Source organism: Vibrio hepatarius, from assembly GCF_011806575.1.
In the GTDB taxonomy this organism is placed as follows: Bacteria; Pseudomonadota; Gammaproteobacteria; order Enterobacterales; family Vibrionaceae; genus Vibrio; species Vibrio hepatarius_A.
On record NZ_JAATOO010000006.1, the window covers coordinates 173,015 to 222,426 of the forward strand.

The window sequence follows — 49,412 nt, forward strand, 5'->3', positions numbered from 1 at the left end:
GTTCAACGCCATTTTCAGCGGCTTTTTCAACAGGAATTAACGATTGAGCGCGGCTTAAGCGATTTTCATCGATATCGGTCACCACCAATAGGCGAGGCTTCACCGGGCCGTTAATTGCGTAATCAATTGCGCCAATGCCCATTGGTCCGGCACAAGCCAATAACGCTAGAGAACCGTTCGGTTTAATGCCCATTTGGTGCTCATAAACGTATGGTGTTGTGTGGTAGCTAGCGTGATAAGCACCGATGATACAAGACATAGGCTCAGCCAAAGACGCATTAGCAAAGTAGCTGCCGTTGTATGGCAATACGCAACCTAGGTCAATAGCGACTTTTGGAATGATAGAGTAGGTCGCATTGCCACCAAATGTTTCGTAACTGTAGCCAGCAGAGTAACCTGAGGGCAGCCCCATCGCTGGTTGAAGCACAAACGGTTGGCCAGGTTGATACTTATCTTTTAGGTTGGCACCAACTTCGACAATGATGCCTGCGTATTCGTGGCCTGTCATTACTGGTACTTGGTCGATATCGTCTGGTACACGCTTGTGTTTGCTACCAAGTAGTGCGGCTTTATAAGTCGATAAACAGATACTGTTGGAAATGTTTTTTACCAATAATTCGTCTTCACCGATTGCTGGCAATTCAAAGGTGCGTAGTTGGACATCTTTCTCACCACAAATAACGGCTGCAGTCGTTTGAACCATGATTTTCTCCCGGGGATAAGGGGCCGAGATAAGGCCCCAAAAAGTTAAATTAAGCTTGTTGACGAATCGTTGTGATTAGCTCATCTAGAGCAGGATCGTGCAGGAAGTTTTTAATCGTAATCACGGGTAATCCTGTTGCGTTGACCGCTCGGCTTTCCAAGCTCTCGTGAGTGACAACAACATCGGCGTGTGACGGCACTTTCTCTATCGCGTAGTTTTTCACTTCGATATCGAATCCAGCATCAACGAGTTTCTTCTTGAATGTCGATGCGCCCATTGCGCTAGAGCCCATGCCCGCATCACAAGCGAAGGCAACGAATTTGATCTTTGCTGCTTCTGGAGAAGCTTGAGTGGTTGTCGCTTTTACCGCACCCTCAGCCTTCATCTCTTTCATATCCGTTACTGAACGTTCAAACTCATTTTCTGATTCTTCCGTTTTGCTGACTTTCAAGATAGCGCTGGCCACTAAGAACGAAACGATAGTTGCAGTTGTCACACCAGCGATGGTGGCGATAAAGCTGCCTTTTGGCGTCAACGCTAGGTAAGAGAAGATTGAGCCAGGACTAGGGCCCGCTACCAGACCAGCATCAAGGAGATTGAACGTTGCAATACCTGTCGCTGCACCAGCAATCATCGCCACAATCATGATTGGTTTCATTAGAACGTACGGGAAATACAGCTCATGGATACCACCGAAGAAGTGAATAATGATCGCGCTCGGTGCAGAACGCTTACTTAAACCCTGACCAAACTTCGCGTACGCAAGCAACATACCTAGACCAGGGCCCGGGTTAGACGCGACCATAAAGAAGATGGATTTACCCGTTTCTGCCGCAGCTTGTAGACCTAATGGGTAGTAAATGCCTTGGTCGATAGCGTTGTTCAGGAACAGCACTTTTGCAGGTTCATTAATAATGGCGAGTAAAGGGAGGAAACCTGTTGCTACAAGTGCTTCGATACCTGATTTAACGAAAAGGTTTGCCGCTGTTACTGCTGGACCAACGATCGCGTAAGCAAATAAGCACATGATCATGCCGAAGATGCCTAACGAGAAGTTATTGACCACCATTTCAAAACCAGAAGGAATTTTATGTTCGATCTTTTTATCGATTTGTACGATAACCCAGCCACTTAGTGGCCCCATGATCATCGCACCGACAAACATAGGTATTTCCGCGCCCGCGATAACACCCATGGTACCAATCGCACCTGCTACAGCACCGCGTTTGTCACCGACAATTTGACCACCAGTATAACCAATCAATAATGGCAGTAGATAGGTGATCATCGGCCCAACGAGTTCACCGAAGTAAGCGTTAGGCATCCAGCCTGTAGGGATAAATAACGCAGTAATAAAGCCCCATGCGATAAAGGCGCCAATATTTGGCAGAACCATCGCGGTCAAATGACCGCCGAAGGCTTGCACTTTTGCTCTTACGTTTGTAGTCACGTTATGTTCCTTCTTTTTAGTACGATTTTATGATGTTGAGCACATCTTGTTTGGAAGATGCGGCAGCAAGCTTAGTGATGTTCGCTTCATCGACAAGCATTTCGCTCAGCGCTTGGATGACTTCTATATGGGTATCAGAGTCTGTGGCTGCTAGTGTTAGCAACACATTCGCTGGCCCCATATCTGAGCCAAAATCCACTGCGGTCGGGAAAACATGAATGCCAAGTCCTGTTTTTAATACTCCAGCTTCAGGGCGAGCGTGGGGCATAGCTATTCCAGGGCAAAGAACGTAATATGGACCATTATCAATGGTAGACTGGATGATTGCGGATGCGTAATCTGATGTTACGTAGCCTTTCGTTTCAAGGTAAGCAGTCGTTACTTTCACCGCCTCAGCCCATTGATATTCATTGCTATCAATCACATCAATGAGGTCATGGTCGATAAGGTCATACAGCATAGTTGTTTCCCGCTAGGTTTATTGTTGATAGGTTTATTATCAGTAAGCCGAGCAGGGTTGAAAACTGAGAAGGTTTTGTGATTGAAGTCACGCAATGCGCGCTGTCAATCTATTAATTCGAACGTCAATCACATTTCAATATAGAAATAAAACAACGTATTTTGTTTGAATTACAAATCAAGACCAATAATTTGATCCCATATGCAAAATAAATAAAAAATCAAACTTTCATTTAAATGATCTAGATCTCTTTTGTGTTCTTGACTGAATTTATAACGTGATTTTGCTCAAGATAGAAAAGAGCGTTAGACCGGATTTTTATTCGATATTGAACGATCAAAATCACATTGTTAGTTTTAGAAATGTGTTTTGAAACTAATTTACGTATTTCGCTTGGATAAAAAAAGCCCCGCTATACGAGCGGGGCTTTGTTGTTTGTAGCTAATCGTTGATTAAGCGAGTAGCTCTTTTGCTGTGTTTACTACGTTTTCTGTAGTGAAACCAAACATCTTGAACAGTTCGCCAGCTGGAGCAGATTCACCGAAGGTAGTCATACCGATGATCTTGCCGCCAAAGCCTACGTACTTGTACCAGAAGTCTGCGATGCCCGCTTCGATAGCGATACGCGCTGTGACGTCTGATGGCAGTACGGCTTCACGGTAAGCTGCGTCTTGCTTGTCGAATGCATCCGTTGAAGGCATTGAAACAACGCGTACTTGCTTACCTTCAGCAGTTAGCTGTGCTGCTGCTTCTACTGCTAGCTCAACTTCTGAACCTGTTGCGATAAGGATAAGTTCTGGTTTGCCTGCGCAATCTTTCAGGATGTAACCACCTTTCGCGATGTCTGCAACTTGCTCAGCACTGCGCTCTTGTTGTGCTAGGTTCTGACGCGAGAAGATAAGCGCGGTTGGCGCGTCTTTACGCTCGATAGCCAGTTTCCAAGCCACTGCTGATTCAACTTGGTCACATGGACGCCATGTGCTCATGTTTGGAGTCAGACGTAGAGACGCCATTTGCTCAACCGGTTGGTGAGTTGGGCCGTCTTCACCAAGACCGATAGAATCGTGCGTGTACACTTGGATGTTCTGAATTTTCATCAGAGCTGCCATGCGCATTGCGTTACGTGCGTATTCCATAAACATTAGGAAGGTTGCGCCGTAAGGAACAAAACCACCGTGTAGTGCGATACCGTTCATGATAGCCGTCATACCGAACTCACGTACGCCGTAGTGCACGTAGTTACCAGAGAAGTCGTTCGCTTCAAGAGACTTCGAACCAGACCACATGGTTAGGTTAGAAGGCGCAAGGTCAGCAGAGCCGCCCATAAACTCAGGTAGTAGTGCACCGAACGCTTCTAGCGCGTTTTGCGATGCTTTACGTGATGCGATGTTTGCTGGGTTTGCTTGAAGGTCAGCAATGATTTGGCTTGCTTTCTCTTCCCACTGCGCTGGTAGCTCACCGTTTACGCGGCGTTTAAATTCTGCGGCAAGCTCTGGATATGCTGCTTCATAAGCTGCAAATTTCTCGTTCCACGCTGCTTCCTTAGCTGCGCCTGCTTCTTTCGCAGACCATTCTGCGTAAACTTCCTGCGGAATTTCAAAAGGACCGTGCTCCCAACCTAGTTCTTTACGTGTTGCTGCGATTTCTTCTGCACCTAGTGGTGCGCCGTGACAGTCGTGAGAACCAGACTTGTTAGGAGAACCGAAACCGATAATTGTCTTAGTACAGATTAGAGTAGGGCGTGGGTCTGCTTTAGCCGCTTCAATTGCTGCGTTGATTGCTTCAGCGTCGTGGCCGTCTACCGCTGGGATTACGTGCCAGCCGTAAGCTTCAAAACGTTTAGGTGTATCGTCAGAGAACCACCCTTCAACGTGACCGTCGATAGAGATGCCGTTGTCATCCCAGAACGCGATTAGCTTGCCTAGACCTAGTGTACCAGCCAGAGAACATGCCTCGTGCGAGATACCTTCCATCAGACAGCCGTCACCCATGAACACGTAAGTGAAGTGGTCAACGATGTCGTGGCCTTCTTGGTTGAATTGCGCTGCTAACGCTTTTTCTGCCAACGCCATACCGACTGCGTTAGTAATACCTTGGCCTAGTGGACCTGTTGTTGTCTCGATACCAGGTGCGTAACCGTACTCAGGGTGACCCGGAGTTTTAGAGTGAAGTTGACGGAAGTTCTTCAGATCGTCGATTGATAGCTCGTAACCTGCAAGGTGCAGTAGAGAGTAAATCAGCATAGAACCATGGCCGTTTGATAGTACGAAACGGTCGCGGTCAGCCCACTCTGGGTTAGATGGGTTGTGGTTTAGGTGAGAGCGCCAAAGAACTTCAGCGATATCAGCCATACCCATAGGGGCGCCAGGGTGGCCAGAGTTTGCTTGTTGAACACCGTCCATGCTTAGAGCACGGATTGCATTAGCTAAATGTTTACGATCCATAATAATTACCGAATATGTTTAATTCTAGGAAAGGGATATTAAGAGGGGAACGCAAACGTTCCCCTTTTTGATTCTGTGTCTTACAGCTTAGCTGCGATCATGTCTTCAAGTTTACCTTGGTCAATCGCGAAGTTGCGGATACCTTCAGCAAGCTTCTCAACCGCCATTGGGTCTTGGTTGTGATCCCATAGGAACTCAGCATGAGTCATTGGAGCAGGACGCTCTTTTGTACCGTTAGAGTCAACTAGTTTCTCAACGACTTCACCTTCAGCCGCTTCAAGTTCTGCAAGTAGAGCAGGAGCGATAGTTAGACGGTCACAGCCAGCTAGCTCAAGGATTTCGCCGATGTTACGGAAGCTTGCGCCCATAACTACTGTTTTGTAGCCGTATTCTTTGTAGTAGTTGTAGATCTTAGTTACTGACAATACGCCTGGATCTTCTTGAGCTTCGAAGTCGCGACCTTCTTTCGCTTTGTACCAGTCCATGATACGACCAACGAATGGAGAGATTAGGAATACGCCAGCTTCAGCACATGCGCGCGCCTGAGCGAATGAGAATAGAAGAGTCAGGTTACAGTTGATGCCTTCTTTCTCTAGGATTTCTGCTGCGCGGATACCTTCCCAAGTAGAAGCCAGTTTGATTAGGATGCGGTCGTTAGAGATGCCTGCATCGTTGTACATCTTAACTAGCTGACGTGCTTTCGCTACGCTGCCTTCCATATCGTAAGAAAGACGTGCGTCAACTTCTGTAGAGATACGGCCAGGGATAGTTTTTAGGATTTCTTTACCAATGTTTACAGCAAGCATGTCACAAGTGTCTTGAACTTGTTGAGCTTTGTCGTTGCTTTGCTCTTTTGCGTAAGCGATTGAAGCGTCGATTAGAGGTGCGTACTCAGCGATTTGAGCAGCTTTCAGAATCAGAGATGGGTTAGTGGTTGCATCTTCTGGTTGGTACTTTTTAATTGCGTCGATTTCACCAGTGTCAGCTACTACAGTCGTTAGTTTACGAAGTTGCTCTAATTTGTTGCTCATTACGATCATCCTATTTCATGGGGCTCATACTTTGCTGTAAGCATGAAGAGTGCATTTGCAAGCGTGCCAGACAATAGAAGTAGAAGTTTGTTCTATCAGCCAGCTTTTAACTTTTCACCGTTCGAGCATTTGTTGTGAACATTTGCTCTAACGCTGAGTAAATGATGGGTTCATAATTATCTTATCTGAGCCGAAAGTCAATTGTTGATCTAGGGGTAAAGTGACATTCATCAACTATTTTTTTTATAGTCGACCTAGGTTTGCATAAATAAACGTTTGCCTAGATAGCGTATAGCTTGCGAAGCAACACGAAGCGCTAATTTTATACGTGAGAATTTGTTTTTGTGATGAGCAAATGTTGATGTTTTCCACCCTGGTGACATATGCTACACACATGAGCGCTTGTAACAGCGTTGAGTATATGCCCAGTTTTTAGGGGCGCGAACAACACAAGTTAGGTTGAGCATGAGTAAATCCACTAATGATGTATCTGACGAGAGCACCGATCTACTAACCGAAATATCGGTCGCTTATTACCAAGACGGCGCGACACAGGAAGAGATTTCAAAGAAGTTTGCGGTTTCACGAGCGAAAGTGGGACGCATGCTAAAGCAAGCAAGAGATGAAGGCATCGTTGAGATCACGGTGAAATACCACCCGGTATTCAGTGCCAAGATAGAACAGCGCCTTATTGAGCGTTTTGGGGTAAAGCGTGCACTGGTTGCGTTAGACCAACCGAGTGAAGAACAGCAACGCCTGCAAGTTGCTGGGTTAGTGTCGAAATACATGGCGAGCACGCTGCAAAACGGTACGGTGGTAACCGTAGGTCAGGGGCGGAACGTCTCTGCAGTCGCACATCACGTTGGCGTTATTCCACAAAAGGACGTCAAGTTTGTGTGCGGGATTGGCGGCATTCACCCACGCGGAGGGATGTTTAATGCTGACCATATTTGCCGTCAGTTCGCCAAAAGCTATGGCGGTACTTCCGAAACGCTGTATGCACCAGCGTATGCAGAAAACCGCGAACAAAAGATCGCCTTTATGCAAAATGCGACCGTTAAACAAACTTTAGACCTCGCGCGTAAAGCGGATGTGGCGTTAGTTGGTATCGGCGATATGAGTGAAAACAGCTACATGGTCGACTTAGGCTGGTTTACCGCAGAAGAAGTGGTTCAGTCGCGCATGATGCAAGGTGTGGTCGGCGACTTTGCGGGGTACGACTTTTTTGACATCAATGGCGTGTCAGCCAAGACAGTGATGAGTGATCGAATTATCGGTCTAGGCATTGATGAGTTTCGTTCCGTATCCGAGGTGATTGCCATTGCGGCAGAAAACAGTAAGCCACTGGCTTTGTTAGGTGCTCTGAGAACAGGTGCGATCGATGTAATTGCGACTAGCGTGAGTAACGCACTGACGGTCTTAAACCTTGATGAGCAAATGCACGATGCTCAAGCAAATCTAACCAAACGAGACTGAGTATTCTGCGTTAAGACTTTTTCGTACTCAGGAGCTCAAATAGCTTCTGAGTATGGGATGACTACTCCGATACCGCCAAGGTGATTTCAACTCGTTCTTTGCCTTTACCAATGTTCTTGCGCTTTAGTGCTATTTTGCCCACTTCAGAGGTGCGCTTTAAATGAGTGCCGCCGCAAGGCACTTGAGCAAACCCTTCTACTCTCCAGTAGCGTCGCTGCTGCTCTTGATCGGAGAACGCGCTTATTATCGGCAAATCTGCGTCTATAATCGCCTGCGCCTGCTGTGTGAAACCAGCTAACAATGGACTAATGTTTTCATGCCACTCAAAGTCGATGCGGCTTTTATCTTGTGAAATATGTGCGCCAACCTTGGCTATTTCCGGGTAGCGCTGTGTAAACAATTCGAATACCACTTCTGCAGCAAAGTGTAACTTCATTAGGGCGTAGCGCCTGTCCCAGTCGATCTGGCTCACAACATTATCACCAACCTCAAAGCTGGGTGGCGTTTGCAGTGTGTAGATGATGCGTTTGTCGTGTTTTACTGCAAGAGCAACTGGAATCCCAGCGATGGTTGCTGCATCACTTTCTTGCCCGCCTGATTCGGCGTAAATAATGGTATGTGAAAGCTCAACGTTATTGCCTTCAATACGCATTACCTGCGACGTCAGCTCCGTGAGGTATGGGTCATTCCAGAATTCCTTCTCCGTCATTGTTCATCCTGTGCTTTTCTATGTTTGGCTACCAAGATAACAAAACTATCAAGGTGTACATAGGTAAAGCGGCTTCTTCAGCTAAAAGTGAAAACTGAGGAAAGGGATATCAGCAAATTAAATGCAACCAATGTAATATGTTTGGTATTACTTCATAGTCTCTCGCAGCGTGAGGTGAATATTCAGCGGCTCAGCTTCCTCAAGGGTAATTTTAATTCGATTACTCAGGAGGGATTTATGAATAAGAAACTTCTCGTTGCGGCGCTACTGACCGCATTAAGTGGGACAGTATCAGCGGAGCAAAAGGTTGTCGCAGGTTACTTCGCCGACTGGCAATACAAAAACGCTGATAACCCTTATGTGGTTGAAGACATACCGGCGGAACAACTCACTCACATTATTTACGCTTTCTTAAGTATGTGTGGCCCTCATACTGGCGCATCTGCCGAGATTCAGCAGTTAGTCGCCGAGCAGTGTGAAGGGAAAGCGCCTTACACTGCGATCGTGGTTGATACCCAAGCAGCGCTAAAGACAGACTTTGGTAAGGTGAACGTTGATGTGCCTTATCAAGGTCACTTCGCGCAGTTAGCACAACTGAAGAAAGACAACCCTAAGCTAAAGATTCTTCCTTCATTTGGTGGTTGGACGATGTCAGAGCCGTTCCATGCGATGGCGAAAGACAATAAATCGATAGAACAATTTGCCACATCCGCTGTTGAGTTAATTGAGCAATATGACTTTTTTGATGGCATTGACTTGGATTGGGAATACCCTGGTGGTGGCGGTTTGACAACATCACCTTGGAACCCAGAAACCAAGCTGAATGATGAGCAGAAAGCCAGTGAGCGTGAGGCATTTACGTATTTAGTTAAGACTTTGCGTGGCGAGCTTGATGACTTAGAACAAACGACAGGCAGAGAGTACGAGTTGTCCACGGCGGTGGGGGTGGGCGCTAAAGCGACTCAAATCGATTGGCAAGCCGCTCAACCATACCTGACCAACATGTTCGCGATGACCTATGACTTTTTGGGGGGCTGGGGACAGCAGACCGGACATACAACCAATTTACACGCGACGGAAAGAAGTTGGTGGGGAATGGGCGCAGATGTGTTTATCAACCAGATGCTTGAATTGGGCGTACCCAGTGAAAAGATCGTACTTGGCGCGGCGTTTTATGGACGCGGCTGGCAAGGTACGAAAGATTTTGATGGTGGACTGCCGACACAAACGCTGGTATCTGAGCAGGGTGCACAATTCGGAACGGGTGAGAATGGCTACTTTATGTTTTGGGATCTAATGCAAAACTACAGCGCGAAGCAGGGTTATCAATACAAGTACGATGAACAAGCTCAAGCGCCGTATTTGTGGCATCCGGACAAAAAAGTGTTTATCTCATTCGAAGATCAACGTTCGATCAAAGCCAAAGCAGATTGGGTGAAGCAAGCTAACCTCGGCGGTATCTTTACGTGGGAACTATCGGGTGACCCGAGCGGTCAGTTAGTCGACGTCATGCACCAGGAAATGAACAAGAAGTAACAATTAAAAGGTCACTTGAAATCCAAGTGACCTTTTGTTTCCAGCCCAATATAGACGTTGTCATGCTATGTGATTGCTATTTTGTCAGCGGCATCAACACGTGGTCATAGCCAATCGCGAGTGAAACATAAACCAGCAACGCCGCCATTAAATAGTTAAACACGCGCAAATACTTCGGGTTCTCTATTTTCTTACCCAGTAATGAACCAACGACGGAATAACTCGTTGGCGCACCAAACGCCAGTACAGCCAAAACAAATGACCAAAGTAAAATGGCTTCGTCTGTGATGCCAGCACTCGGAAACTGAATGGTCGAGATAGGCAATGTCGCGACCAGTGCTTTAGGATTAAGTAGTTGCATAAACAGACCGTCACGAAAGCTCAGCTGATTATCGGCATAACCCGCCTCTTGGATATCTACGTTTGATTTAACGACCTTGTAAGCGACATAAAGAATGTAGCCACAACCGGCAAAACTGATAAAAGGCAAAATCTGAGGATTAATGACTTGAAGCCCTATATAACCGAGAAAGACAAATAAAATCAGCATCGCACACCCAACGCCAATAAAGAATCCAAGGTGGTTATAGGTACGTTTGTTTAGTCCGCTGTGCAGACCGAGCAAATTAATTGGTCCAGGGGTGTACATTATGCCAATGGCATAGGCGAAAATTTCAGACATAGAGAAGCCTACTTGAGTCTATTTGAATGCAGAATCGAAGGAAGTGTCGTTTAGCGTGACCATTGAAGCTGGAATTGCTTCGGGGTCATACCAAACATCTTCTTAAAGTTACGGTTCAAGTGGCTAACATCCGCAAACCCTGAGTCTAAGGCCGCGAGCGTGGCGTTTCTACCGAGCTGTAAGGCTTTGCGCGCATGGTTTATGCGACAGTTCAGCACATATTGATAGGGAGTAATGCCGAACTGAGCACGAAACAGACGAATGAAATGAAACTTCGACATCGCTGCTGCGTTGGCAATATCTTCGATTGAAATGTCATTATGCAGGTTTGCCAAAATATACTCTTTTGCCCTGAACAGTAGTGTGTCTGTCCTACTGCGTCGCTCGGCTAAATCCAAACTCCCATGCTGATTAACCAATGATTGTGCCAGCATATACAGGCTAGATTCATACTCAATCTGAGAATAAGACGTTGCTTTTAATAGCTGCGACATATTCGCCACATGGTGTCTGAGCATTGCATCATCAAACAAAGTGTTTTGCAGCCGCAGTGTGGATGACTGCTTATAACCGAGAGACTGGAATAGGGGATAGATTTCATCCGGGTGGATATAAAGCATCACGTACTCAAGATCTTGTTCTACTCCAGAGTGGCCATCATGGACGTCTTCTGGGTTAAACAGCATCACACAACCAGGCGAACTTTTGTGGAAAGAACCACGACAAAAAAAGTCTTGTCGACCTTGTAAGGTCAGGCCAATCGAATACTCTTCATGGGCATGCTTTGGGTAAGTAAAATCGCTCATCGTTGCGCTCAACAACGACACATTGTCTTGCTGTTTGCTGGGCGTAAATTGAAAGCGATTACCATTTTCCAAAACGAATTCCTTTTCGGTGTTAGCATTGAACTTACATCACTATAAAGTCGTACTGGCGAGAAAACTTGAATAAAATTGCTTTTATCAACAGCTAGCTTTCATGCTTAGTCTGCGTGTTTAACGCTAATGTGTTGCTAAGTTCACGACCGTATGATTAATCGATCGGCAGTTCTTCTCTTGCGCCCCACTCAGTCCAAGAGCCGTCATACACGGACAAGTTCTGGTAACCGCAGATATAAGCCGCGAGCAAAATAATGCATGCGGTTACGCCTGAGCCGCAACTGAATAGATATTGCTCTTTACCTGCTAGCAGCTCTTCAAGTTGAGGTTGCAACTCTTGCGGCGATTTTATCTTGTGTCCGTCCATGACAGAAGCAAAAGGCAAACATGCAGAATTAGGGATATGACCGCTACGAATACCAGGTCTTGGCTCTGGGACTTGAGCATCAAAGCGTTGTTGGGAGCGAGCATCGAGCGTTAAGCTACTTGGGTCGTCAATCTTGCCTAGTACATAAGCAGCGTCTACAAAATAATCTGGATTAAGTTTTCCGTTGAAGTCACCTTGTTCGTTTACGTCATGGTACTTTTGGACAACGGGGAACCCGGCATTTTTCCATTCGGTCAGGCCGCCATTTAAGATATAGACTTTGTTATGTCCCATTGCTTTGAACATCCACCAAGCTCTTGGCGAGGCAAACGTGCCGCTGTTGTCGTAAACAACAATGGTTGAGTCTTGGTTAATGCCAAGTTGTTGTGCAAGCGTATTGAATCGTTGTTCAGACGGCATCATATGAGGTAGCTGGGAGTCTAGGTCGCAAAAAACTTTGTCGTAATCAAAACGTCTGGCGTTTGGAATGATGTTCTCTGTGTCCTTCTCCGTTTCTGAAGGAATTTGAAAGTCGATACTTGCGTCGAGGATTACAACCGTTTCGGACGGTTCAAGTTGTGAAAGCTGCTGGGGTGAAATGAGTGGATTCATGAATTAGCCTGACGATGATTGAATAGTTATTTTAAGCTACAACAGTAAATAAAAAGGGGCAACCAACCGCTGCCCCAAAATTCTCTCTAAGTTGTTCATTATGCGGTTTTAAAGCGTTTCATCTGTGAATTGCTCTATAAAAATCTAACTGTATTGACCTTTGACAGAGTTACGGCCACTTGATTTGGCATCATACAGCAACTTATCGGCGAGATTACACAGCGAGTCGAATGCGATATCAACGTCTTTGGTTGTGATCAAGCCAAAACTACAAGTGACACTGACCGGTTGATTATCATCTGTCATAAACGCATGCTGTGAGAGTGCAAGACGCATACGCTCTGCCAAGTTTGTTGCTTCTTCTAAATCGGTCTTAGGCAACACGATGACAAATTCTTCACCACCAATGCGTGCCACAATATCGTTTTTACGCACTGTCGACTCCAACACTTCCGCAACACCAGTTAAGACCGTATCACCAAACGCATGTCCGTAGGTATCGTTAACTTTTTTAAAGTGGTCAACATCCATCATTAACAGCGTAATCGGACCGGAGTCTGGTTTCTTGGCGACGAGTTTTTGCTTATCCAATTTGCGTTCAATCCAGTGATTGAAAGTGAGTAACCCGTGTTGTAAGCGCAACACTTGTTTGTTTATGTAGTAATTTAGCTTTTCTTTGCTTGATTGAGATACAGGCTTCGCCAATGGATTTGGCGTACGCTCTTTAGGTTGAACAAACCATTCTTCCAAGAAACGACGGTTGAATAGCCCGGTTAAAGTGTCGGTTTTCGCCAAGCGGCGCATTCTCAAACGCGAGCGGTTAACCACCAAGAATACCAACGTCATTAGCAATAGAATCCCAAGCATGACGAGCAGTGCTTCGCCGAGAAAGAAAACAGTACGCTGATTGTTTTCAAGCTCTAATCGCTGTAAGACATTGTTCCAATTTAAATTCTCGTTCTCATACTCTAGTCGTTCTAGCTCAAACAGTGTCTTTTGTAGCTCTAGGTTTTCGACTTCGCGTTGATTACTGAACTGAATAAACTTCTCGTGATATTGGCCGTAGGTTTGGTAAGCCAGCTGGAAGTTATCCTCGCCCGCATACGCCATCGCTACGACTTTAATTAACTCCATTTGCTGGCGCTGTATGTAACGTTGATTAATGATGTCCGGGAGCATTGGCGTGATCATTTCTAACAGCGCTTGATATTGCTTACGTTCCAACATGTATTCCGCGTGCAGCAGTTTAAACGTCGCCAAGTATGCACTCGATGTTTCACGGTACTGCAAGTTTTCCGCGAGACTCAAGTGGCGTAGCATATTCTTATCGTCGTTGGTTTCACGGTACAAAGACGCAAGCTCTAGGTTAATCCGAAAGCGAAAGCGTCCGTCGCCGATCACCTGTGCGAGCTTGAGCGCGGTTTGATATGAGTCGATGGCTTTTTCGTATTGAAACTGTGCTTTGTGCAACTTGGCAATGGTTAGCATGCTAAGTAGCTCGTTAAACGACATGCGTCGTGTTTTGAAGTACTGATAAGCTTGCTCCAAGATGACTTCTGAGCGTTCAAAGCCTTGAATTCTTACCAGTACGCCGCCAAGCTCTAGCGCAGTTCGCTCGACGAGCCCTTGTACGCCAGAAGACTCAGCCGCCTCCATTGAAGACATGAGTGCGGCATAAGATTTTTTGAAGTCGCCTTGTTTGTTGTAGTAACGCCCTTTGAGTAGTAGCACTTCAGATTCAAGCTGCTTATTGTCCTCTTTGCGGGATGTTTCCAGTAGGGCATCAATCGAAGAAAGCGCGTCCTCTATGTCATGTTTACCCATCATGGCTTGGACTTGGAGTAGCTTAAATTGCAGGTACTCGTTACTTTGCTTGGCAACCAGCCCAAGACCTTTGTTTGTCACCTCTAAGCTTTCTTCGTTGCGGCCGAGCAATTCCAGTACAGTTGCCTTAGCAAGCCAATAGCGAACCAGCAGTTCCTTTGGTTGGTTTTGTATCAAGGAATCTTCTTCGAGAGATTCGATTTGCGCTAGTGAGCTTTGTGGCAGCGCATAAATTTGGCTTTCAATCCCCTCAAGCGACTGCAAGAATTTGCTTTTTGACTCAGAGCTTTCCGCTACTGCGGGTGTAGTCGTAAGAGCGAACGAGCATGCAAGCGCTAATGCTATGTGTGTATAGAATTTTGACATTATTATTATTCCCTAATGGGCAGCTAGCTCAGTGTAATGGGATAGGTAAGTTATCGTTTTATATGTTGATGTTAGATTGTAGCCAAACATCGTCCCTAATTATTGAGTTAATAATAAATCACCTACTTTAGCGGGCGAAACGTCAATCACTAGTTACTTGCAAATTTTTGAATATAAACTCTAAAATCTCATTTTGGAGACAAAATGATAATTCAAATTGTGATCTTACTATCTGTTCTACTTGTGGTTTTTCATCGGTACCCATCTCACTAAATGATATAAAATTTATTGCGAGCAGGCATCATGGTAAAAATAGTGGGGTGTCTAGTAGGGTTGAATATTCTATTGTTCGTCAAATTTACACTGAACAAACTCGTAGCGTGTTTCATCTGTCGCAATACTATTTTTTCTCGATAGTTCAACGATTGAACCTGCTGGGCAGTCAGTTCTTGGTGGGATGGAGAGGAGCTGTTGTGTACCATCGGCGAGTTGTACATTTAGGTATTTACGATGACCATCTAGGGATTGGGTCAGCGTTTGCGTGACAACCTTTGCTTGTACTCGCTCTTGTGGCTCGTCTGGTATTAGGTAGAGCAACGCAGCGAGTAAGGCGATCAAAAGGAAAAAAGTAGCGATGAAGACTTTTGGATTGTTCACCTTATGACTCCTTCGCTACTTGATAAAGGTTAGCTACAAACAGGGCAGTTAGGCATTTTCATCAGGTTCATTTCGCGCCAAGACATAGTCAACGCATCTAAGATGAGAATTTTGCCTTGTTTTGGCGTGCCGTAGTCGGCGATGACTTTGATTGCTTCCATCGCTTGTACCGCACCAATTATGCCTACCACGGGGGCCATGACACCGGCTTCCACACAGCTAAGCGCCGCATTGCCAAATAATGCACTTAAACATTGGTAGCAAGGCTGGGCAGGATCTTGGTAGGTAAAAACGCTGATTTGGCCTTCCATTCTAATTGCTGCGCCCGAGACCAGAGGTGTCTTTAGTTCAAAACACAACTTATTGAGTTGGTTTCGTGTCTCTACGTTGTCTGATGCATCCAACACTAAAGTGTGCTGAGCAATAAGACCTTTCAGCTCACTATCAGACAAACGCTTGTCGATAGTTGCAACTTCTAGGTGAGGGTTAAGCTGTGTCAGTGATTCTGCCGCTGAGAGTACCTTTTTTTTACCAATATCAGCATCATGATGTAAAACTTGGCGCTGCAAATTGGATAACTCAACCACATCGTCATCGATCAAAGTCAGTTTTCCTACGCCAGCCGTTGCTAGGTATTGGCTTGAAGCGCAACCTAAACCGCCGGCGCCTAACACCAAGATAGAGCTCTGCTTGAGTGCTTCCTGACCTTCAAAATCAAACTGCTTAAGAATAATTTGACGGTTATAGCGAAGCATTTCTTGATCAGACAAGATCTCCAAAACCCGCTCCTAGTAAAGTGTTGAGTTGAACAGCTGAATATTGACGGTTTCGCCAACTTCTACACGACCACGCTCTCTTTCAAGTACTACAAAGCAATTTGCCAAGCTCATCGAGCGGAATGCACCTGAGCTTTGATTACCAGTGGTTTCAACGACAAACTTGCCATCTTCGATAGTGTAGATACCGCGTTGGTAATCGGTACGTCCTGGAGCTTTCTTAAATGCCGTTTTGGTGGTTGCGGGAATAGACTCAGGCGCTTTCCATTCTGTATGACCAGATAACTTAGCCAGCATAGGCTGCACCAATACATACATAGTTAGTACTGCAGAGACAGGGTTGCCTGGTAAGCCGCAGAACCAAGCGGTAGAAAGCTTGCCAAACGCGAATGGTTTACCCGGTTTGATCGCGAGTTTCCAAAAGCCAATTTCACCGAGCTCTTCAAGAATGTCTTTGGTGTAGTCGGCTTCTCCAACGCTGACGCCGCCCGAAGTCACCACCACATCGGCCAATGATTGCGCTTGCTCAAAGGTCGCTTTCAGCGTTTCAGGACAGTCTGGAATAATGCCGAGATCGATCGGCTCACAACCGAAGTTTTCAATCAGCGGTTTGATACCATAGCGGTTGCTGTCGTAGATTTGACCTTCAGCCAAAGGTTGACCTAATGGTTTTAGCTCATCGCCGGTTGAGAAGAACGCGACACGCGGTTTGCGCACAACCGTTACATGGCTAACACCTAGTGTGGCGATCATCGGGATATCACGCGATGTAAGACGCGAGCCTTTCGGCAACACAATGTCGCCTTTGCGGATGTCATCGCCAGTAGGGCGGATATTGTTTTGTGGCTTAACTTCAGTTTGCGTGAAAGTAACGCCATCTTCGCCGACGACGGTGTTCTCTTGCATGATGACCGCATCACATCCATCAGGAATTTTCGCGCCCGTCATAATGCGCACGCAGCTACCTTGTGGCCATTCGCCTTCAAACGGTTGTCCTGCAAAAGATTTGCCCGCAACAGGCATCGTGGCATTGTTGTTCAGGTCAGCAATACGAATCGCGTATCCGTCCATCGCTGAGTTATCAAATGGTGGCACGAAAATAGGAGAGAGGATGTCTTCCGCTAACACATAGCCAATGGCTTCGGCGAGAGGTAACTGCAATGTGGTTTGAATTGGTTTAATACGCGATAGCATGTTCTCCATCGCATCTTCAAGTGGCATTAAGCCCGGCGCATCACAACAGCCCATAACAAAATCCTAAATGTTTATAATAATTTGTTGCCGTCACTCTACCATAGAATTGACTATGGCAATAATGACCCCCTATAAAATATGGGTGTAATTATTCAAAAATCCGAGTATCCTTGTCTGCCATCCTAAAGGGGTAATCTCGTATTGGGATTCTTGACAAATGAGAGGAAGTGGAATGTCAGGTCTTAGCGAATCAGCGAAGTTGGTAAAAGATGCGCTAGAACGTCGAGGATTAGAGACGCCAATGGTGCCTAATCAGTTCAGCAGAGAAGAGAAAAAAGAGAAGATTCAACACCATATGCGTGAAATCTTGTCTCTGTTAGAGCTCGACCTCTCTGATGACAGCCTAGAAGAAACACCGCACCGTATTGCGAAAATGTACGTGGACGAGATCTTCTCAGGTCTAGACTACTCTAACTTTCCAAAAATCACTGTGATTGAGAATAAGATGGACGTGAGCGAAATGGTGCGAGTGAAAGACATCACTGTCACCAGTACTTGCGAACATCACTTGGTGACTATCGATGGTCGTGCGGCGGTTGCATATATTCCTCGCGGGAAGATCATTGGTCTTTCGAAGATCAACCGCATTGTTCGTTTCTTTGCTCAGCGTCCTCAAGTTCAAGAGCGTATGACACAGCAAATTTTAGTCGCGTTGCAAACGTTGCTTGAATCAGACGATGTGGCAGTAACTATCGATGCAACCCATTACTGCGTGAAATCACGTGGTGTAATGGACGCAACTAGCGAGACAACCACTACAGCTTTAGGTGGTATTTTTAAGTCAAATTCAGCAACTAGGCACGAATTTCTCCACGGAATTCGTTAGTCTGCTACGATTGACAACAGATTGATTTTAAAACCGCTTCCCAGTCGAAGCGGTTTTTCGTTTTGCTGAGTTCACACTGTAAATTCAGCGAATCTTTTAAAGGTATAAATGTGACAAATTCATTTAAAAAACTGGGCCTACGAGCAGAATTACTAGAAACGCTAGACTCACTTGGCTACACAGAAATGACCGCGATCCAGCAGCAAGCGTTGCCGATTGTTCTGGAAGGCAAAGACGTGATTGGTCAAGGCAAAACGGGTTCAGGCAAAACGGCGGCATTTTCACTTGGCTTGTTGAGCAACCTAAACGTGCAGCGTTTTCGCGTTCAAACCTTGGTATTGTGCCCGACTCGTGAGCTGGCGGACCAAGTAGCGACAGAAATTCGTACTTTGGCTCGTGGTATTCACAACATTAAAGTACTGACACTGTGCGGTGGCATGCCAATGGGGCCGCAAATTGGCTCACTTGAGCACGGCGCCCACATTCTGGTGGGTACACCGGGTCGTATTCTGGACCACATGTCAAAAGGGCGCATTAGTTTAGAAGAGCTCAATACACTGGTTCTAGATGAAGCGGACCGTATGCTGGATATGGGTTTTGAAGACGCGATTGATACCATTATTGAACGAGCGCCATCAGATCGTCAGACATTGCTATTTAGTGCAACTTTCCCACACAATATCGAAACGCTAGCTGCGAAGGTAATGAAGCAACCAGAAATGGTGAAAGTGGAATCTACCCACCAACACAGCACCATCGAGCAACGTTTCTTTAAGCTAAACACCACAGAAGAGCGTGATGATGCGCTAGAAGCGCTACTGTTGACGCACAAGCCGGAATCTTCAGTCGTATTCTGTAACACTAAAAAAGAAGTGCAGAACGTAACCGATGAGTTGAGCCATCGTGGTTTCAGTGTGGTTGAATTGCATGGTGACATGGAGCAACGTGAGCGCGAACAAGCGTTGACCATGTTTGCTAACAAGAGTATTTCGATCCTGGTAGCAACAGACGTCGCAGCACGAGGCCTAGATGTTGATAACCTAGACGCTGTGTTTAACTTTGAGTTGTCACGTGATCCAGAAGTTCACGTGCACCGCATTGGCCGTACAGGTCGCGCAGGTTCAAAAGGCATCGCCTTTAGTTTCTACAGCGAAAAAGAAGAGTACCGTGTTGCGCGCATCGATGAGTACATGGATATCGCAATTTCACCTTCTACATTGCCAGAAAAACCAGTAGAGCGTCCGTTTTACCCAAGCATGCAAACCATCCAGATCTTGGGCGGCAAAAAGCAGAAAGTGCGCGCGGGTGACATCCTAGGCGCACTGACTAAACAAGCGGGTATCGACGGCAAGAAAATCGGTAAAATCAATATTTTGCCAATGGTGTCTTACGTCGCAATAGAACATGACGTGGTGAAACCAGCGCTTAAGCAACTGCAAACGGGTAAGATGAAAGGACGAAATTTCAAAGCACGTGTTATGAAGTAACTCCTGCAAATTCACCCTAAGTCCTCAAAGCCCTAGATAACGTCTGTTTCTAGGGCTTTATTTTAAAACTTGTAAACTGCACCAAGGCTAAACGACCACCCTAGGTCACGCTGTATCAATGGGCTGTCTGAGTCGTGATGTTGTAACTCTAACTTTCCGAGCGCAGACCAATTGGTATTGACGTCAACTAAGCCAATAAGCCCACCTTGGTAGACCCATGTATGACCCGATTCGAACTGATTTAGCCCTGACGCTGCGGATTCCTGAAAAGAGATATCGTACAAATGTTGTGACAACTCACGGCTGCGATAATCCACTTCGACGTAAGGAGTGATCGTAAAGTAACTGTCAATGACATCAAACGTGCGGCCTAAGTGAAGTTGCACTTCGTAGCCGTTATGTTGGTCAGTGACGTCTTGTAGAAACGTCACGCGTGCGCCAACTGTACCGAAAGTAATCCCAAGCTCACCATTACCATCTCGATCCTGAATGCCATTGGGAATGTCATCAAAATCGTTGGATACCTCAGCAAAACGCCAATGTCCGCTCAGTCCGACATAAGGGAGTATTGTTACGTTGGCGAGGCTGCCATCAATAAACCCATACTTGCCGTTGTAAAAAAGATTAGGTTGCACTGAGGCTTTCGCTTTGCCGCTATCGGTAAATACCGACTTACCCAATTCGCCACTAATGCCGATAAACGCAAAATCTTGGTATTGCTGCTGTGAAAATGCGTTAGAAGCGGGCAGTAGAGCAAGCGCTACCAGTGGCGCAAATTTGACTAGTTTCACCATTTGATTCTCCTTATCAATTAATAAGAAGAACGACAAAAGGGATGATAAATTTCGTTATAATTCAACGATTTTTATTTTTAATATGAGAAGTTATAAGCCTTAGGACAAAAATAAAGCCAACTATAAAAGCTGGCTTTAAGACCGTAGTTTGGATGGATTAACGGTCAAATAAATAGAGATAATCACCGTAGCCTTCTTTGTGCATGTTTTCTTTGGCAACAAAGCGCATCGCTGCCGAGTTCATGCAGTAGCGCAAGCCCGTTGGTTTAGGTCCGTCTTTAAACACATGACCAAGGTGAGAGTCAGCAAACTTACTGCGAACCTCAGTACGTGGATACACCAGTTTGAAGTCGGTTTGTGTCACAACGAAGTCGTCGTTAATAGGCTTGGTAAAACTTGGCCAACCCGTGCCCGATTTGTATTTATCCGTAGAGGAAAACAAAGGTTCGCCGGAAACCACATCAACATAAATACCTTCACGCTTGTTATCCCAGTACTCATTTTTAAACGCACGCTCAGTGCCGTCTTCTTGCGTCACGTAATATTGCATCTCTGTGAGCTTCGCTTTGATCTCTGCGTCACTAGGCTTGGTGTACATTTTTGACGCAGATTTGTTGTTATTTCGATCAATCAGCTCACGCAGCGTTACTGGATTTTCATTGCGGTCTTCACCAAAAATTTTATCTAAATATTGGTCGCGTCCTGAAGCGTAGCGGTAGTAGTTGTAGCGGATTTTGTTTCGCTTGTAGTAGTCCTGATGATAATCTTCTGCAGGCCAAAATTTTTCGAATTTGATCAGCTCAGTTTTAAGCGGTGCTTTAAATACTCCAAGCGCTTCGATTTCCTGCATAAAACGTTCTGCAATCTGCTTTTGTTGAGCATTGTGATAGAAGATAGCAGGACGATACTGTGAACCGCGATCGACAAACGATCCTTGGTCATCGGTAGGGTCGATATGACGGAAAAACTGGTCAAGGACTTGCTCGTAACTGACTTTGTTGGCGTTGTATTTAACTGAAACAACCTCAATGTGTCCGGTTTTACCCGACGACACTTGTCTATAAGTCGGATTGTCTACATCACCTCCCGCATAGCCAGAGACAACATCGACCACCCCCGGCAGTTTTTCCAGATCAGATTCGGTACACCAAAAGCACCCACCAGCAAGTGTGGCGACTTCAAACTTTGCTTTTGCATCTGCTTTGGACATATCACTATCCGCAACGCCAATAAACGAGGCAAGGGCAGTAACCGCAGCGACTACAGGGAATATAAACTTCAACTTCACTTTCATATCAACCTCAGAGATTGTTTTCGTTATCGCCATATAAAGAACGAGTAACGACTGAAAAAATTACACAGCTCTATTAGTTTTATCGATATCAGAAGAATTTGGATCAAAAAAAAGCGGCCCAATGAGCCGCTTTTCCGTTTTTGGATACTTAACCTAGTGCAGGTAGCACACCAATAGTAATGAGGATTTGTGCGCCAATAATCATTACGCCAATTGCGCTACTGGCAACCAAACCTGCGTTACCGCCAATGACTTGGTAGTGAGACTCTTCTGCTTGAGAACGCGCTTTCTTCGCCATCATAATTGGTAGGAAGATAGCCAATACTGCTAGGGCAATAGCGGCGTAACCAAGCGCCATAATAAAACCTTGTGGGTAAAACAGCGCAAAGCCCATTGGTGGTAAAAATGTCACCAGACCTACAAGCAAACGTGAATTGCCATTGGTGCGCTTTTTAATCGTATCGCCCAGGAACTCAAACAAACCGAGGCTAACTCCTAAGAAAGAAGTAAGCAGCGCTAAGTCAGCAAAGATACCAATCGCTTGCCCTAAATTTGACTGATGAACAGTGGTCGAAAGCGTTGCAATCAATGCGCTCAGACCTTGATTCTCTAATAGTGTTGATTGATTCACTACACCCAGAGTCACGACTTGCCAGAAGATGTAAATGATCAAAGGAATGGCTGAACCGATCAAAATCGCTTTACGCAGTGATGGTGTGTGACCGTCTAAGTAGTTAACGATCGCAGGGATGCTACCGTGGAAGCCAAAAGAGGTAAAAATTACAGGAATAGCAGCGATAACCAAACCTTGTTCTACAGGCATGCTGAGCAAGTAAGACTCAGTCACATTTGGCGCTAAGAATGTTAGCACGAGTGCCATTGCGACAATCTTAATTAAAAACAGCACGCGGTTTACCTTATCAACAGTTGCAGTGCCGACAGTGACAATCGCTGCAACAATCAACGTGAATAGCAGTGTTGCTGTCGTTGATGACACTTCAATACCAGTAAAGCTTGCAATACGTTCCCCAAACTGCGCACCACCACCTGCGATGTACGCAGCACAAAGCGCATAGAACAAGAACATCATAGCGAAGCTCGCCACCCATTTCCCTTTAGTACCGAGAAATTGTTTTGCCAATGTATGCAATGTAGCGTCTTGTTCTGCGTGCTGGTGGACTTCAATCATTAGCAGAGCGGTGTAAGCCATAAAAGCCCACAGTGCGATCATAATCATCAATGATGTAGAGAAGCCGATTCCGGCAGAAGCGAGTGGGAGAGCGAGCATGCCAGCACCAATGGTTGTGCCAGCAATGATCAAAGTACTTCCTAAAACCTTTGATTTTGTCATGTATATAATTCTTTACGTTATTTGTTTTGTTTCTTAGATGAATTGACCAATTTAGGGGCAATAATTGGTTTGACTCACCATGTATTAACGCATTGTGTAAGATTAAAAGCGTATTTTCAAGCAATTCGTACACATTAATTACCATTGGTGTAAATATTATCTTACATTAGTGGTTGTAACTCGAAAGTAATCGTTTACCTGAGACAAAAGTCATACCCAAAGGATATTTTGCTTTGCGCTTTCAAAAAACTGTCATATAAGTCCTTTAAAAAGGGACAATCGACCACACATAGAGGTGTGGAGTTAATTCAATTCTAGTTATAGGAGGTCCAGGATGAGCGACCACAGATTTAATGAAGAAAGCCTAGAGCTTTTGGATGCAATGGAGATTGGCTTCGATTTGTCAGATTACGACCAGTCAATCGAAGAACTTGCAGAAGAAATCTTCAACAACTAATTACCCTGTTTAAAAGGGTGAAACCAGAAGAGCCAGTGCAATTGCGCTGGCTTTGTGCTTTTATGAAAAGAGAAATTATAAAAGCCGTTGTTATCGATGAACTATCTTGCCCACCTACATATCGCCGACCACTGTGATTCCAACGCACTTGGAAACCTTTTGGGGGACTTTGTAAAAGGTAATCCTGACAATCAATACGATAATGACGTCGTGCAAGGGATTCGCTTGCATCGTTTTGTCGACTCTTATACGGATAGTCATAAACTTGTGCGTGAAGCAAGGCAGTTGTTCCCGGGTAAACAGCGACGCTTTTCAGGTATTGCACTGGATATGTTTTGGGACCACTGCTTAGCGTCAAACTGGCAGCAATACCACGACGATGGATTGCGTAAGTTCTGTGAGCAGCAACGTGTGCTTGTGGCGCAAGAAAACGACGCTGAACTGCCTGAACGGTTTACGCGAGTCACTGCTGCGATGTGGCAGGGACGTTGGATGGAGTCTTACCAAGATCTCGAAAACATTGAGTATGCCTTGCAGAGAATGTCGAATCGCAGCCCGAGAATGGGTGAACTGGCCAACTGTTTTAGCACCTTAGACAAAAATTACGCTGATCTCGTAAAAGTATTTAAAGCGATGTACCCAGATGTACTAAACGCTGCGCAGCGATTCTGATAGAATCGCACGTCCTGTTTTATTCGGAACCTGTTCATGTCTACATTTCAACAACTGGGTGTTTGCCCAGCTTTATTGACCACGATTGAAAAACTTGGTTTTAGTCAACCTACGCCAATTCAGCAATACGCGATCCCTCATGTATTGGAAGGCAAAGATGTTTTAGCTGGAGCGCAAACAGGAACCGGAAAAACGGCAGCGTTTGGTTTGCCTCTGATTCAAATGTTGTCTGAAAGCGATGCCCGTCGAGATCCACAAGGTAATGATGTTAGCGCGCTGATCCTCGTTCCTACGCGCGAGTTGGCACAGCAAGTATTCGATAACCTTATCTCGTATGCTGAAGGTTGCGACATTCATATTGTGACCGCGTATGGCGGAACCAGCATGAACGTCCAGACGAGAAATCTGGCTAATGGTTGTGACATTCTGATCGCAACGCCGGGTCGATTGCTGGATCACTTGTTCTGCAAAAATATCAATTTGCGTAAGACGGGTTATTTAGTATTCGACGAAGCAGATCGCATGCTAGATATGGGTTTTATGCCTGACATCCAGCGTATTTTGAAAAAGCTTTCGCCAGAGCGCCAAACGCTGTTTTTCTCTGCGACCTTTGATAAACGAATCAAAAATATTGCCTACAAGATGCTGCAAGAACCAGTCGAGCTGCAAGTGACGCCAACCAACAGCACCGCTGAAACCGTCAAGCAGATTGTTTATCCAGTAGACAAGAAACGTAAGGCAGAATTGTTAGCTTACTTGATTGGTTCACGCAACTGGCAGCAAGTGCTGGTGTTCACCAAAACCAAACAGGGTAGCGACGCACTGGCAAAAGAGCTTAAATTAGACGGTATTAAAGCGGCATCGATTAATGGCGATAAAAGCCAAGGTGCTCGCCAAAAAGCGCTGGACGACTTTAAAGACGGAAAAATCCGTGCACTGATTGCCACCGACGTTGCTGCTCGCGGTTTGGATATAAACCAGCTTGAGCAAGTGGTGAACTTCGATATGCCATATAAAGCGGAAGACTATGTCCATCGTATCGGTCGTACTGGTCGCGCAGGTAAAGAGGGCTTTGCGGCATCTCTAATGAGTCGTGACGAAGAGTACCTACTAGAAGCGATCGAACGACTGCTGGACACGCGTTTACCGCAAGAATGGCTGCAAGGTTTCGAACCGAGTCTAATTGAAGATTTAGAACCTGACCGCTCGCCGAAAAAGAAAGGCCGCTCATCCGATAAACGCAAGATGAAAGCTAAGCTTAAGATTCACGCTAATCGTGGCAAAAAACGCTAATAGATGGCATGAAAGGAGTGACCATTGCAAAGCAGTACGGATACACACCAGTTAACATTAGAGCTGCTTAGCATCGACGATGCGGAGCAGCTTCTGGCATTTGAAACTGAGAACAAAGATTGGTTCGATCAGTTTATTCCGCCTCGCGAATCTGACTTTTACTCGCTCCAAGGCGTCACGGAACATATTCAAGAGTTTCTGTTGGATTATCAGTGCAAACAATTGCTGCCGTTTTTAATCAAAAATGCGCAAAACCAGATTGTTGGCCGAATGAACTTTACTAGTATCAATGCTAAAAAAGGCACTGCGCATGTTGGGTATCGTGTTGGCAAAGCATTTACCTCACAAGGCGTCGCCAAACGTGCACTGGCGCTAGCAAAATCTGAATTGCAAGAGCAAGGAATGAAGCGACTGTTTGCCTACGCAGAGCAATCCAATATTGCCTCGCAGCGTGTGTTAACATCGAGTGGCTTTCGCAGCATACGCGTTGTCGACGATTTCGCAGAGTTGCATGGTCGTTCAATTAGTTGTATAGAGTTTAGCTGCCAACTTAGTTAATCAAGGATAGAGAAATGGAATTTCCGATTCACGCATCTTGTCAGTGCGGGCAAGTCAGTTATGTGCTCAAGGCTCAGCCGTTAAAAGTGTTTGCTTGTCATTGTCAAGAATGCCAAAAGCTTGCAACCAGTGCGTATAGTGTTACTGCGATTTGCGACACTAACGATGTAGAGTTTTCTGGTGAAATGGGTGAGTGGTCGCGACTTGCAGAAAGCGGTAATAAGAATCACGCCAAATTCTGCCCTCAGTGTGGGAATCGCATCTATCACTACAATCCAGACGCACCTGAAACGGTGAAACTTAAGCTCAAACCTGTCGGTATAAAACATGACTCGGTATTTAAGCCGCAGGCACATGTGTGGGTAAGTGAGAAATTGGATTGGGTTGAAATCCCGCAAGGCATGAAGTGCTTTGATAAACAGCCATAAAGAAAAAGGAGCGATTTCGCTCCTTTTTTGAACTAGGCGTATTGTGCAACCAAACTATTCCAACTGCGACGCTGGTTTTCCAAATCTTTTTTAAGCTGCTGATAGCGAAGCAACAAAACTGAGTGTTCATATTTTTTCACTAAGTCACTTTTCTTGGCTTCGACAAGCTGCTTTTTCAATTCATAGTAGTCCGATAACTTACTGATTAACGCTTCAAACTCTTCGTTTAACGTTTCATTAAGCTGCTTAGCGTTAGGTAACATGCTGATTTTACTTGATGCGGTTGTTAGCGCTTTCTTCGCTTTCGCTTTTTCGATCTTAATTTTAGGTGTAACACGCAGTTTGTTGGCTAATCCGAGCCATGAACAGCTTTTGATTAACCATTTCGTCGGATCGTATTGCCACCAATAAATACCATTTCGGTAATCGTTCTCGAAAATATGGTGGTAGTTGTGGTAACCCTCACCAAACGTAAATACAGCAAGCACAGCGTTATCACGTGCGGTGTTTTTGTCCGTGTATGGCTGTGAGCCCCAAATGTGCGCCAGTGAGTTAATGAAGAATGTCGAGTGGTGGCTAAGTACCAGACGCACAACACCAACCATCAAGATCATGCCCCATACATCTTGATAGACAAGGCCTAATGCGAGTGGAATACCAATATTGGTCACTAACGCGAGCAACAAGTAGTGTTTGTGCTGCCACATGACTATCTTATCTTTCTGCAGATCACGGCAGTTGGTGTAATCCGCATAGCTCTCTTTGTTGTATTGTCTCAGCATCCAGCCGATATGCGAAAACCAAAAGCCGCGCTTCGCTGAGTAAGGGTCTTTATCATTATTGTCGACGTGTTTGTGGTGGACACGATGATCAGAGCTCCAGTGCAATGCGCTATTCTGCAAAGCAAAAGCACCGCCTAGGGCAAATAACAAACGCAGTGACCAGTGTGCTTCATACGTTTTATGCGACCAAAGACGGTGGTAACCCGCAGTAATGGACAGATTACAGAAGGAATAGGTGATAGCCAGCCACAGCCAATGCTCAATTGAATAACCAAATTGATAACCGTACCAAGGTGCGACAACAACGGCACAAGCAAAGCTCACCAAAAACAGTAGGACATTCACCCAGATTAAAGGTGGCTTTTCCTTATGAGACATCTTTCATTTCCATTTCAGCTAACAGTTGTGCGCTAGAATATCAGCGTACATGTGTAAGTCAAATAAAAAGGCTAACAATGTGAACAGAATGTTTGGCTTTTGGATTGTGAATGAATAGTATGAATGGGTACAACATCCTTACAGGAAGTAAAAAGGAACTAATAATGGAACTAAAAGTAGCTGAATATAGCGATTATCAGCGGATTGCAGAGCTTCACGCAAAGAGCTGGAAGAAGCACTACCAAGGTATCTTAGGAAGAGATTACCTTGAAGAAGAGGTGCTCGATGACCGCTTAGTAATTTGGCAGACCCGTCTAATCAATCCTCCTTTCAATCAACACGTACTTCTGCTTGAAGAAAATGGGCAGTTGTGTGGGTTTATCTGCGCATTCGGTAATCACGACTTTGACAAGGGCACCATTATTGATGCCTTACATATAGACGACGCGTACCGTGGCAAAGGACTTGGCGCTTGTCTAATCGAAGAAATGGCTAAGTGGATTGAGCAGTATTTTCCAGATACTGGTGTCTATCTGGAAGTAATGAAAAAGAACAAGCAAGCGATTGAGTTTTACGAACACATCGGTGGTGAACATACCCTCGAACGCCTGTGGCAGTCTCCATGCGGTAACCAGTTGCCAGAGCTGATTTACACTTGGAACTCTGCTTCGGAATTGCGTCAATCGCTACACAGCCACAGTAAGTGCGATTTAGTAATAAACTGATACACTTCTGTTGACCGTTCTGATATTTCTCGGACATTGCGTGGTAAACCGTTAGGTATTTTGCTCTAGCTAAAAAATACGCTATTGCCTAATGGTTTACTCATGAAAAAAACACTTCTATTAAGCGCTCTTTCTAGCGCAATCTTGTTGTCAGGGTGTGGGGAACAGAATCAAGGACAGAGCCAAGCGCAAGCGCCACTAGTGGCCGTGGAATCCGCGCAAATGGTCTCACATCAGGCAAGTAAATCTTATATCGGCCGTGTCGAAGCCGTTGAAGACACCAACATTACCGCTCAAGTTACGGGATACCTACAGCAACGCCATTTTGAAGAAGGCCAAATGGTCGAAAAAGGTCAGTTGCTCTACAGTATCGAGCCTTCTTCTTTCAAAGCTCAGGTTGCCAGCGCGAAAGCGTCTGTGGCGCAAGCGACTGCAGCACTGAAAAAGGCAGAACTGGATTTCAAACGCGGTAAGAATCTTTTGCCGAAAGGGAGCATCTCCCAATCTGAATTTGATAATTTAAATGCTACGTTACTTGGCGCTAAGGCGCAACTGGAAGCAAACAAAGCTCAGCTTCATTTAGCTGAAGTTAACTTGTCTTATACGCAAATCAAAGCGCCATTTTCAGGCCGAATCGCACAAAGCAAAGTCAGCACCGGTGATCTTGTTTCGCCACAAGCTGGCATATTAACCACTTTGGTGAGCTTAGACCCAGTACACACCAGTTTTAGTATCAGTGAACGTGAGCGTCTTGAAATGGGCATGGACCGCATTAAGTCCAAAGAGGAAACGGAAGCGAGTAAAGTAGAAGTTCAAGTGGTACTAGAAAATGGTGAGAAGTTTGAGCATCTAGGTCAGCTTGACTACCTCGGTAACCGAGTCAATATCGATACGGGTACAATTGCGATGCGTGCAGAGGTGCCCAATCCAAATTACCGTTTGCTTCCAGGCCAACACGTGCGTGTCGAACTGATTCAGAAACAATCTAACCAAGTGTTGGTTGTGCCACGTCGCGCAGTTCAGACCGACCTCGAAGGTAACTTTGTTATGGTCGTGGCAGAAGGGAACGTCGCAGAACGCCGCAACGTACAACTAGGACGCCAATTAGAACAAGGCATTATTGTTAGTGACGGTGTCACTAAAGATGACGTTGTGATCACTCAAGGTCTACAACGTATCCGCAATGGTGTACCGGTTCGAATCCAACAATCAGAGCAATCCGCTGAATAAAGGTGCTTAAATGTTAAGTCGTTTCTTTATCCAGCGTCCTAAATTTGCGCTGGTTATCTCGATTATTCTTACTCTGGCTGGGGCGATATCTTTGATGATCTTGCCCGTGGCGGAATATCCAAAAATCAGTCCACCTTCCGTCGGTGTTACTGCTTATTACACTGGGGCAAGTGCAGAAGTCGTTGAACAAGCGATAGCCGACCCGATAGAAACATCGGTCAACGGTGTAGAGAACATGATCTACATGTCCTCTAAGAGCGCGAATGATGGCTCGTATAGCCTCAATGTCACGTTTGATGTCGGTACAGACCCAGATATGGCGCAGGTGAACGTACAAAACCGTGTTGCGCAGATTGAGTCTAAGCTGCCACAAGAAGTACGTATGGTCGGCGTGACGGTTAAAAAGAGGTCGCCTGACTTGTTGATGGTACTGAACTTCTATTCACCAGACGGTAAGTATGACGATCAATTCCTAATCAACTACATCAACCTGAACGTTAAAGACCAACTGGCGCGAGTTAAAGGCATCAGTGAGGTGAACGTCATCGGTGGCGGTGAGTATGCGATGCGCGTTTGGCTTGATCCAGACAAAATGGCGAGCTTAAAACTGACCACGTCTGACGTCTATGCGGCATTAGCGGAGCAAAACGTTCAGGTAGCGGCCGGTCGTGTTGGTGCAGCGCCATACAATGATGTGCAGGAAGTGCAGTTTAACCTAGTAACCAAAGGCCGTCTTGAGAGTGTGAGTGAGTTTGAGAACGTCGTTTTGCGCGCTAACAGCGATGGTTCAAGCGTATACCTCAAAGACATCGCCCGCGTTGAGTTAGGGAAGAAGTTCTACGATGGCAGCGGTAAGTTCCGTGACCAACAAGCCTCTATTGTTGCGCTTAACTTGCAATCCGACGCGAATGCATTGGAAAGCGGCCAGGCTGTCATGGAGCTGTTAGACAACTTGAGTGTTAATTTTCCTGAAGGAATGGCTTACGAGACGAGTTATGACACAACTCTATTCGTTGCCGAATCGATTCAAGGTGTTGTTAAGACCTTGATTGAAGCGATTCTGCTCGTTATTGCGGTAACTTATCTGTTCTTAGGTAGCGCTCGAGCGACGCTGATACCTGTTGTGGCGATTCCTGTGTCATTAGTCGGGACGTTTGCAGTGATGCAAATGACTGGCTTTACGATTAACACGGTTACGCTGTTTGGTTTAATTTTGGCAATTGGTATTGTGGTCGACGATGCGATCTTGGTTATCGAAAACGTTGATACCACGATGGCCAAAGACCCAAGTATCACTCCACGTAAAGCGACCTTATTGGCGATGAAAGAGGTGACGGGGCCAATTATTACTTCAACCATGGTTCTGCTTGCGGTATTCCTGCCAGTCGCGATGCTACCGGGTATCACCGGAATCATGTATCGCCAGTTCGCGTTGACCATCTGTATCTCCGTGGTTATCTCTTCGATCAATGCGCTGACGCTGTCTCCAGCGCTGTGTTCGTTGGTACTAAAGCAGGGCGGCGGTAACACGGCTCGTTGGTTTGTCGCGTTCAATGACGGTTTAGAACGAATCACACACCGTTATGGCCAAGTGGCAGGTTTCTTGGTGAAGAAATCAGCGTTGCTAGTAGTGTTCTTTATCGTGGCCATCTCTGCGGTCACTTTCTTTGCTAACAACACGTCTTCGGCGTTCGTACCGCAAGAAGATAAAGGCATCTTATTGGTTAACGTTCAACTACCTGATTCGGCTTCACTCTCGCGTACAGAAGAGGTGACAGAGCAGTTGGTTGCAATGGTTAAACAAGAACCTGGTGTTGATGGCGTAACTGTTGCAAATGGTTTTGCGTTTATGACGGGGGCTGCAGCATCTAACGGCGCCTCCCTGTTCATTAAGTTACATGATTGGGAAACACGGAATTCGCTTGATGGTGAACATGCAGCTAACGCGATTGCGCAGCGTATAAATGGTCGCGCAGCTATGGAGCTTCCTCAGGCCGTTGTGTTTGCAATGGGGCCGCCAGCGGTGCCGGGTATGGGCGCAGCATCGGGATTTGAATTTGTATTGGAAGATACACTAGGTCGCAGCCGTACCGATTTGGCTATGGTGATGGGGCAGGTGATTGAAGAAGCGACTAAGCAACCTGAGATAGCTTACGCTTTCAGTACTTTCCGTGCGAATGTGCCACACTACTATGTCGACATTGACCGTGAGAAAGCGAAGCAACTGGGGATTTCACTCAGCAGCATTTTCCAAACGCTACAGGGTAACTTAGGTTCTCTCTATGTGAACGACTTTACCATGTTTGGTAAGAACTTCCGTGTGACAATGCAGGCCGATAGTGAATACCGCAGCGGAATGGAAGATCTAGAACGTTTCCATGTACGTTCTTCAAAAGGAGAGCTTATCCCTCTCAGCACGCTGGTTAGTTATGAACAGGTGTTTGAGCCAGACGTCGCTTGGCGTTACAACATGTACCGCAGTGCGATTATTCAGGGTGAACCCGCGCCGGGTTATTCGAGTGGCGACGCGATCGCTGCGATGGAGCGTGTTGCGGCAGATATTCTCCCGCAAGGCTACCAATACGAATGGACGGGTATGGCGTATCAAGAGGTGCTAGCGGGCAACCAGGCTATCTATGCTTTTGCCTTGGCACTGATCTTTATCTACTTGTTTATGGTGGCGCAATACGAGAGCTGGAGTATTCCGCTGGCGATTATCTTAGTTGTACCAGTTGCAACGCTGGGTACTTTCCTCGCGTTGAATCTGACTGGTACGCCGCTAAACCTATACGCACAGATTGGTTTGGTTCTGTTAATAGCATTGGCGGCGAAGAACGCAATTTTGATTGTGGAATTTGCTAAGCAAGAGCGTGAAGAAAAAGAGATCCCAATTGATCAGGCATCGGTAAATGGCGGTAAGCTACGTTTCCGTGCTGTGAACATGACGTCTTGGTCGTTCATCTTAGGGATCTTCCCACTGATCTTTGCATCAGGTGCGGGGCATGTAAGCCAAAACTCGTTGGGCATCTCGCTGGTCGGTGGGCTGTTGTGTGTGTTATTAGCAGGTACGTTCCTTATCCCAGGTTTCTATGCACTGGTGCAGCGTCAACGCGAAAAAATACATGGTGGTAACACCAAACTTATCCCGCTAGATGACGAGTAGCGAGCGAAGCAATCCATAACAATCAAAGCCAACGTATCTACGTTGGCTTTTTGTTTCTATGTATACACCTGCATACCAACAAATCTACGAGTTAACGCTGTTTTCTGTGCGTGTTCGCTATTACTATTACTATGTCATTGCCTTCATATTGAAGAACACAATCCAATTCGGACCAAGGTATGGTCTTTGTCGTATAGGAAATACAATAATGAATAGAACATCCATCGCGCTTCTTGTCTCTGTAGCACTCTGTGCGCCCGCATATGCTGCAACGCTTCCAAATGACGTCAAACTGGCTAAAGAACAACATTTAGTGCGCGGTAACGGTGCTGAACCAAGCACGCTTGACCCAACATTCGTTAACTCTGGTATGCCAGGCGACATTATTGCAAACGACATGTTTGAAGGCTTGGTGATCGAGAATTCTCAAGGGCAGATTGTTCCCGGCCAAGCGACCCAGTGGACAGTCTCTGACGACGGCTTAACTTACACGTTTAATATACGCAAAGGAACTCTGTGGTCTAATGGCGAGCCTGTTACGGCCAATGATTTTGTTTTTGCTTGGCAGCGCGCAGTTAATCCAAAGACGGGTAACAACACTGGCCATTATTTTGTCACGGCGAACATAGCCAATGCGAAAGCCATTCAAGAGGGTGAAAAGCAACCACAAGATCTAGGCATTAAAGCAATAGATGCCAATACTTTAGAAATTACCCTAGCAAAGCCAACGCCTTATTTGCTTAGCCTTTTGAGTGTGAAGACCTTCTTCCCGTTACCTCAAGCGACAGTTGATAAACATGCAGACGCTTGGACCAAACCAGAGAATATCGTCACCAACGGCGCATACAAGCTGGTTAAGTGGGTTCCGAATGAGTACGTTGAAGTCGAGCGCAACACCAATTATTGGAATAACAGCCAAACAGTGATCAATAAGGTTACTTATCTCGGGCTCAATTCTCAAAACGCTGAATTGTTGCGTTACCAAGCCGGTGAAATTGATATGACCAACCGAGTGCAGTTGGAGCAGTATCAGCGCTACATGAAGAACAACCCGGAGCAAATTAAAGCTCAGGCGCTATTGGGTTCTTATGTGTACTCGTTTAATACCAAGAAGCCACCTTTTGATAACGTTAAGGTTCGTAGAGCGCTCAGTATGGCAGTTGATCGCGACATCTTAGTCGAAAAGATCACCGGACAGGGCGAGCCAAAAGCATTCTCACCAGTGCCAACTACGATTCCATCGTATCAAGCACCTGCACCAAGTTTTGCGAATTTGACGCGTGAACAAAATCTAGAGAATGCTAAACGGCTATTGGCCGAAGCGGGGTATAACACACAGAATCCACTTTCTTTTACCCTGACGTACAACACCAGCGAGAACCATAAGAAGATCGCACTGGCGATTGCCTCGATGTGGAAACCACTCGGCGTTAAAGTTGATCTGCAGAACATGGAATGGAAAGCGTATGTCTCGGCGAAAAGTGTCGGTGATTATCAGCTGGCACGTTCTTGGGCGTTTGGCGACTACCCAGAGCCATCATCGATTCTAGAGGCGTTTACTTGTGGCCATGTAGCGAATGAGAGTGGTTATTGCGACGAGCAGTTTGATCAACTGATGTCTAAAGCCGCAGAGGCGTCTTCGAAGCAACAACGTTATCAATTGTATGCTGAAGCTGAGGCATTACTTGGCGAGGCAGCTCCGATGATTCCGCTTTATCACTACAACCACACTCGTTTAGTGCGTAATACATTAAAAGGTTTCCCGGAAAACAACCCTAAAGGCAATATCTACGCAAAAGATATGTATTTCATCGCTGAGTAAAAAGAAAAAAGCCCGCGTAATGCGGGCTTATTGCTTAATGATGTTTCATCTATGAAGTCTTAAACTCGGCAACAGCATGGTCCATTTCAATAGCTTGAGCTGACACGCGGTCAACTTCGTTTAGACATTGCTGCGCAGAGTGCATGTTGCTTTCCGAAATGCTGTTTAGTTCAGCAATCGAATCGCTCACTTGATTCATCACGATGCCTTGCTCTTCAATCGCTGACGCAATACGTTCAGAGTTTGCCTGAATATTGTCCATATCAGTGATGATTTGCGTTAGGCTGTCATCCAGTGATGCCGATGAATCTAGCGTTTGACGACCTTGCTCATTACATTGGTCGATGTTAATCACTACAGTGTGCATCTGCGATTGGATAGCGGTAACCACTTTAGTGATTTCTTCCGTTGATTGGTGCGTTCTGCTTGCTAGCGCGCGAACTTCGTCTGCCACAACGGCAAACCCGCGACCTTGTTCGCCCGCACGTGCTGCTTCGATCGCTGCATTCAATGCGAGTAGGTTAGTTTGCTCGGCGATTTCCTGAATGATGTTAACCGCGTCACCAATCTTATCAACGTGCGTGTTAAGCGAGTTAATTGAACTCTGGCTGTCGCCTAGGATCATCGATAGCTGGCCAATATTCTCAACCGTTGACTTAACAACGTCACGACCAGAACCTGCGTTTACAGCTGCTTGCTGCACGCCTTCAACTGCTACTGCGGTACTTTCTGAAATTTCACTGATAGTCGACACCATTTGCTGAACAGAGGTCGCCATGGTCATGGTGTGGTCAGCTTGAACGTTGAACTGCTCAATAACGTTTTCAAGCTCGTTGTGCATGTTAGATGTACTCGCAGAGAGCTCGGACGATTTCGTTTGAGTGCCTGAGATAAGTAGCTCAAGTTTTTCGAGTAGGCGGTTAAAGTAGTTGCCAATAGAAACCAGCTCGTCTTTACCTTGCAAGTTTGCTCGTAACGAGACGTTGTTTGAGCGGGCAATTTCCTGGATGATCTCGAGTAAACTAGACACCTGACGGTTGATAGAACGTGAGATCTGCAAGATAAACAGAACGATGATCAAAATAACCAATGCTGTCACAATTATTTTGAATGTCGCTAGCTTGTTACTGATTTCTTCAGATTGTGTAGCCAAAGTGTTTACGAAATCAGTAAATTGCTCTTCAACAGTATGAGAAAGTGCGCGTGTTTCGCCGAGTAGGCCAACATTGTACTTAAGGCCAATTTTCTCTTTCTGAGCGATAAGCGCTTGTGCTGCAGCCAGTAGCTTCGAAGATTCAGCAGGTACTAAGCTGCTATCAAGCGCGCCACGTTCAACTTTTTCATCAAATTCAAACAAGCTGACGAGTTGGTCGCTAGACAGGTAAGTACGTGCAGCTTCAAGCTCAGCGTTATAGTCGCCGAGCAATTTGGATTCTGGGTCTAGCCCCATCTGATCATAAGCGTTAACCAGCGCAGTAAAGCCAGACTGGTATTTAAGAATGTCTTTTTTAAGTTGCGCACTGCTCGCCATATCATGAGATGTTAGAATATCGGATAATTCAGCCTCAGTTGCGAGGAACTTATCCATGTTTTCATTGAAGCGGGTTAGGTACTTCATATCTTTGCGCAACAAAAAGTCTTTTTCATTACGGCGCAAGTTCAGCAAACGAACTTCTAAATCGGCCACAAGAAGATTCGCGTGGTTTAGCTGATAGGTTGTCTTGGCAAAATGAGACGTTGAAAAAAGTAGAGAAACAACGCCCAAAATGGCAACTGCACCTAATGAATATACTTTGTGTTTAATATTCATAAGATTACCTAGGTCTGGGATAAAATTGTGTGCTTTGTCGTGATGTTAGTCGCAAATGACTAGTTTATCAATTGAGATAACTACTAAAGTGTTAGTGTTGTCATGTTAAATGTTTAAAACTGGATGCTTTCAATATGTTAGATATAGTTTCCACTTATCAAGGACTTATTTTTGATATGGATGGAACGCTGATTGATACCATGCCTGCGCATATGCAAGCGTGGAGAAAAACAGCAGAACACTTTAATTTTCCATGCCATGTGGAATGGCTCCATAGTTTAGGGGGAATGCCAAGCTTTAAGATCGCCGATCAAATTAATCAGAAATACGGCATGAACCTAGACCCACAAGCAGTGTCGCGCTTTAAAATGGCCGCGTTTGCCTCTTTAGAGGAGCACGGTGAACCGATTCAATGCACTAACGATGTTTTTGAACATTTCTATGGCAAGCGAAAACTCGCAGTAGGGACAGGTAGCCAAAGAGACGGTGCAATGCGCATTCTAAACAAGGCAAACTTAATCGATAAGTTGGATGCGATTGTTACCGCAACAGATGTCGAAAATCATAAGCCCTCACCTGATACCTTTTTGCAAGCCGCGAGTCTGTTGTCGTTAGCGCCTAGCCAGTGTGTTGTGTTTGAAGATACCGAATTAGGTAAACAAGCGGCACACGCAGGCGGTATGGATTGCATTATGGTTGAAGGGGATAAACTGGTGTTTTATCCAGTAAATAATGTGACCAATTAATGGAAACAAAAAGCCGCTCAGTGAGCGGCTTTAATATATTTGGAACTAGCGGTCCCAGTATGCTTCTTCCAAGCTGTCTTCACGTTCTGGCAGAGCGCGAGTCAAGCGTGGTGAGTGCTGGGTCAATACTTCGTAGCTTACTCGGTTCGCGTATTTACAAATTTGCGATAGCGATGAGTAAGTCAGATACGGCTTGTCATGCTTTGATGAATTCGGCACATTATTCGCGTGGTGGCTGTTTGCCGCCATATCATGAAGCAGGGCAGAAAGTGCAGCATCACCAGCACCGTTAGTGTTTTTGATCTCTAGCGGGCCACCTAAATAAGGACCAATATGAGAGTATACTTTTACCGGTGTTGTGCAGTCTTCTTTGCGCATGGCGCGACTGAATTCGTACTTGTTGAACTCAGGGATGTTACCCGGTAACAATGGTAGCTCTGTTTCACGTTTAACGGAGTCATCTGTGTAACCCGCCATGTAAAGACCGACTGCGCCTGCTGTACAAAGAACTAAGTCCACCCACTCGAGTGCTTTATCTGCAGCCAGTAGAGGATCTTTTTCGCCCGTCAGCGCTTCGCCTTCTTCTTCGTTCATCGCAACAATAGAGATGTTCTCTTTAATGTATTGTTGCCACCATTCAGCGTTACCTTCGATGACCCATTTCGTACCTAGTGTCAGTACCACAGGAACATTATTCTGTTTAGCTAGTTCAATCGCACGAGCTACAGCTTTAGGCATTGGATCTTCAGGTTTACCGCGCATTAGGTAAGAAGAGACAACCAGTGCAGACGATTTTTCGAATACTTCACTTGGTATGCTTTCAGGACGAAGATTGTTCATCTCACCTTCGTTGATAGCGAATGTGCGTTCGCCGTCATCTGAAATAAGGGTGTAACAACGACCAATTGAACCTTCAACTGTCTGTAAGTGGTTTAAGTTCATGCGCGATGAAGTTCGGCATAGGTAACGGTAAGCAAAAGAACCTACCTCGATGTTGCGCGACATAACACCAAGCAATACTGACTTGCTGTCTGCTAGGACAGAGTAGTTGTGTAGAGTGTTACCGATAGTGTCAGTTCGTCGTATAGAGCGTCAGCTTTGCTTTCTTCTAAGACCAGAGAGTGACCTTTACTTAATTGATATTTTTCAAGGAACTCATCGTCTACACGAGCTTCGATATCAACAATGGTTTGACCAACACCAACAATGATCGGGCGATAGAGTTTTGGTGTCTCTTTCATCTGGTTGATGAGTGGGTCACGAGCGTGTGTAGGGAAGTAGTGCTTAGATTTGCGCTGTCCTGGGAACTTCATATTTACAGGTAAGTAGGAAATTTTCGCGCATGATATCACACAACGTTAAGAATGCTTTCATTTTTATTACATAAAACAGTGCCAGACCAATTGGTCTGGCACTGTAAAGTACTATTCTTTGCCAGTGTACGCACCGAACGCTTTGGTTCCCCAAAGTGGCACAGTTGACAAGCTGTGCTTGAAGCTACCGGAGGTTTCTTTTGTCGAGTAAGAGATGTACATCAGAGTTTGGTTTTCAACATCAAGAATACGGCGGATCTTCATGCTCTTGAAGAAGATACTCTTTGACTTTTTGAACACTACTTCGCCGTCATTGGATTTGTCGATTTGTGCGATCATTTCTGCTGTAATTTCGCCAGTTTGACGGCATGAAATCGAGCTGTCACTTGGGTCTGCGAGGCTGAAGTCCGCTTCAATAGAAGCCACATGACAAGTAACACCGGTTACGATTGGGTCTTGCATATGATTGAGCTTAATATCTTTCATTGTGAATAGGCCCAGACTCACGTCGCCCACTTCACCACTGTCACAAGCTGAAAGGCTAAGCGCCATCACCGCGGCTAAGGTTAACTTTTTAATCATAATAATGTGTCCTAAAAACTAAGGGCAAATCTGCCAAGAAGCGATAAACCTAATCTAACTGATTGATATAGCATATCAGCTTTTCTGTCGTATATTGAATAATCACGTAAAACACTTGTGAGATGACCAGCTTACCGATAAGCTGACGCCAAATCGCTCGAGTTGTAAATACTAATGACAGACACCATTCCGCATATCGCTAAAATCAAAAACCAATGGCTCGCTGAGCAAGTTGACGTACAGTACCCAACGAAAGAAAGTTTAGCGGGGCGCAAGCTCTATCTAGCGAAAGCGGAGCAACAACATTTCATCACTCTAGATACTGACATTCAGTATGAGCCGAATTTTGCGGAAGAAGATATTTTCCTCGTCGACTTTCATCGTTTAACTGTCATGTTCTCACTTCTACAGTCTCAACGCTGGGATAAGCCTGAAGAACAGGAGCTGATTGTCGAGTTCCTGACTCAAATCATCTATTCTGAACCATGCCAGCTTTATCTGGGTTTCAGCAATGGTGAACCTGTGGCCGCAGCGATGGTAACCATCACTGATGATGCTTCTCTGATCTCTGATGTTGTGGTGAATCAAGCAAGTGATATCGAGAATTGCGCGCGCTTTGCTCTCTCTATCGCCAACAAGTTATCGTTGAACAACTCATCATCTCGCGAACTCTATCTCGAAGTCACTCCATAACCTTTTTCCTCGTAAAACTAGACACTTTCTTTGTGTCTAGTCAGCTATTTCGCCTTTGAAACATCATAGCTAAGGTATGAATCAATACAGATATCTGCTCAAAGAGTGATTTAACTATGAATTTTGCTGATTCATACCCATTTTTGACACCAATTTGTTAAGCCAATCATGTTAAACATGCTCAACTGTTTTATTATTTTTTGAGTTGAAATAAATGGGCGTGAATATGGCAGAACCACAAACTAGATGCGTAATTTTTGATTGCGATGGTACCTTGGTTGACAGTGAACGTCTGTGCTGCGAAACGCTTTGCCAAGTGTTTCAAGAATTCGGCGTTGAGTTATCAATGCAGGACGCGATCGATTATTTTGAGGGCGGAAAACTGGCAGACATACTGTCGAGATTTAATCAGCACCTTGGCGTCGATATCTCGCTCGATAAGTTGGAACCTTTGTACCGTGACAAACTGGACGAGCTATTCGAACAGCAATTGCAACCAATGGAAGGTGTGTTCGAAACGTTAAGCTCATTAGACGCCAAAAATATTGAGTATTGTGTGGTGTCAAATGGACCACGTAGTAAGATTGAGCGCTCATTGCAACTGACTGGGTTACTGCCTTACTTTGAGGGTAAGCTTTTCTCTGCGTTTGAAACCAACAGTTGGAAGCCAGAACCAGATCTCATTTTGTACAGTGCAATGAATATGGGCTTTCGTTTAGACGAGTGCCTTTATGTAGATGATACGCCGAAAGGTTTGGAAGCGGGTGTAAGAGCGGGGGTACGAACCGTTCATTTGCTTGGGCTTAACGAAAAGCCTCACCAGTTCGATATCGATAAAATTCGCACGCTTCGCGATTTAGAAGCGTGCTTATAAAAGTAACTACTTAGTGATAAGTATGAAGGGGCGTCACGGTCTTTCTTTTTGCCATCACTAAGTTGACATTTGGTTCGAACGCGACGACTTGTTCTAAGTCTTCAAAAAATGAGCCACATTCAGCACAAAGCATGCTGTTTTTTTCTGACAGTAAGTATTCTTCGCTACCACATAGCGGGCAGCACAAAGTCGTCTCTTTATTTTGTTGAGTCATAGGTAAGTTCTCCAGCAGCTTTAAAGCGATCTAATGTAGGGTTTTGTGTTTATTAATTATTCTTAGAATTACTCTTAATATAATTATTAGGCGAGTAATTAATTTCTATATGCTAAAACTAGCTCGAAGCTTGATTGTAAGGTAGTCACTTATAGAAATTGTGAGAGTCAATTCATATATTCTTCTGACTATACTGTAAAATATTGCGATGTTAGTTTGGAATGAGTATCAAAGTCCCGAGTGAGGAATATACTCCGAATTTATTTCGTCTGTTCGGCAATGAGCTTAACAAACAACTCCATCCCGCTTCGCCAATTCTTGTCACTATCAAAATTCGCAACACTGACTCGAATGCAATGCTTAAACTGGTCATGGGTACCAAACATAAACCCAGGTAAGATGCTGATTTTATGTTGGTTACAAGACTGGTAAAGCTGGTAGCTGTCAATGCTTTTTGGCAGTCGAATCCAAAGTAAGAAGGAACCTTGAACGCCTGAAATATGATATTGGTTTATTAGTTCTGGGTGCGCATCCATGGCATTTCTAAATAACTGGATATATCGCTTGGCATTATTCTGATAACAACGTCGCATCTTTGAAATATGGTTTCGATATTTTCCAGAAGTTAAAAATTCACCGACCGCAGACTGCATTAAGTTTAAGCTGCCCATATTTTCACATAGCAAGTACTTTTCGACTTGTTCGCGATAGCGTCCAGCAAGCATCCAACCGATTCTTAGTCTTGAATCTAACGTTTTAGACAGTGAATTCACGTAAATGACTCTTTGTTTATCATCTAAAGCACGCAAACTTGGAATCGGTGAGCTAAAGGAAAGTGCGCCGAAAACGTCATCTTCAATAATAGGAATAGTACCGGATACGCCAAGAAGCTGTTTACGTCTTTCAAGCGGCATAACTGCGCCACTGGGATTGGTAAAATTGGGTGTGACGAGAATCACTTTAACGTCCCACTTAGTTAGTGCAGATTCTAAAGCAAGCGGATCCATGCCTTGATAGTCGCAACTTGGGATTTCCAGCACTTCAAGCCCAAGAGACTCCAACAACAATAAGTTGCCGAAGTAACACGGAGATTCAACAGCAACAATATCCCCGGGTACTGTGATAGCTCTCAATGCCAGGCTGATCGCTTGCTGCGCACCGTGGGTGACTAAGATTTCATCTACGTTCGCAGGGGTACCAAGATCTTGCGTGATCTTCGCCAGTTGTTTGATTAACAATGTATCACCTGGCGGTAACTGATAGTGGCTGGCGGTATGAGTTTGGCGCCGGCTATGACGTCCTATCTCGGCATAAAGACTTTTAATTGCAGGTGTGTCTGTGCTGGGATGAGCCGAACCAGTTGGTAGCAATTCCTTGTAATTGGGGTAAGTAAGAACCTCTTTACACACCGAGAGTAAGTCCACCCTAGTCGGTTTGACGTGTGATGCTTGCACCGATTTGATTGAGTTGACTCGATAACCCGATTTAGGCACAGAGTAAATCAACCCTTGAGCTTCAAGCTCCTGAAAAGCGCGAATGATAGTGTTTTTGCCGAATCCAAGTTCGTTAACCAACTGACGAATCGAAGGCAACTTATCGTTGTGTTGATAGACGCCATTATCAATCGCGCTCCTTAAAATACGCTCAACTTGGAGATACTTGCTCATATCAGACGATTTAGATAATTCTGTACCCATATAAATGCGCTCAACTGTGACTTACTGGAATTGTTGTACCCAGTTAGATTAGCACCATTAACAAAAGCAAAACAATTAGAGAACATCAGTCATGCTTATTAGAGCGATCCCATTTGTCTTCGTCATTCTTTGGGCGTCCGGATTTGTCGGTGCGCGTTTTGGTCTTCAATACGCCGAGCCAGCGACTCTGCTGTCAATTCGCATGGCAGGAAACGTGCTGCTGTTTCTGGTGTTGATTGCTTTCTTGCGCCGCAGAGTTCCAACAGGTAAGGATTTTCTACATAGTTGCGTCGTGGGAATACTGATTCACGGTTTCTATTTGGGTGGAACGTATTTTGCCATCGCGTTGGGTATGCCGGCAGGATTAAGTTCGTTATTAGTAGGGATACAACCGATATTAACCGCGGTACTGCTTGTTTCATTTACCCGTGAGCATTTTAAACCAGTGCAATGGCTTGGTTTGGTGATGGGCTTTATCGGAATTTCTCTTGTGCTTGGCGGAAAAATGGAATGGCAATCTGAGAGTGATAAAGTGCTGGCGATAGCCGTTTGTTTATGTGCCTTGGTTGGCATTACCCTAGGAACACTGTATCAGAAGAAATACTGCAATACCAGTGACATGGTCGGTAGTGCAATGGTGCAGTATTTAGCTGCTGGCGCTTTGTTTTTACCTGTGGCGATTCAATTCGAGACCATGCACGTCGAGTGGACTCAAGAATTTATCCTAACCTTGATTTGGTTGGTGGTGGTATTGTCCTGTGTGGCAATCTTGTTGTTGCTTTACATGGTAAAAAATGGTGCGGCGTCGAGTGTTGCTTCGGTGTTTTATCTCGTTCCGCCTACGACGGCGATTCAGGCTTGGTTAGCGTTTGGTGAATCATTTGATGTGACAGGTATGCTCGGATTCGGTTTCGCTGCGGTTGCCGTGTATTTGGTGGTTAAAAAACCAAAGCTGTTTAGCACGAAAACGAATCAAACATGTTCTGCTGAATGAAGTAACAAAAACGCCTGCTCGAAAGCAGGCGTTTTTTATTTGTTAGGTTATTAAGTGCGTTTTGCTAAATATGCTTCGTAATCTGGAACTTCAATATCAACTTCTTGTTCCATGAGATTTGATTCAAATAGGAATTTAGCGGAAGCACGGTTGGTTGCCACAGGGATGTTCCACACGCTTGCAATACGAAGTAGGGCTTTTACATCTGGGTCATGTGGAACGGCATTCAGTGGGTCCCAAAAGAACACCAAGACATCGATTTTACCTTCCGAAATCAGCGCCCCCAATTGTTGGTCGCCACCCATTGGGCCACTGATTAAACTTTTGATCGCAAGACCCGTTTCTTTACTTAAGATTGAGCCAGTTGTGCCTGTCGCGTATAGAAAGTGGCGTTGTAACTTATCTTTATTCTCTTTTACCCAACGTACAAGTTCTGGCTTGCAGTTGTCATGCGCCACTAGGGCAATGTGCTTGTGTGCAGGGATGGTACGAATTGTCTTTTCCATTCAGACTTCCTAATTGTTTTCGTTATGAACGTAAAATGTCGGTCGATATTCAGAGGGAGAAAGTGAATCCTCAATGACCTTTTTATTCAGTGTCTTCGGCGTCAGTGGCTCAATTTTCGGTGCACTAACGCGTTGATAATCTTTATGTCTTAAATAGCTAACCGCTTGTTGTACGGATAAGCGCCCTTGCTTGACCATCTTGTCCGTTGGGGCAAATTCGACTTTATCTCGTAGTAAGCCGCGATATACACCGTGACTCAAGTAGGTCGAAACCAGTCCAATTTGCTCGGTTTTTCCCGCGGCGCGAAGTTCGCTAATTGCCGCTTCAATGGCTACTGCACTACCGACAATATAATCAACATCATCGTTATCTATCGCTTTTTGTACAAGGTTTCTTTGTAGTTCTTTGTCATTATCCGCCCACAATGTGTCGATAATGCGAAGGTCGCTGTGTTTTATCGCGTCATAAAACCCTTTCAGTACGGGGTTGGTTCCGCCACTAGAGCGAGGACCGGGCAGTAGCGCGATATTGGTGATACCTGAACCTGACGGGTGGCTTTGTTTAAGATAATCACCGGCGTAAAAGCCCATCCAGTACCAATCTACGCCCACTTCACCTTTCAAGTTGACTTGGTTTTCTTCATTGAGTGAAAGTTTGTTTACCGCGGCAAAAACGGGAATAGCCCCCGTGTATTGGCGTAACGAACTGTCATAGAGTTCGGGTGCGACAGTACCCAAGATGATGGCGTCAGCGTTCCAACGGGCGCACAAAGACAATTGTTCCTTTTGTTTGTCGTAGTTCATGTAACCGCCGGCTTCCAGCACTCGTAAATCAGTGCCTTGCTTACGCGCTTCATCGACCATGCCATAGTTAACGGATAGCCAATACGAATCTTTCAAGTGAGGATATATAGCACATAAGCGAGGAGGCTCAGCTGCGCTTGCATTACCGACCAACAAACCGAGAGCGAGGGTCATTGTCGCGGTGGAAAGCTTTTTCTTAATTGAGCGCAAAGACATACGGTATTTCATTGGTAAATAAGGGGTAAACACTGCAAAATATACTGCATTCTACCAGAGTTAAAAAGTGAAGTATCTCGATGTTATTAGCGAAAGCCAGTATCGGACGTAAACTGTTGTTTGCCTTTTTGGCGATGGCTTTACTGGTGCTAAGTTCAGCGCTGATTGGTGTGTTCGGTTTCAAATCTGTGGCTAAGACCGAGAGAAACGTCGTTAATTCAGCGATCCCTTCGATGCTCGAAGCTCGTCAGGTATCAGAGCTGAGCTCGAAGATCATTTCCTCAGTTCAGGTGTTATCAAATGCAAAGACAGAAGCACAGCGTAAACAATCTGGACAAGAGTTATTTGCTCAGCTAGAAACGTTACTCACACACATTAAACAATTGGGTTCCGACTCGTTTGACTCACAGCTGCTGAGTAAGCTAGAAGCTAATGTGCAAAGTGTTATCGATACTCTCGCGCAATTTGGTATTGTCGTTGAGAAACGGTTGTTCCTCGCGAAAGATCTTTCTGGTCGCACGAAAGAAATGCGCGAACTCGCTTCAGAGCTTGAACGCCTTACGCGTACACAAGTCGCCAATACCTCAACGATTGCGGTCGCCAATGTCACTCACATCTACGACCTTCTCGAGACAAAACAGACAGAAAGCGCATACAAGGCGCTAGATACATTGGTCGAAGTCGATTTGGACCTCTCTGAACGTTTACACGAGCTTCATTTATTGGCGTTTAAAATGCTTAATCAAATTGAAGAAGTACGTACAGTGTCGGACATTGACCGTATCAAGACCATTCACCAAGAGTTTGATAGTAATTTAACGATTATGAAGCGACGGGTGAAAGCGGTTGAAGACCCAACACGCTCGATTCAAATGACTCAGCTATTAAATGACTTAGACAAGCGCACGATCGTGTTTGAAGTACTGCGACAACGCTACGATAATGACTTAGCCGCTCAGCAGTTAATGCAGGATACCTTGGATCAGTTCACCACTTTGAATACCACGGTAAGTCAGTTGGTCGATGAGTCTAACATTGCCACAACCCATGCGGTGGAAGAGCTAAAAACCACCTTAGAGTACGCGCAGTTAACGCTGACCATAATCACCGTGCTTGGTCTAGTGATCGTCGTCTTGATTGTTTGGAAAGTCGTTTATGTATCGGTTCTCAAACGTTTAGCTGAGTATTCGTCGGCGTTGCTCTCCATTGCTAAAGGGCAGTTACAGGTGGATCTTAATATCAAAGGAAATGACGAGCTGGCACATATGGGGCAAGCAATCATTACCGCGAGAGACACAGCAAAAGCCTTGAAAGTTGTAGCGGAAAGCGAGGCCAAAGCAAGGAGTGAGCTGCAACAACACAAAGAACATTTAGAAGAGTTGGTCACTGACCGGACATTGCAGCTTCAGCAAGCAAATGAACGCTTGAACGAAGAGGTGGTGAATCACGCCCAAGCAAGACAAGAAGCAGAGCAAGCGAGTCGCGCCAAATCGGCGTTCCTTGCAACGATGAGTCATGAAATTCGCACACCAATGAACGGCGTGTTAGGTACTGTGCAATTGCTCAAAGATGCAGGATTGAACCCTCAACAAAGCCACTATGTGGATGTGATTAACCGCAGCGGTACCACGCTATTGGCAATCCTTAACGACGTATTGGACTACTCAAAGATTGAAGCCGGGCACTTAGAGATAAGGCCGGTAGATTTTAACCTTCATGCGATGGTCGATGATGTTAAGCAACTATTGGCAAGCCGTGCGCAAGAAAAGCAAATCGATTTAAGTGTGTGTATTGAAAGTGACCTAAGTAAGTTTTGGTTTGGCGACAGCACCCGAATCAGTCAGGTGCTAAACAACTTGGTAGGGAACGCGATTAAGTTCACCGAGCAAGGTCACGTTGATATCTATGTGGCAAGCGACCCAGAACACGATGGCAATATCCTGTTTGAAGTATCAGACACCGGAATGGGCATTTCTGAACAGGAACAAGAAACATTGTTCGAAGCATTTACCCAAGCTTCGGCGGGAATTGGCAGTAAAGGCGGCACTGGTCTTGGTCTCGCTATAAGTCGAAAACTTGTGCAAGCGATGGGCGGTGAGCTAAGCCTTGAATCGATTGTTGGTGAAGGGAGCCGTTTCTGGTTTTCGGTTCCATTAACGATAGGCAAAGAGATTGAGAGCAGTGACGTTGTCACCAAGAGCCAGCTTCGTGCAAAAGTATTATTGGTTGAAGATAATCCAGTCAACTGCATGGTCGCAGAAGGGTTCCTACATAGCTTGGGTCATGACGTGACGACCGCGGTAAATGGGCGAGAAGCGAGGGAACAGTTCGCACAACAGCGCTTTGATATCGTGTTACTCGACATTAACTTACCCGATTGCGATGGTGTGAGTTTGTTGCCTCAATTGCGCGCAATCGAGGCCGATATCGACGCTATAAACCCAACACCGATGGTCGCAGTGTCGGCGCATGTATTTAATGAAGAAGTGGAGAAATATCTCTCTTCAGGTTTTGATGGTTACTTACCGAAACCGCTGGATAAAGGCGCGTTATGTTTACTGATCCAAAACTGTTTGCAAGGCCAAGAGCTGATACTTCCCCAAGGGGCAGTCAACAAACCAAAGAGTGCCCCAAATCAACCTGTTATCGATAGCAGTGTCGTGATTTCAGATATGTCGATTCTGGGTAAAGACAAAATGCGCGAGATCGGCGAACTGTTTGTCCAAGGTAGTGAGCAAATTCTACGTGAGATGCAGGCGGGCGAGCAAAGCCAGGATAATATGCTAATCAAACAGTTAGCACATAAGCTGAAAGGTTCTGCAGGGAGTTTGGGTCTACTAGCATTATTTGATCTGTGTTTACAGATTGAAAAAGACAATGAACCGCTATCTTGCTATCTTGACAACAAATCGCGGCTAACTGAGCTTGTATCGGCGTCAAAGCAAGCGCTCGATGCACTGATGGAATAAGGACTTCTCTATGCCAATTATCGAATCTTCCCACCTTTTTATGCGTAGTATCAACGAGGGCGACTGGCCGCTGTTTGAGCGATTGCATGAAGACGAAGAAGTGATTCGATATGCGTTTGACAAACCAACGACGGAACAGATTCGCTCGCGTTTCGAAAGCCGTTTGCCAAAATGGGAATGGGGAAGTACGCATTGGCTTTGCCTCGTCATTATTCACCGTGAAACAAATCAGCCAATGGGCGTGATGGGTTTGTGTCGTTCTGAAGAGCAGCAAGAGTATGTGGAAGTCGGATATTTACTGCTTCCCGAATATCATGGCAAAGGCTTTGGTACAGAATCGCTTTTAGCTTTGGTCGAGTACGCAAAAGCCAATTTCCCGATCGAGAAGTTCAATGCGATTGTCACCGATGGCAACATCGCGTCATGCAAAGTGCTCGAAAAAGTCGGGTTTGTACTGTGCGAGCGTGAACCCAATGCGTACCAGATTGGTGGGATGGACTACGACGATCTGATTTACAGCTTTGAGGTGTAAATCCGTTAGCCAATACTTAAGGTCGGCCTGTAGATACCTAGTGCTGAAAGTGTCAGTAACACTTGGGCTGTATAGTATGTCACCATGACGACATGTCGTGAAAACGCTGAGGTGGTGCGAAAACGGTCAATAGCCAGCACTAAATCAGACACAATGAATATAAACGCGCCCATCGCTCCGTAAGCAGCGAGCGGATGTTCGGCCTCTAACCAAACTTCCGTTGCTCCACACGCCATTATCAATATCGCACTTGTGTATACCGCAACTGGCAACTTCATGTTATCGAGTGTTGGCAGTAATAGTAGATAAACAATCAAGCCGACACTAAATAGCACGGCAGGCAGCCAAAGTGTTAAAGGTTGTTCTATTTGGGTGAAGAACGCGTAACTGTATAAAATATGCGCACACAGAAAGCAGCTTAACCCCTCAATAAACTTGTCTTTGGGGTGCATTAAGAAAAGATCGCCAACGGCTGACGCGATTAATCCCACGCCAATCCAATAGGCATAATCTTGTGAGTTCGGGCTATCGACTAAAACAAGCGCCGACATCAGGAAAACAGGTGTCGCTTTGGATAGATAAAAGATCCAACGATATTTTTTATCTATGCTCCATACGTGCAAAACGCACAGTAAAACGATAATTAACCACATATTTCCTGTCTCAATAAAAAAAAGCAGCAATAAATTGCTGCTATTAGAGTAATGAGTGGCGGTTAGCTACGCAATAGCATTCGCTAAGATTTGACGGCTAACATCCGGTGTAATTGCGCCGCATTCACCAAGCTTAGTCATGCCGTGCGCTTCAAGTTGTTTAATAACAGACTCGATAGCGTCATCTTTGTTTGTCTCGTACTCGGTAAATTGAGTGTCTACACCTAGAGAGTGGTAGAACTTTTCAATCGCGTCGATAGTACGCAGTGCAAGGTCGTCGCCTGCTTCTAAATCAAATACGTTCACGCCCATTTGTTCCAACTT

General features: G+C 45.4%; 43 protein-coding genes and 2 pseudogenes (1 of these 45 cut by a window edge). 19 read left to right on the top strand and 26 right to left on the bottom strand.

All coding sequences use genetic code 11. The features are described from left to right. The 5 genes from HCZ42_RS06650 to tal all read right to left on the bottom strand — a co-directional run. Positions 1 to 703, bottom strand: the 5' portion of a protein-coding gene (locus tag HCZ42_RS06650; protein WP_167419945.1) for a zinc-binding dehydrogenase. The gene continues 569 nt to the left of window position 1, outside the view; the window shows 703 of its 1,272 coding nt (coding positions 1–703); it begins with the start codon at positions 701 to 703; its stop codon lies off the left edge, out of view. Positions 704 to 752: 49 nt separating this feature from the next. Further along, positions 753 to 2,153: a PTS mannitol transporter subunit IICB gene (locus HCZ42_RS06655; protein WP_167419946.1), complete on the bottom strand. Its 1,401-nt coding sequence runs from the start codon at positions 2,151 to 2,153 to the stop codon at positions 753 to 755. Between the two features lie 16 nt (positions 2,154 to 2,169). Beyond that, positions 2,170 to 2,613, bottom strand: a complete 444-nt coding sequence (locus HCZ42_RS06660) for a PTS sugar transporter subunit IIA (protein ID WP_167419947.1) — start codon at positions 2,611 to 2,613, stop codon at positions 2,170 to 2,172. A gap of 452 nt (positions 2,614 to 3,065) precedes the next feature. Next, positions 3,066 to 5,057, bottom strand: a complete 1,992-nt coding sequence (gene tkt, locus HCZ42_RS06665; RefSeq protein ID WP_167419948.1) for a transketolase — start codon at positions 5,055 to 5,057, stop codon at positions 3,066 to 3,068. Positions 5,058 to 5,137: 80 nt separating this feature from the next. After that, entirely contained in the window at positions 5,138 to 6,088 is a 951-nt protein-coding gene (gene tal, locus HCZ42_RS06670; protein WP_167419949.1) for a transaldolase, read from the bottom strand. Positions 6,089 to 6,553: 465 nt separating this feature from the next. Here tal and HCZ42_RS06675 point away from each other — a divergent pair, with 465 nt between their 5' ends. Then, entirely contained in the window at positions 6,554 to 7,564 is a 1,011-nt protein-coding gene (locus HCZ42_RS06675) for a sugar-binding transcriptional regulator (RefSeq protein WP_167419950.1), read from the top strand. Between the two features lie 61 nt (positions 7,565 to 7,625). Here HCZ42_RS06675 and HCZ42_RS06680 read toward each other — a convergent pair whose 3' ends face one another. Then, complete coding sequence (locus tag HCZ42_RS06680) at positions 7,626 to 8,273, bottom strand: alanyl-tRNA editing protein (protein WP_167419951.1); 648 nt, start codon at positions 8,271 to 8,273, stop codon at positions 7,626 to 7,628. A gap of 237 nt (positions 8,274 to 8,510) precedes the next feature. Here HCZ42_RS06680 and HCZ42_RS06685 point away from each other — a divergent pair, with 237 nt between their 5' ends. Next, complete coding sequence (locus HCZ42_RS06685) at positions 8,511 to 9,809, top strand: glycoside hydrolase family 18 protein (protein ID WP_167419952.1); 1,299 nt, start codon at positions 8,511 to 8,513, stop codon at positions 9,807 to 9,809. 76 nt (positions 9,810 to 9,885) lie between these two features. Here HCZ42_RS06685 and HCZ42_RS06690 read toward each other — a convergent pair whose 3' ends face one another. The 7 genes from HCZ42_RS06690 to moeA form a co-directional block, all read right to left on the bottom strand. Further along, a complete protein-coding gene (locus HCZ42_RS06690; RefSeq protein ID WP_167419953.1) occupies positions 9,886 to 10,491 on the bottom strand; it encodes a LysE family translocator in 606 nt (201 codons plus the stop codon). Positions 10,492 to 10,541: 50 nt separating this feature from the next. Then, positions 10,542 to 11,369: an AraC family transcriptional regulator gene (locus HCZ42_RS06695; protein WP_217702283.1), complete on the bottom strand. Its 828-nt coding sequence runs from the start codon at positions 11,367 to 11,369 to the stop codon at positions 10,542 to 10,544. Between the two features lie 154 nt (positions 11,370 to 11,523). Then, the gene (locus HCZ42_RS06700) at positions 11,524 to 12,348 is read right to left on the bottom strand and encodes a sulfurtransferase (RefSeq protein WP_167419954.1); all 825 of its coding nucleotides are present in this window, start codon (positions 12,346 to 12,348) and stop codon (positions 11,524 to 11,526) included. Positions 12,349 to 12,492: 144 nt separating this feature from the next. Further along, the gene (locus tag HCZ42_RS06705) at positions 12,493 to 14,538 is read right to left on the bottom strand and encodes a GGDEF domain-containing protein (RefSeq protein ID WP_167419955.1); all 2,046 of its coding nucleotides are present in this window, start codon (positions 14,536 to 14,538) and stop codon (positions 12,493 to 12,495) included. A gap of 342 nt (positions 14,539 to 14,880) precedes the next feature. Then, on the bottom strand, positions 14,881 to 15,195 hold the full coding sequence (locus tag HCZ42_RS06710; RefSeq protein WP_175579410.1) for a hypothetical protein: 315 nt from the start codon (positions 15,193 to 15,195) through the stop codon (positions 14,881 to 14,883). Between the two features lie 29 nt (positions 15,196 to 15,224). Then, complete coding sequence (gene moeB, locus HCZ42_RS06715) at positions 15,225 to 15,974, bottom strand: molybdopterin-synthase adenylyltransferase MoeB (RefSeq protein ID WP_167419956.1); 750 nt, start codon at positions 15,972 to 15,974, stop codon at positions 15,225 to 15,227. A 9-nt stretch (positions 15,975 to 15,983) separates the two neighbouring features. Then, complete coding sequence (moeA, locus tag HCZ42_RS06720) at positions 15,984 to 17,219, bottom strand: molybdopterin molybdotransferase MoeA (protein WP_167419957.1); 1,236 nt, start codon at positions 17,217 to 17,219, stop codon at positions 15,984 to 15,986. A 178-nt stretch (positions 17,220 to 17,397) separates the two neighbouring features. Between moeA and folE the strand changes: the two genes are divergently transcribed. Together folE and dbpA are read left to right on the top strand one after the other, a co-directional pair. Next, positions 17,398 to 18,051: a GTP cyclohydrolase I FolE gene (gene folE, locus HCZ42_RS06725; protein WP_167419958.1), complete on the top strand. Its 654-nt coding sequence runs from the start codon at positions 17,398 to 17,400 to the stop codon at positions 18,049 to 18,051. Positions 18,052 to 18,161: 110 nt separating this feature from the next. After that, positions 18,162 to 19,538: an ATP-dependent RNA helicase DbpA gene (gene dbpA / locus HCZ42_RS06730; protein ID WP_167419959.1), complete on the top strand. Its 1,377-nt coding sequence runs from the start codon at positions 18,162 to 18,164 to the stop codon at positions 19,536 to 19,538. A gap of 62 nt (positions 19,539 to 19,600) precedes the next feature. Here dbpA and HCZ42_RS06735 read toward each other — a convergent pair whose 3' ends face one another. The 3 genes from HCZ42_RS06735 to HCZ42_RS06745 form a co-directional block, all read right to left on the bottom strand. Then, positions 19,601 to 20,332, bottom strand: coding sequence for a MipA/OmpV family protein (locus HCZ42_RS06735; RefSeq protein WP_167419960.1), 732 nt, complete (start codon positions 20,330 to 20,332; stop codon positions 19,601 to 19,603). Positions 20,333 to 20,489: 157 nt separating this feature from the next. Then, on the bottom strand, positions 20,490 to 21,626 hold the full coding sequence (gene msrB, locus HCZ42_RS06740; protein WP_167419961.1) for a peptide-methionine (R)-S-oxide reductase MsrB: 1,137 nt from the start codon (positions 21,624 to 21,626) through the stop codon (positions 20,490 to 20,492). Between the two features lie 148 nt (positions 21,627 to 21,774). Next, positions 21,775 to 22,977 (bottom strand): aromatic amino acid transport family protein, encoded by a 1,203-nt coding sequence (locus HCZ42_RS06745; RefSeq protein WP_167419962.1) that lies wholly within the window; start codon positions 22,975 to 22,977, stop codon positions 21,775 to 21,777. 334 nt (positions 22,978 to 23,311) lie between these two features. Between HCZ42_RS06745 and HCZ42_RS22020 the strand changes: the two genes are divergently transcribed. The 5 genes from HCZ42_RS22020 (at position 23,312) to HCZ42_RS06765 (ending at position 26,385) form a co-directional block, all read left to right on the top strand. Then, a complete protein-coding gene (locus tag HCZ42_RS22020) occupies positions 23,312 to 23,434 on the top strand; it encodes a hypothetical protein (protein WP_303047953.1) in 123 nt (40 codons plus the stop codon). Between the two features lie 96 nt (positions 23,435 to 23,530). Next, the gene (locus tag HCZ42_RS06750) at positions 23,531 to 24,106 is read left to right on the top strand and encodes an ACP phosphodiesterase (protein ID WP_167419963.1); all 576 of its coding nucleotides are present in this window, start codon (positions 23,531 to 23,533) and stop codon (positions 24,104 to 24,106) included. Between the two features lie 36 nt (positions 24,107 to 24,142). After that, on the top strand, positions 24,143 to 25,399 hold the full coding sequence (locus tag HCZ42_RS06755; protein ID WP_167419964.1) for a DEAD/DEAH box helicase: 1,257 nt from the start codon (positions 24,143 to 24,145) through the stop codon (positions 25,397 to 25,399). 24 nt (positions 25,400 to 25,423) lie between these two features. Next, positions 25,424 to 25,957 (top strand): GNAT family N-acetyltransferase, encoded by a 534-nt coding sequence (locus HCZ42_RS06760; protein ID WP_167419965.1) that lies wholly within the window; start codon positions 25,424 to 25,426, stop codon positions 25,955 to 25,957. Positions 25,958 to 25,971: 14 nt separating this feature from the next. After that, positions 25,972 to 26,385, top strand: a complete 414-nt coding sequence (locus tag HCZ42_RS06765) for a GFA family protein (protein WP_167419966.1) — start codon at positions 25,972 to 25,974, stop codon at positions 26,383 to 26,385. A 32-nt stretch (positions 26,386 to 26,417) separates the two neighbouring features. Here HCZ42_RS06765 and HCZ42_RS06770 read toward each other — a convergent pair whose 3' ends face one another. Next, positions 26,418 to 27,545, bottom strand: coding sequence for an acyl-CoA desaturase (locus HCZ42_RS06770; RefSeq protein ID WP_167419967.1), 1,128 nt, complete (start codon positions 27,543 to 27,545; stop codon positions 26,418 to 26,420). Between the two features lie 164 nt (positions 27,546 to 27,709). Here HCZ42_RS06770 and HCZ42_RS06775 point away from each other — a divergent pair, with 164 nt between their 5' ends. The 4 genes from HCZ42_RS06775 to HCZ42_RS06790 all read left to right on the top strand — a co-directional run bounded on the left by HCZ42_RS06775 (position 27,710) and on the right by HCZ42_RS06790 (position 34,485). Then, entirely contained in the window at positions 27,710 to 28,270 is a 561-nt protein-coding gene (locus tag HCZ42_RS06775) for a GNAT family N-acetyltransferase (protein ID WP_167419968.1), read from the top strand. A gap of 102 nt (positions 28,271 to 28,372) precedes the next feature. After that, on the top strand, positions 28,373 to 29,500 hold the full coding sequence (locus HCZ42_RS06780) for an efflux RND transporter periplasmic adaptor subunit (RefSeq protein WP_167419969.1): 1,128 nt from the start codon (positions 28,373 to 28,375) through the stop codon (positions 29,498 to 29,500). A 10-nt stretch (positions 29,501 to 29,510) separates the two neighbouring features. Continuing rightward, positions 29,511 to 32,663: an efflux RND transporter permease subunit gene (locus HCZ42_RS06785; RefSeq protein WP_167419970.1), complete on the top strand. Its 3,153-nt coding sequence runs from the start codon at positions 29,511 to 29,513 to the stop codon at positions 32,661 to 32,663. A gap of 208 nt (positions 32,664 to 32,871) precedes the next feature. Then, the gene (locus HCZ42_RS06790; protein ID WP_167419971.1) at positions 32,872 to 34,485 is read left to right on the top strand and encodes a peptide ABC transporter substrate-binding protein; all 1,614 of its coding nucleotides are present in this window, start codon (positions 32,872 to 32,874) and stop codon (positions 34,483 to 34,485) included. A 49-nt stretch (positions 34,486 to 34,534) separates the two neighbouring features. Here HCZ42_RS06790 and HCZ42_RS06795 read toward each other — a convergent pair whose 3' ends face one another. Further along, positions 34,535 to 36,295: a methyl-accepting chemotaxis protein gene (locus tag HCZ42_RS06795; RefSeq protein ID WP_167419972.1), complete on the bottom strand. Its 1,761-nt coding sequence runs from the start codon at positions 36,293 to 36,295 to the stop codon at positions 34,535 to 34,537. Positions 36,296 to 36,429: 134 nt separating this feature from the next. On the opposite strand from HCZ42_RS06795, the gene HCZ42_RS06800 reads away from it, so the two are divergent. Then, the gene (locus HCZ42_RS06800; protein ID WP_167419973.1) at positions 36,430 to 37,041 is read left to right on the top strand and encodes a beta-phosphoglucomutase family hydrolase; all 612 of its coding nucleotides are present in this window, start codon (positions 36,430 to 36,432) and stop codon (positions 37,039 to 37,041) included. A gap of 45 nt (positions 37,042 to 37,086) precedes the next feature. Here HCZ42_RS06800 and HCZ42_RS06805 read toward each other — a convergent pair. Continuing rightward, positions 37,087 to 38,354: pseudogene (locus HCZ42_RS06805) on the bottom strand (inosine/guanosine kinase). Positions 38,355 to 38,465: 111 nt separating this feature from the next. Beyond that, on the bottom strand, positions 38,466 to 38,936 hold the full coding sequence (locus HCZ42_RS06810) for a CreA family protein (RefSeq protein ID WP_167419974.1): 471 nt from the start codon (positions 38,934 to 38,936) through the stop codon (positions 38,466 to 38,468). A 174-nt stretch (positions 38,937 to 39,110) separates the two neighbouring features. Here HCZ42_RS06810 and HCZ42_RS06815 point away from each other — a divergent pair, with 174 nt between their 5' ends. Both HCZ42_RS06815 and HCZ42_RS06820 read left to right on the top strand, forming a co-directional pair. Further along, positions 39,111 to 39,629, top strand: a complete 519-nt coding sequence (locus HCZ42_RS06815) for a flavodoxin (protein WP_167419975.1) — start codon at positions 39,111 to 39,113, stop codon at positions 39,627 to 39,629. A gap of 226 nt (positions 39,630 to 39,855) precedes the next feature. Then, complete coding sequence (locus HCZ42_RS06820; RefSeq protein ID WP_167419976.1) at positions 39,856 to 40,503, top strand: HAD-IA family hydrolase; 648 nt, start codon at positions 39,856 to 39,858, stop codon at positions 40,501 to 40,503. A 10-nt stretch (positions 40,504 to 40,513) separates the two neighbouring features. On the opposite strand, the gene HCZ42_RS06825 is transcribed toward HCZ42_RS06820, so the two are convergent. Together HCZ42_RS06825 and HCZ42_RS06830 are read right to left on the bottom strand one after the other, a co-directional pair. After that, entirely contained in the window at positions 40,514 to 40,717 is a 204-nt protein-coding gene (locus tag HCZ42_RS06825; RefSeq protein WP_167419977.1) for a hypothetical protein, read from the bottom strand. Between the two features lie 260 nt (positions 40,718 to 40,977). Then, a complete protein-coding gene (locus tag HCZ42_RS06830) occupies positions 40,978 to 42,414 on the bottom strand; it encodes a PLP-dependent aminotransferase family protein (protein WP_167419978.1) in 1,437 nt (478 codons plus the stop codon). A 91-nt stretch (positions 42,415 to 42,505) separates the two neighbouring features. Here HCZ42_RS06830 and HCZ42_RS06835 point away from each other — a divergent pair, with 91 nt between their 5' ends. Continuing rightward, complete coding sequence (locus HCZ42_RS06835) at positions 42,506 to 43,408, top strand: DMT family transporter (protein WP_167419979.1); 903 nt, start codon at positions 42,506 to 42,508, stop codon at positions 43,406 to 43,408. 50 nt (positions 43,409 to 43,458) lie between these two features. On the opposite strand, the gene HCZ42_RS06840 is transcribed toward HCZ42_RS06835, so the two are convergent. Together HCZ42_RS06840 and torT are read right to left on the bottom strand one after the other, a co-directional pair. Further along, the gene (locus tag HCZ42_RS06840; RefSeq protein WP_053407613.1) at positions 43,459 to 43,914 is read right to left on the bottom strand and encodes a methylglyoxal synthase; all 456 of its coding nucleotides are present in this window, start codon (positions 43,912 to 43,914) and stop codon (positions 43,459 to 43,461) included. A 9-nt stretch (positions 43,915 to 43,923) separates the two neighbouring features. Next, complete coding sequence (gene torT, locus HCZ42_RS06845; protein WP_254868908.1) at positions 43,924 to 44,892, bottom strand: TMAO reductase system periplasmic protein TorT; 969 nt, start codon at positions 44,890 to 44,892, stop codon at positions 43,924 to 43,926. A 122-nt stretch (positions 44,893 to 45,014) separates the two neighbouring features. On the opposite strand from torT, the gene torS reads away from it, so the two are divergent. Together torS and HCZ42_RS06855 are read left to right on the top strand one after the other, a co-directional pair. Beyond that, complete coding sequence (torS, locus tag HCZ42_RS06850) at positions 45,015 to 47,903, top strand: TMAO reductase system sensor histidine kinase/response regulator TorS (RefSeq protein WP_167419981.1); 2,889 nt, start codon at positions 45,015 to 45,017, stop codon at positions 47,901 to 47,903. Between the two features lie 10 nt (positions 47,904 to 47,913). Continuing rightward, positions 47,914 to 48,435 carry a GNAT family N-acetyltransferase gene (locus tag HCZ42_RS06855; protein ID WP_167419982.1) on the top strand — a complete coding sequence of 174 codons (522 nt, stop codon included), beginning with the start codon at positions 47,914 to 47,916 and terminating at the stop codon, positions 48,433 to 48,435. Positions 48,436 to 48,440: 5 nt separating this feature from the next. Here the strand turns inward: HCZ42_RS06855 and HCZ42_RS06860 are convergent, their stop codons facing one another. Both HCZ42_RS06860 and HCZ42_RS06865 read right to left on the bottom strand, forming a co-directional pair. Further along, on the bottom strand, positions 48,441 to 49,088 hold the full coding sequence (locus HCZ42_RS06860; RefSeq protein ID WP_167419983.1) for a lysoplasmalogenase: 648 nt from the start codon (positions 49,086 to 49,088) through the stop codon (positions 48,441 to 48,443). Positions 49,089 to 49,154: 66 nt separating this feature from the next. Next, positions 49,155 to 49,412, bottom strand: a pseudogene (locus tag HCZ42_RS06865) (NADH-dependent alcohol dehydrogenase); the annotation flags it as partial.

What these genes read in the sequence shown, in the direction of transcription:
- moeA (WP_167419957.1), bottom strand. Translation starts at nt 17,219, where the DNA reads ATGGGCTGTTGTGATGCGCCGGGCTTAATGCCACTTGAAGATGCGATG.
- msrB (WP_167419961.1), bottom strand. Translation starts at nt 21,626, where the DNA reads ATGAAAGTGAAGTTGAAGTTTATATTCCCTGTAGTCGCTGCGGTTACT.
- HCZ42_RS06830 (WP_167419978.1), bottom strand. Translation starts at nt 42,414, where the DNA reads ATGGGTACAGAATTATCTAAATCGTCTGATATGAGCAAGTATCTCCAA.
- tal (WP_167419949.1), bottom strand. Translation starts at nt 6,088, where the DNA reads ATGAGCAACAAATTAGAGCAACTTCGTAAACTAACGACTGTAGTAGCT.
- HCZ42_RS06835 (WP_167419979.1), top strand. Translation starts at nt 42,506, where the DNA reads ATGCTTATTAGAGCGATCCCATTTGTCTTCGTCATTCTTTGGGCGTCC.
- HCZ42_RS06675 (WP_167419950.1), top strand. Translation starts at nt 6,554, where the DNA reads ATGAGTAAATCCACTAATGATGTATCTGACGAGAGCACCGATCTACTA.
- HCZ42_RS06770 (WP_167419967.1), bottom strand. Translation starts at nt 27,545, where the DNA reads ATGTCTCATAAGGAAAAGCCACCTTTAATCTGGGTGAATGTCCTACTG.
- HCZ42_RS06795 (WP_167419972.1), bottom strand. Translation starts at nt 36,295, where the DNA reads ATGAATATTAAACACAAAGTATATTCATTAGGTGCAGTTGCCATTTTG.
- HCZ42_RS06780 (WP_167419969.1), top strand. Translation starts at nt 28,373, where the DNA reads ATGAAAAAAACACTTCTATTAAGCGCTCTTTCTAGCGCAATCTTGTTG.
- HCZ42_RS06685 (WP_167419952.1), top strand. Translation starts at nt 8,511, where the DNA reads ATGAATAAGAAACTTCTCGTTGCGGCGCTACTGACCGCATTAAGTGGG.
- folE (WP_167419958.1), top strand. Translation starts at nt 17,398, where the DNA reads ATGTCAGGTCTTAGCGAATCAGCGAAGTTGGTAAAAGATGCGCTAGAA.
- torT (WP_254868908.1), bottom strand. Translation starts at nt 44,892, where the DNA reads ATGACCCTCGCTCTCGGTTTGTTGGTCGGTAATGCAAGCGCAGCTGAG.
- HCZ42_RS06800 (WP_167419973.1), top strand. Translation starts at nt 36,430, where the DNA reads ATGTTAGATATAGTTTCCACTTATCAAGGACTTATTTTTGATATGGAT.
- HCZ42_RS06860 (WP_167419983.1), bottom strand. Translation starts at nt 49,088, where the DNA reads ATGTGGTTAATTATCGTTTTACTGTGCGTTTTGCACGTATGGAGCATA.
- HCZ42_RS22020 (WP_303047953.1), top strand. Translation starts at nt 23,312, where the DNA reads ATGAGCGACCACAGATTTAATGAAGAAAGCCTAGAGCTTTTGGATGCA.
- torS (WP_167419981.1), top strand. Translation starts at nt 45,015, where the DNA reads ATGTTATTAGCGAAAGCCAGTATCGGACGTAAACTGTTGTTTGCCTTT.
- HCZ42_RS06745 (WP_167419962.1), bottom strand. Translation starts at nt 22,977, where the DNA reads ATGACAAAATCAAAGGTTTTAGGAAGTACTTTGATCATTGCTGGCACA.
- HCZ42_RS06700 (WP_167419954.1), bottom strand. Translation starts at nt 12,348, where the DNA reads ATGAATCCACTCATTTCACCCCAGCAGCTTTCACAACTTGAACCGTCC.
- HCZ42_RS06815 (WP_167419975.1), top strand. Translation starts at nt 39,111, where the DNA reads ATGACAGACACCATTCCGCATATCGCTAAAATCAAAAACCAATGGCTC.
- HCZ42_RS06825 (WP_167419977.1), bottom strand. Translation starts at nt 40,717, where the DNA reads ATGACTCAACAAAATAAAGAGACGACTTTGTGCTGCCCGCTATGTGGT.
- HCZ42_RS06840 (WP_053407613.1), bottom strand. Translation starts at nt 43,914, where the DNA reads ATGGAAAAGACAATTCGTACCATCCCTGCACACAAGCACATTGCCCTA.
- HCZ42_RS06735 (WP_167419960.1), bottom strand. Translation starts at nt 20,332, where the DNA reads ATGGTGAAACTAGTCAAATTTGCGCCACTGGTAGCGCTTGCTCTACTG.
- HCZ42_RS06855 (WP_167419982.1), top strand. Translation starts at nt 47,914, where the DNA reads ATGCCAATTATCGAATCTTCCCACCTTTTTATGCGTAGTATCAACGAG.
- HCZ42_RS06750 (WP_167419963.1), top strand. Translation starts at nt 23,531, where the DNA reads ATGAACTATCTTGCCCACCTACATATCGCCGACCACTGTGATTCCAAC.
- HCZ42_RS06810 (WP_167419974.1), bottom strand. Translation starts at nt 38,936, where the DNA reads ATGATTAAAAAGTTAACCTTAGCCGCGGTGATGGCGCTTAGCCTTTCA.
- HCZ42_RS06790 (WP_167419971.1), top strand. Translation starts at nt 32,872, where the DNA reads ATGAATAGAACATCCATCGCGCTTCTTGTCTCTGTAGCACTCTGTGCG.
- HCZ42_RS06820 (WP_167419976.1), top strand. Translation starts at nt 39,856, where the DNA reads ATGGCAGAACCACAAACTAGATGCGTAATTTTTGATTGCGATGGTACC.
- HCZ42_RS06660 (WP_167419947.1), bottom strand. Translation starts at nt 2,613, where the DNA reads ATGCTGTATGACCTTATCGACCATGACCTCATTGATGTGATTGATAGC.
- HCZ42_RS06705 (WP_167419955.1), bottom strand. Translation starts at nt 14,538, where the DNA reads ATGTCAAAATTCTATACACACATAGCATTAGCGCTTGCATGCTCGTTC.
- tkt (WP_167419948.1), bottom strand. Translation starts at nt 5,057, where the DNA reads ATGGATCGTAAACATTTAGCTAATGCAATCCGTGCTCTAAGCATGGAC.
- HCZ42_RS06755 (WP_167419964.1), top strand. Translation starts at nt 24,143, where the DNA reads ATGTCTACATTTCAACAACTGGGTGTTTGCCCAGCTTTATTGACCACG.
- HCZ42_RS06785 (WP_167419970.1), top strand. Translation starts at nt 29,511, where the DNA reads ATGTTAAGTCGTTTCTTTATCCAGCGTCCTAAATTTGCGCTGGTTATC.
- HCZ42_RS06765 (WP_167419966.1), top strand. Translation starts at nt 25,972, where the DNA reads ATGGAATTTCCGATTCACGCATCTTGTCAGTGCGGGCAAGTCAGTTAT.
- HCZ42_RS06690 (WP_167419953.1), bottom strand. Translation starts at nt 10,491, where the DNA reads ATGTCTGAAATTTTCGCCTATGCCATTGGCATAATGTACACCCCTGGA.
- HCZ42_RS06775 (WP_167419968.1), top strand. Translation starts at nt 27,710, where the DNA reads ATGGAACTAAAAGTAGCTGAATATAGCGATTATCAGCGGATTGCAGAG.
- HCZ42_RS06680 (WP_167419951.1), bottom strand. Translation starts at nt 8,273, where the DNA reads ATGACGGAGAAGGAATTCTGGAATGACCCATACCTCACGGAGCTGACG.